This window comes from Bariatricus sp. HCP28S3_A7 (genome assembly GCF_052066375.1).
Taxonomy (GTDB): Bacteria; Bacillota; Clostridia; order Lachnospirales; family Lachnospiraceae; genus Allocoprococcus.
Genome location: NZ_JBQHSG010000016.1, coordinates 1 through 56,652 on the forward strand (window position 1 = coordinate 1; position 56,652 = coordinate 56,652).

Sequence of the window (56,652 nt, forward strand, 5' to 3'; positions counted from 1 at the left end):
CACAACAGCACACAACACATACAACAAATATTTTTATAAAATTTGACATAAAAAAAGCCGCAGTTACGCGGTTTTTGAGGTTTTATTCAGTTAGTAAGTGTCGAAGATCCGATTGTATATACGATAACGAATTGTGCGGGGAGTCGAAAAAAATAAGGAATAAATCAAAAAAACAGTTGACATGGAAAAGGCACCATAATATAATGATAAAGTATGACACGAGGAAGAGACAATTTACACCAAAGCCCCGGAGTGGATTGTTTTCCAATAGAATCTACAATGAAAATAATTAGTAAAAATGGAAATTCATAGGAGGTCAACCAATGAAAACTTACATGGCTAATCCAGATAAGATTGAGAGAAAATGGTATGTAGTTGACGCTGAAGGACAGACACTCGGACGTCTTTCTGCAGAGATCGCAAAAGTTTTAAGAGGAAAAAATAAACCGGTATTCACACCGCACATTGATACAGGCGATTACGTAGTAGTTGTAAACGCTGCAAAAGTAAAAGTAACTGGTAAGAAATTAGACCAGAAAGTATACTATCATCATTCAGACTATGTAGGTGGAATGAAAGAAATTACATTAAGAGAAATGATGGCTAAGAAGCCGGAAGCAGTTATTGAGATGGCTGTTAAGGGAATGCTCCCGAAGGGACCTTTAGGAAGAACTATGATTAAGAAACTTCATGTATATGCAGGACCAGAGCATGAACAGCAGGCACAGAAGCCGGAAGTTTTAACATTTTAGTTGAAGGTGTGAAAGGAGGATATTACAATGGCTAATGCTAAATTCTACGGAACAGGAAGAAGAAAAAAATCTATCGCAAGAGTATACCTTGTACCGGGTACAGGTAAGATCACAATCAATAAAAGAGACATCGACGAATATTTCGGACTGGAAACTTTAAAAGTTGTAGTTCGTCAGCCGCTGGTTGCAACTGAGACAGCTGATAAATTTGATGTATTAGTAAATGTACACGGTGGTGGATATACAGGACAGGCTGGTGCAATCCGTCACGGTATTTCAAGAGCTCTGCTTGAAGCAGATGCTGATTACAGACCGGTTCTGAAAGCAGCTGGATACTTAACACGTGATCCACGTATGAAAGAACGTAAGAAGTACGGTCTCAAAGCAGCTCGTCGCGCTCCGCAGTTCAGCAAGCGTTAATTTGGAGCGAAGCGACAACGAGAGAAAACAAAGTTTTCTCGAGTTTGTTTCAAGCGACAACGAGAGAAAACAAAGTTTTCTCGAGTTTGTTTCAAGCGACAACAAGAGAAAACAAAGTTTTCTCGAGTTTGTTTCAAAGATATCAAAAGAATTTTGTCCCGGAAGCAATTGTGCTTCCGGGATTTCTTCATATTTGGTCAGATCATTGACCGTAGATTCAATTATTCTTCAAACAGGTCACTTCGGTCCGTGTCGCAGAATGACCTTAACTTCAAAAAATCAAAAACAAGTCACCCCCCGACGTCGATGAAGGATGACCGCAATTCTAAGAAATCAAAAACAAGTCACCCTCGACGTCGAAGAAGGATGACTGTAATTCCAAGAAATCAAAAACAAGTCACCCTCGATGTCGAAGAAGGATGACCGCAATTCTAAGAAATCAAAAACAAGTCACCTTCGACGTCGATGAAGGATGACTGTAATTCCAAGAAATCAGATATAAGTCAATAGTAGGAGAAAAGATATGCAAGGTCTAAAACAAATGCTTTTACAGGAGCAGAAATATCTGGAAAACATTGTAAATAAAGCAAAAGAAGGATTGTCTACAGCACCGGATGGACATCTAAGAATCTCAAAAGATAAAAATAAAATCAGATATTACCATTGTACAGAGGATAATAGTGGAATCTATATTCCGAAATCAGACAAATCTTTACCCCAAAAGCTTGCGCAAAAGACTTACAACTTGTCGGTGATAAAAAAGGCAGAATCGAGACTAAAACAGATTAAGAAAATTACGAGAGATTATTCAGATGATGAGATCGAGGAACTTTTTACATCTTTGCATGCAGACAGACAAGCTTTAGTTACGCCTGTGGAAGCAACATGGAAGCAACTTCTTAATGAATGGTATACGGAAGAATATCAGGGGAAAGGATTTCAGGAAGGAACTGTGGTGATTCTGAGTGAAAAAGGGGAACGCGTGAGATCGAAGTCAGAGAAAATTCTTGCAGATTACTTTTATCGAAGAAACATACTTTACAAATATGAAAAACCTTTATATCTGAAAGGATATGGTACTGTATATCCTGATTTTACATTTTTGTCGAAGAAAATAGGGAAGGAGATATACTGGGAACATGAAGGCATGGTGGATAAGCAGGAATATGCAAGAAGTGCGGTCCGAAAAATAGAGTCCTATCAAAAGAATGATATTTATCCGGGGGATCGTCTGATTCTCACTTTTGAAACAGAACAGAGTATTTTGAATTCAAAAACGATAGAAGGATTGGTAAACAGATATTTGCAATTTTGAGAATAATAATTGACTATTTTTGGTGTACTGAATAATCACAGAATTGAGATATGCATATTTTATGCATATTTTTTCTCAGAAAAATGTCATGATTCGATGATATATGCTATAATTATTCCTGATAATGTTTGTGCTGCCAGAGAGGTGATTTGATTGATTCGGGAAAAGAAAGTTGGAGTAAATAATATGATACAGGATAATATAAACGAACAGAAGCAGGGAAAAATGAATTCACTAAAAAGATTTTTAATAAATTTATTTGATATCCGCGGTGATATGATGAGCTATGAGGATATCGATGCGATGATGGAGGAGAACACGGACATTCACGGTTCTAATATGTGGATACTGATGATGGCTATCATGATTGCGTCAATCGGTCTGAATGTCAATTCCACTGCGGTGATTATCGGAGCCATGCTGATTTCCCCACTTATGAGTGGAATACTGACGATGGGATATTCTCTTGCTGTAAGGGATCTCAAACTGATGCGGCGTGCGCTTCTCAGTTTTGGAGTACAGATGGTGATCAGTTTGATTACGTCTTCAATTTATTTTTCTATTTCTCCGCTTGGAGAGCCTACGGCAGAGATGATTGCGCGTACAAGCCCCACGATCTGGGATGTACTGATTGCTTTGTTCGGTGGTATAGCCGGGATTATCGGAAATACAAGGCAGAAGAAAAGCAATGTAATTCCGGGAGTAGCGATTGCGACTGCACTGATGCCACCGCTTTGTACCGCTGGTTATGGAATTGCCACAATGCAGGCGAAATTTCTCCTCGGGGCATTTTATCTGTTCTTTATTAATACATTGTTTATTGCACTTTCGGCAGCACTCGTGACGGTTCTCCTTGGAGTCCCTGCACATCAGAGCATGGATGAACGCAGACAGAAGAGAATAAACCGGATCGTGGCAGTTATTACAGTGGTTACCGTGATTCCGAGCTTGTTGATCGGAGCATATACAGTGTACAGTTCTTACATAGAAAACCAAATATCCGATTATTTGAAAGAAGAGTTTGTTTTCAGTGATACGCAGTTGGTGCAGAGTAGTTACGATCAATCAGCGAAAATGATTTCTGTATCGCTGGTCGGCACACCGATCGATCAGGAGACGATTTCATTTCTGGAAAGAGAAATGGAGAAATATGATCTGGAGGAATATACGCTGCATGTTACGCAGAATACGGTTAGTTCTGCAAGCGAAAGCGAGAATACAGACAAAGTGACTATTGCGGTTCAGGAAAAAGCAATTGCCAAGCTTCAGGAAGAACTGGAAGCGAAGCGGGAGCAGCTGGCGGAAATGGAGAGCAAAGCGACTGCAAAACTGGATCTGGAACAGATGTCAAATAAAGCAGAAAGCATTTTTTCAAGTTTATCGGACTGCAAATGTGGTATTATTGCAGATGAAACGGGAGAATATATTATTCTTGTTGCAGATGCGGAAAAGGATTTGACTGATTCAGAGATCTCTGTGATCGAGAATTGGCTCAAAGAAGAAAGCAAAGTAGAACAGGCAAGGCTGTTTATTGAACAAAAATAGAATTAGTATTGATTGTAAATGTCGGGAAGCTAAAAGCGTCCCGACTTTTTTTGACAGAATATCATAGTTTGTATTTATAATTGGCTCTAAAAAACTGTTATAGATGAAAGGGTTGCATTTTCGGGATTTTGTTATATAATAGCCTATGCAGATAATACATATCAAACATATAGGAATTATAAGATAAGAAAGGAAGGGGATTATGAGCTGTGAATTTAATAATATATCTAAGGAAGAGGAGAAGGGGATCACTTACACAGACGCTGAGGCAGAGCTTCATGCAAAAGAAGTGGGTGTTGATCCCAGGCCAAATGAAACATTGGTTGAAATTGATGAGAGGGGAGCGTTTATCAGACAGCCTAATGCATTTATAAAACCATTCGGAGATAAGCCTGGTGACAATAAAGCGGAGGCGGGAAGATATCGTATTTACTGGGCAACAGGATGCCATTGGTCAAACAGACCGGTAATTGTGAGAGATATTCTGGGTCTGCAGGATGTTATTTCTGATATTAAAGTATCTCACTCTGGGGAAACGAATGTATATGGGCATGGGTTTGGAAATCAGCCTGATCACCGGGATCCGGTGACGGGGGCGTATTTCTTAAGTGAGTTTTACAAGAGAGCAAATCCGGATTTTAAAGGCAGAGCGACAACTCCAACGCTGGTAGATGTTGTGAATAAAACGGCAGTGAATAATGATTACCACCGCCTCACAAATTACATCGAGGTACAGTTCAGACCATTCCAGCCCGAGGATGCACCGGATCTTTATCCAAAGAAATTCAGAAAAGAGATCGATGAGTTTAACGACTGGTTATTTCCGCATATCAATAATTCCCATTACAGAATGGCTTTCTGTCAGTCGCCGGAAGCATATTTTGAGGCGTATGAAGATTTTTATGAATCACTTGACAAACTGGAGAAACGTCTTGAAACCAACCGTTTTATATTCGGTGATTATATCACGGATGCAGATGTAATAATTATGGATATACCGATGAGAGAGCCGAATCTTATTATTTTTCATATCCATACAAGACAAGCTTTAATGAATATATTCAAAGAGCGGATGATCAGCCGTTAGAGTCTCTTGAAGATGCGGCTGAAAGAGGCTACAAGATTGAACTGACTGCGGGAAGTCTTACAGGAAATGCATTAGAAAAATGGAATAAAGATCATCCTGAGAAACAAATCAATATCATTTATTCTGAGACAGATTTTCAAGTTCGTTATCAGCATATCGTAGACGGAACGACAGATTTTGCGATTGATGACGGACCAATCATAGAGAATCTGCTTCCAAAATTTGGAATGGAAGGTCAGCTTGTGGCCAATGACATTGATGCAGAGACAGAAGATTTCCTGTTCCCGCAGAATAATACATATTTCCTTCTCGCAAAAAATGAAAAAGGAGCTCAGATTCGTGAGGATTTAGATAAGGTTCTGAAGGAAATGAAAGAAGATGGAACTATTGCGGAAATTACAAAGAAATATCTGGGAGTTGATACTTCAGTAGATCCGAAATACCTGGAAGAAACAATTAATTAAGAGGAAACGGGTATGCAAATATATCGTATTAATAAAGAAACGGATGAATGGTTAAAGAAAGCATATGATTATGTAAGAACGGATGCCTTCTGCTTTGGTCAGAATATCCCTGTGGAATTAGAATTTGCGGGGGAAGAAGCTCAAGATGATTTAGAAGGTGTTGTGATACTGGAAGATCATAAGCCGGTTGCCGGATGCCGGATTTCATATCCGGCAGATGGAATCGGGAAAATTGAACGTGTCTGTGTGGTTCGTGAAAAGCAAAAGGGAGGATATGGCAGTATACTCATCAGGGAAGCGGAAAAATGGTTGATTGAGAATGGTGTCAGACATATTGTTATTAACAGTCAGGACAGAGCGGCCGGTTTCTATCATAAGTTGGGATACATCACAAATCCTACAGTTGATCCTCATGCGTATGATAAGAAAAGAAAGAGGAAAAAGGCGGCAGATGAAGCCTCCCTGCCAAAGATAAATCTGGGATTTTCGACTGTTCTGGTAGAAAAATACGTGTAATAGAAGGGAAAAGGGAATGGGTAAATTATTTGATGTTTCACTGGTATTTTCATCAATACCTGAATTGTTGGAAAAGCTTCCTATAACTCTGGAACTGGCATTGCTGGCGATGGTGCTTGCACTTGTTATAGGGCTCATAATGGCTATTATTAAGATGAAAAATATAAAAGTGCTGACACAGATTGTGAATATTATCATATCAATGCTTCGAGGAACGCCTGTCATTGTTCAACTCTATGTCGCATTTTTCGGGATACCGATGATATTTACGGCAATCAACAACAGCTGGGGAACTGATCTTGCTGTGGCTGATATTCCCGGGTTTGTGTATGCGATGATTGCATTGGGCTTGAATCAGGCGGCGTTTATGGCTGAAATAATACGTTCTGCCCTGCAGTCAGTAAATTCGGGACAGATAGAGGCCGCCAGTGCGCTTGGTATGACCTATGGACAGGCTTTGAGAAGAATTATTATCCCGGAAGCGTTCGAGGTGGCGCTTCCTACATTGGGTAACTCGTTGATCAGTATTATCAAGGGGACATCGTTGGCATTTACCTGCGCAGTTGTAGAGATTACTGCCCAGGGTAAAATCATCGGAGGAAGGACATATCGTTATTTTGAAGTATATGTCTCACTTGCTATCATATATTGGGTCATTACGATTATAATTGAACAATTGATTAAGTTTATTGAGAAACGAATACGTATACCGGAGCAAGTTGCGATGGTGTCACCGGCGCGTATAAAGGAGTGCATATATGATAAAGATTGAACATTTATCAAAGAAGTATCATGATAATGTGGTGTTGGACGATATGAATCTGGAAATCCACAAGGGTGATGTTGTGGGAGTGATCGGCCCATCGGGAACTGGAAAATCGACATTACTGCGTTGTATCAACCATCTTGAAATTCCAGAGCAAGGTGTGGTATATATAGGCGAAGAGAGAGTGGAACTTGCTCAGAAGAAGCCGAAAAATCTTCTGGATCTGCGAAAAAATACCGGAATGGTTTTTCAGAAGTTTAACCTGTTTGAGAAGAAAACTGCTCTGGAAAATGTAATGGAAGGTCTTGTTACGGTAAAGAAGATTAAAAAAGATGAGGCAAGAAAAATTGCGATGCAGGAATTGGTAAATGTGGGAATGGCGCAATGGGCAAATCATTATCCAAAACATTTGTCAGGAGGACAGCAGCAAAGGGTGGCTCTTGCACGTGCTCTGGCTATGAAACCGCAGGTTCTTCTTCTTGATGAGCCTACATCAGCGCTGGATCCTGAGCTTGTTGGTGAAGTCCTGGATGTAATCAAGAGGGTGGCAGAGAAAGGTTACACGATGATTCTGGTTTCGCATGAAATGAATTTTGTGCGACATGTGTCTAATCGAGTGATTTTACTGGATAAAGGGCATATTGTGGAGGATGGAACTCCGAAAGAAGTGTTTGATAATCCAAAGAATGAACGTACAATAGAATTCTTCCGCAAAATGAATCTGATGAATGAACCGGATTATGTAATTTGATGAGGAAAGAGAGAGTATGTGTCGATGATTGAAGAAATAAAGAAGTTATTATTACAACTGGTTGAAATTGATTCTCCTTCAGGAGAAGAAAATGGGATTATAAAGTTTTTAAAGAAAAAATATGAGGAAATAGGTATTCATCTTCAAGAAGACAATTCGGGTAATCTCTATGCTGAAATTGAAGGCAAAGGGGATTACCTTTTGCTGTCTGCTCACATGGACACTGTGAATCCAGGGAAGGGGAAAAAGGCTGTTGTAAACGCAGACGGTATAATTTCCAGTGATGGAACAACGATTCTGGGCGCTGATGACTATTCCGGACTGGTGGAAATTTATGAAGTGGCAAAATATGTTATGGACAATCATATCCCACATAAAGCAATAGAACTTCTATTTACTACGGGTGAAGAACGGTACTGTGTTGGCGCTAAGAAATTTGATTTTCGTAAGGTAAAAGCAAAAACAGCATATGTGCTGGATTTGAGTGGTCCGGTCGGAAGGGCAGCGTATGCAGCACCTACGATTTTATCGTTTGAAGCTGTAGTTCGCGGAAAAGCGGCACATGCAGGATTTAATCCGGAAGAAGGAATTCATGCAATTCAGGCTGCGTCGAGGGCGATCGGAAAACTGCAGCTTGGAAAAGTGAAGGAAGGTGTGACGGGAAATGTGGGCATCATGCAAGGTGGAAAAGGGACCAATATTGTCCCTGATGAAGTAAGGATTCAGGGAGAAATAAGAAGTATGCAACATGAGGATGCAATTAGACTTGCAGATGAATACAGATGCATTTTTGAAGAGGAATCAGCCGCTTCTGGAGCAACTGTGTCATGGGAGGAGGAAATTCATATTCAGGCCTATGAGACTTTATTAGAAAGCAAAGCTGTGAAAGAGTTTGAAAATGCAGTAAAAGCGGTTGGACTTTCGCCAAAACTGGAGAAGACATTCGGAGGAAGCGACCAGAATGTATTTGCGCAGAAAGGAATCGAAGGAATCGTTGTCGCCAATTCTATGTATAACGTGCATAGTGTTGAGGAATACACGAATCTTTTTGAAATGGAAAAGGTGGTGGAAATATTAAAGGAAATTGTGAGAAATGAAGAGATATAAATAAACAGTAAAGATAAAGAAAAAAACTGAAAATGCAGGATATGTGTGTTATAATTAATGTCAATTAAAAGAATCAATATCAGGAGTGACACGAATGATAACATTGAACGATTACCTGTATTCCGGAGATACGGTTATTAAAATACTTCAGAATTATATGGAAGATCTGCTTTGTACAAAAACAATGGACGATATTGCGGAAATCGGACCGGCCAATCATCTGGGGTACGAGAAACGTCAGGAGAACGAACGAGTTAGAAGAGATGCGGTTCCGGAATGGGAATGTATTTATTTTGATGAAGCGTATGAGCGGGGGATGCGTCTGCTTCAGCTGAATCTGGCAGAATTGGATGTAAACATGTTTTCGGCTGTAAATAACAGTCTGATCAACGATGGATGTGGGCTTTACCGGGGAAGACAGATCCTGCCGTATGAACATTTGTCGAGATTTCAGAATGATCTGATTGATTGATGTCAGTCAGATAAAGGGGAATAAAAATGCAAACAAAAGATAGCTTGAGAAGGGTTATGAAATATGCCTGTATTCTATATTTTCCGATTCTGTTATTATACCTGGAATTGGTTTTTCATCTCTATATGCGGCTTAGGATGGCATATTTTCCGATTATTGCCTGTTTTGCGGTTTCACTTGGAATGCTGGTCAGCGCTCTGGTGAACTGTTTTAGTAAAAGAACGAGGCATATTCTGACAAGTGTGTTCAGTTTGTTTTTGGCCGTGCTGTTTTGTGTGGAAATGATCTGCCGCAGGATTCTGCAGCAGTATTTTCAGTTATTCAGTGCGCTCGATACGGCTGCAGACAATCGGCTCGGAGATTATCGAAATGCCGTTGTGAAGGCTCTTGAACAGAATTGGATCGGGTTGCTTCTTATGCTGGTCGTTCCGGGAATGATGTGTGCTATACAGGTTTTTCGAATTGACACATTTGGAATAAAGATAAAAACCGATACAAAAAAACGGTGGCCTCTACAGAAAAGACTCCTGTTTCTGTACAGATTTACCGCTGTTCCGATGATAGGTTGTGTGGTGTTTTATCTTTTGGCGCTGGCTATGGTTTATCTTTATCCCTGGGAAGGCGATTTTACTCCGGAAAAGCTCTATGCTATGGATACGAATACGGATGATCAGGTGGAGCAGCTGGGACTTCTTACGATGCTTCGTCTGGATTGTAAACATATGATTTTCGGAAGTAACAGTAATATGGATATCAGTCTGGAACAGCTTGCCGATGCGGAAAATGAGAAGGCGGTTCAGGATGAAGAAATAGCAGAGGAGGTGGCGGAACCGGAAATTGATACTTCTTCGAATGTGTTGGAGCTGGATCTGCAAAAATGGATCGATGAAGCCCCGAATGAGGATGTAAAATGGCTTTCCGGTCAGCATGAAGGAGACTGGGGAACAAGGAACAAGCCTGCCTTTTACGCTGGCAAATATACTGCAGCCTTTGGATTATACGTGTATTGGTTTTCATTTTAATGAAAATATGTATGGCAGGGCTCTGTCACATCCTAATTTGGGATATGACTGGCGGCAGTGTTCGGAGTGTCAGAATCTTCTGACGAAAGAAACGAATGAGGAGGGATATGTCTACTGGCCGCAGTCGGATGATTATATGGTGGAACAGACTCTGGAGGAATATTTGACACAGGAGCCTTTTCATATTTATTATCTGACGCTAAGCGGACATTTACCGTATGGTTTTGAAAGCAACCAGATGTCCCAAAGGAATCAGGAGGCTGTTGCGTCTCTTCCGTATTCGGAGAAGACGAAGTCCTACATTGCGGCGAATCTGGAGCTTGAAAAGGGCTTGACTCGTCTGGTAAATGCGTTGGAGGAAGCAGAAATCTCAGACCATACTCTGATCGTTATGGCTCCGGATCACATTCCGTATTCTGATATTGATGTTATTGAAGAACTGGCGGGTCGTTCCTTCGGAACGGATTCGCTTGAATCGTTGAATGAAAAGTCTGTGGATTTCGATGTGTATAAGAATTCACTCATTATGTGGACTGCGGGGATGGAGGAAGGCGTGACGGTTGATAAACCCTGCTGTCAGGTGGATATTCTACCGACTATTTTGAATTTACTGGGGGCTGATTATGATTCCAGACTCCTGGCAGGAAGGGATATTCTTTCGGATTCTGAGCCTTTGGTCGTGTTTTTTTCCAGCTCATGGCTTACGGACAAGGGGACTTACAATCGATTTACCGGAACTTTTACGCCAGCCTCCGGTGTCGCCATGACGGATGAAGAGATGAAAGCTTATACGGAGCGTATCAAAGCGATAGCTGCCTGCCGGTTTCAAATGACATCGATCATCATTGAAAATGACTATTACCGCCTGATTCTGGGCTTGTGAAAATAATAACTTTTATTTATATTTTTTAAAGCTATTGATTTATTGGGTGTAATGCGCTATAGTAATATTAGCTGAAATTCGGCACATTATTATGTGAATATAAGTGCAGAATGCATAATTAAGGAGGATGATTATCATGGGAAGATTACAGGACAAAGTTGCAATTGTTACAGGTTCCACCAGCGGAATCGGAATCGGAATTGCCAGATTATTTGCAGCTGAAGGCGCTAAAGTAGTGATTTGTGGACGTAGAGCTGAAAAAGGACAGGCTGTTGTTGACAGCATCGTGGCAGAAGGCGGAGAAGCTTCTTATCACTTTATGGATATTACAGATCTGGAAAGTATCGAAAAGTTATTTGCTGATACAGCAGAAAAGTATGGAAAGATTGATGTTTTGGTAAATAACGCTGCTAACGTAGCTCTGAAGGACGGACGTGTTGATGAGCTTACAGTTGAGATGTGGGATGCTATTTTCCAGAGTGATATGCGCGGTACATTCTACTCTACAAAATGCGTACTTCCATATTTAGAGAAGAATGAGAACGGTGGTTCTATCATCAATATCGGTTCTATGGCTTCCTGCGGAGGCGACCTTGGATCAACAGCTTACGCTTGTGCAAAAGCAGGTGTTGATATGCTGACCAAGTCTACAGCACTTCAGTACGGCAAGAAGAACATTCGTTGCAACTGTGTTCGTCCGGGACTTATTGTTACACCACAGAATGAAGCAAATGTACCACAGGCTCTGAAAGACATTTTCCTGAGCAACATCATGGTTAACCGTTATGGATGCCCGGAAGATATCGGAAATATGTGTCTGTATCTTGCTTCTGATGAAAGCAGCTATTTCACAGGACAGGTTGTTACTGTAGACGGTGGTCTGAATGCACATGTTTCTACCGTTGCTCAGTTCAAACAGCTCAGCTCACGTACATGGTAAAAGAAAATATTTTTGAAAAGAGTTCCCTTTGCGGAACTCTTTTCTGTTGCGTGTGTCCAGCGAAGCTGGACCACACTTGCCGGTGCAAGTCCGGTCACGGTAATCGCCAGTGAGCCGTGTAGCTAAACTCGGTGCGCTGTAGTAATACAGGGTGCTAAGCGAGTGGATAAAGTAACCTTGATAAGAGGTGCGAGCAATTGAAACGATGGGAATCGAGAAATATCTAACAGAAATCAAAGAGGAACTGATGGATGGCAAATATAAACCATCCCCAGTAAGGCGGGTAATGATACCAAAACCAGACGGAAGTAAAAGACCTCTTGGAATACCAACGGTCAAAGACAGAATCGTGCAGATGGCTACAAAGATAGCAATAGAGCCAGTTTTCGAAGCTGACTTTAGAGAATGCTCCTACGGCTTTAGACCCAAAAGAAGTGCAAAACAGGCACTGGAAAAGGTCAGAAAAGCCATGAAGAAAATGAAAGCAGAAATCAAAAGGAATGTAAACAATCGAAGCCTGCTAGTTGCAAAAGAAGAAGATTTAATAAAGAATCTGAATCCTAAAATCATAGGATGGAAGAATTACTATTCTACTAAGACAAATGAAAAATGGATGCAGGCACTAGACTGGTACATTATCTGCTCCTTTGCAAGATGGTATAACAAGAAGCACCGAAGGCGACATCATATGTCAAAGGTGGGATTTGTTAGAAATAGCATTTACGAAAAAGGATTAAAGAAAATGGCTAAAGCATGACGTAATGCTGTAGAAAGAAGAATGTCGGAAAGCCGTGTGAGGGAGAACCTCATGCACGGTTTGATGAGGGGCGGATGAAAGGTTCATCCGCCTACTCTACCATACATATGAGAAAATCAACCGTTATATTCAAAATGGAGAAAATTCTTGACAGCAGGGTGAGAATTTGTTAGGTTTAAAGAAAAAGAAATGGATGAGGTCAGCTTAAGACGCCGTTTGAATCGGGGCCGAAGCAGCAAAGATTACAGCCAGATGCATCCAGTGTAATCGGGAAACTAGCAGGCAAAAGGAAGGCCGACTGACAATTCTTTGGAGAGAATACGAACGCAGGATTTCTGAAATTCTGGACGGGTATCACCTACGAGGACATAACCAACTGGTAAAAGGACAGAGAAGATCAAGATGCACGATGGGAGTGCGTCTTGTTTTCTTTTTTTGCCGGGTAGAGAATAGAATAATGAGACAACGATCCGGAATATGGATGCCGGTCAGGAGGTAAGGTTATGAGAATGATGCTTGTGGGAAGCGGAGCTGTAGGTGAGTGCATCGTGAAGATGCTGAAAGAACGTGATGAGGCGGGGGAATGGTTTGAATTCTGTCTGCTTTGTGACATCAGTTTGGAAAGAGCGGAGGAAGTGCAAAGGAATCTGAATGATGCAAGATTTTATGCAGAATACTTGGATGCGACTAAAAAAGAAGAAATAAAAAAGTTGATAAAAGAATATAATATTGATTTTGTAATGGATGCATCCAGCCCATTTTGCGCAAATTACATTTTTGATGCAGCTTTTGAGTCGGGCGTGGACTATTCCAATATGGGAACTTGGTCTGTTCCTAAGGAGAATCCTGCCTATGGACTTGGGATTGAGAACAGCTATGATGAAGTGATGACGGCCTATAATTTTGACCGAGATGATGCTTGGCGGAATCAGGGAAATACGGCGCTGATCTGTCTGGGAATCGATCCGGGTGTGGTAAATGTGTTTGCAAAATATCTCTGTAAATACGAATTTGATGAAGTGGAAGAACTCCACGTGCGGGACGGCGGCAATCTGGAAGTGGCCGGCGAGGAAGATGATATTGTATTTGGATTTAATGTCTGGACGGTGCTGGATGAGGTTATGAATCCGAATGTAGAATACGATAAGGACCGTGGAGGATTCCTGGTGGAGAAGCCGTTCGCCGGGCAGGAAGTCTTCTGCATGCCGGAGGTCGGAGATAATACCTTCGTCAAGGTAGAGCATGAAGAAACGGTAACCATGCCAAGATATCTCTCTCAATATGGACTGAAGCGCTGTACGTTTAAGATTTCTCTTGATGAGAAGCTGATTCAGGCACTGAAGGTTCTGGACCATCTGCATTTGAATACGACGAAAAAGGTTAAGGTCGGGGATGTGGAAGTGGTACCGCGTGATGTGATCGCTGCATGTGCACCGGCACCGAAGAATATCAAGGACGAGATGTCCGGAGAGATGGTGGTGGGTGTTCTTGCTATCGGGAAAAAAGATGGAAAAACAAAGAAGATAATGATGTATCAGTCGTATTCCAATGAAGAAGCGATGAAACGGTTCTCCATGCAGGCGGTCGTGGCACAGACCGGATTCGGTGCAGCGCTTGCGATTGAACTTTATGCGAAAGGGATTTACAGGAAACCGGGTGTCTTTTCGTTGGAAGCATTTGAGCCGGAACCGTATCTGGCGCTGATGAATGAAACGGGATTCACATATGCGTTCCGGGAATATGAATAGAGTGGAGTTTTTATTATGATGACAGAACTGGAGAAATACTATAACAAGTTTAACGAGGAGAAGCGCTTGAACAGCCGCCATGGACAGGTGGAATTTCTGACTTCTATGAAATACATTCACGAATATCTTCCGGAGGATAAATCCGCGAAAATCCTCGACGTTGGTGCAGGAACCGGACGTTATTCGGTGGCGCTGGCGGAAGAAGGATATGATGTGACGGCGGTGGAACTTGTAAAGTATAATCTTGGAATTCTGAAGAAGAAGAACAGTACTGTCAAAGCATATCAGGGAAATGCCATGAAGCTTTCCAGATTCCCGGATAACGAGTTTGACGTTGTGTTGGTGTTTGGGCCGATGTATCACCTGTATACGATGGAGGACAAGGTGAAGGCGCTGAAGGAGGCGAAGCGCGTTGTCAAAGAGGATGGCGTGATTCTTGTGGCGTATGTTATGAATGAATACAGTGTGCTGACGTATGGATTTAAGGAAAATCATATTCTGGAGTCTCTGGAGAAGGGGAAGCTTACAGAGGATTTCCACGTGATCGCAAAGCCGGAAGATCTGTACGATTATGTCCGGATAGAAGATATCGATGCATATAACCAGGCGGCAGGACTGGAACGGATCAAATTGATCTCTGCGGACGGAGCGGCCGATTATATGCGTCCGATTTTGAATGCAATGGATGAAAAGACATTTGAAAGTTTCATAAAGTACCATTTAATGACATGCGAACGGAAAGAACTGTTGGGGGCAACAGCACATACAGTGGATATTTTAAGGAAACAGAAGAAGTCTGCGGACATCCATGACAGTGTACGACGTGATTATGGAAAGATTGCAAGGGAAGAATTTGAGGGATCTGTTCTGAGTGGAAATAATGGTTCCAAGGAAATATCGTCCAGTGTGGGGTATAGGCAGGAAGAACTGGCATTAGCTCCAGAAGGGGCAAATATGGGACTGGGATGTGGAAATCCGCATCGGAAGGCAGAGATTTCTCAGGGAGAAGTGGTGCTTGATTTGGGAAGCGGAAGCGGACTTGACTGTTTTATCGCAGGGAAAAAGGTCGGCAGAAGAGGAAGAGTGATTGGCGTCGATATGACACCGGAGATGATCTCTAAGGCGCGCAAAATTGCTAAGGAAAACAAAATACGTAATGTAGAATTCCGACTGGGAGAGATTGAGAATCTTCCTGTCGCTGACTGTACGGCGGATGTATGCATTTCCAATTGTGTGATCAATATGTCCGATAATAAACTAAGAGTGTACCGGGAGATTTACCGGGTGCTGAAGCCCGGAGGAAGGATTTCCCTGTGTGATATTGTGATCATAAAAGAGCTGACCGAAGAAATGAAGAGGGACGAAGCCATGCATTCCTGCTGAGTGTCCGGAGCGTCTTCGGTAGAAGAATTGGAAAAAATTATTAAAATGGCAGGATTTGAGGAAGTGGAAGTGATTGCGAAGCCTGTCTCCAAGGAATATGAAGAACGATGGGGACGATCCCTGGCGATTGGTGAATATATCATGTCTTCAGCCATCACGGCAAGAAAACCATTATAAAAAATATTTTATAAAACCTACAAAAATCGATAAAAATATTCGGTAATTTTATGTATTATGCTTCTTGTATTCAACGTCTTAAAGTGGTAAAACAATGAGGTGAGAATTAAGGAAAGAGACGAAAGAAAAGAGACGAAAGAAAAGAGGAGTGATTTTATGAATGGTATTTTAATGATGGTGATCGCCATTGTGGTGTTGAGTGCAGGATACCTTTTCTATGGACGATACCTTGAGAAGAAATGGGGAATTGACCCGAATGCCAAGACACCGGCGTATGAGCTGGAGGATGGTGTAGACTATGTGCCGGCTGATACAAATATTGTATTTGGTCATCAGTTTGCATCGATCGCAGGAGCGGGACCAATCAACGGTCCGATTCAGGCAGCAATTTTTGGATGGCTTCCGGCATTCTTGTGGATTCTGATTGGCGGTGTTTTTGTAGGAGCGGTACAGGACTTCGCAGCAATGTATGCTTCAGTAAAAAATAAAGGCCGTACAATCGGATATATTATTGAAGAATATATTGGAAAGTTGGGAAAGAAATTATTTTCAATCTTTTGCTGGCTGTTTTGTATTTTGGTTATTGCAGCATTTGCTGATGTGGTTGCAGGTACATTCAACGGCTTTTCGGCAGATGCATCCGGCGCTGTGACGAAAGTGGCGGCAAACGGGTCTGTTGCGACTACTTCTGTACTGTTTATTTTTGAGGCGGTTGCACTTGGAATGATTCTGAAATACGCAAAGTTGAATAAATGGGTGAATACAGCAATTGCGATTGTCATGCTGGTAGCGGCAGTTGCAATCGGACTTGCCTGCCCGGTTTATATGAGCCTTGGAACTTGGCACATTATTATTTTTATATATATTATGATTGCCTGTGTAACTCCGGTGTGGGCACTTTTACAACCACGTGATTATTTGAACAGCTATCTGCTGATTTTCATGATCGGAGCCGCAGTGATTGGCGTTTTTGTGGCAAATCCATCATGCAACCTTCAGGCGGTGACAAGCTTTAATGTAGATGGAAAGAGCATGTTCCCGATCCTGTTTGTGACGATTGCGTGTGGTGCGGTATCCGGATTCCATTCACTGGTTTCATCAGGAACTGCTTCAAAGCAGATTAAGAATGAAAAGAATATGCTTCCGGTTTCCTACGGAGCAATGCTTTTGGAGAGTATGCTTGCGGTATTGGCACTGATTGCGGTTGCTTCCTTCGCTGAGGGAGAGGCTGCCAGTCAGGGACTTCTGACCCAGCCTCAGATTTTTGCAGGAGCGATTGCAAATTTCCTGTCAGTGATCGGGCTTCCGCATGATCTGATCTTTACATTGATCAATCTTTCCGTATCTGCATTCGCACTGACATCTTTGGATTCTGTTGCACGTGTGGCACGTATTTCTTTCCAGGAGTTTTTCCTTGAAGACGGAGATACTTCGGATACAATGCCTGCATGGAAAAAAATTCTGACGAATAACTATGTTTCTACAATTGTGACTCTGATTGTCGCATATATGCTTGCGAAAGTTGGATATGCTGAGATCTGGCCATTATTTGGCTCAGGAAATCAGCTTCTTGCAGTACTTGCTCTGCTGGCTTGCGCTGCATTCCTGAAGAAGACACATCGTCAGGGTGTTATGCTTTGGATTCCGATGGTATTTATGATGGCGGTAACTTTCACTGCGCTTGCGACAACAAGTATCAATCTGTCAAAACAATTGATGACAACAGGACTTAGTCTTGGAAATACACTTCAGCTTATCTTTGCTGTACTGCTTCTGATTCTCGGTATTATTGTAGCGGTACAGGGAATCAAGAAACTGACAGAGAAAGAAGATACAGTTCCTGCATCAGCAAAATAAATAATATAGAAGAAAGTATACATGGAAACAGCCCGGCGTTTTGATTTGAACGCCGGGCTGTTTCTTATGGGTTCTATGAAATTATTCCAGCACGGCTCCTTCCGGAATCGTGGCTGTTTCGGTATGTGCGAAACGCTTCTTGAATACGGTTGATCCAACCACGCCTGCTGTAATTCCTCCAAGGATTGCAAGTCCGATGGCAGCAATTACTTTAAGCGGCGGATTAAAAGCAAACGGTGCCAGAAGTCCCGGAATCGGGGAAGCAGTACCGGGAGCGTTGTTAATTATACCAAATACTGCAGCTGATAATCCAGCCAGTGCTCCTCCGCAGAAGTTTGAACAATAAATAGGTATCGGATTCTGTGTTATAATATCTGCCTGAGTCAGTGGCTCCAGCATGACGGCGATAATGTTGCTTCTGTCACCCAGTTTTAAGCGATGGAAAATAATTCCGTTTGTAAAAGATCCGCCCACACATGCGATGGCTGCGATTCCCATTGCAAGTCCGTCGAGTCCGAGCATGGCGGTAAGCGCCATGGAACTAAGAGGAGAGGTACAGATCATTTTCATGATGCCTCCGAGCAGAAGTCCCATGACGATCGGAGACTGATCTGCAGCAGCGGAGATTGTCTGGCCGATTTTCAATAAAGTAGAGTTTACTACAGGATCTACGAGGATTGCGATCGCTCTGGCAACAGGAGCGATGATCAGTGCACCTGCTATGATATTCAGCCCTTCAGGAAGTTTCTTTTCGAGTATCGGAGAAATCAGTCCTACGATGTAACCGGCGATAAATCCAGGAAGAATTCCGTAACCGCCTACAGCAACACCGGCTACGACAGCAAATACCGGATTCGCACCCATGCTGATTGGTACTGTGATCGCTGCAGCAACACCGCCAAGACTTCCGGATGTTGCGCCGAGTTCCTGAAAGAAAGCAAGTCCAAGCAAGTCGCCTGTGATATAACGATGAACAGCCTCTATCAGAAATGTAGCGATGGCAGCATTTGCCATACCCGACATGGCAGCCTGGCCTTTCGGCATTTTCAGACTGAAGAGAGAGAAACCAGCGAGGGTCAGAAGTAACAAACCAATTCCAGAAATAATTGTAACCATAATTGCCTCCTAATTAAATATTTGTTTTCGTGATAACATTGAATATGCGGATATCATAGGAAGCAAGTTTCAAAAAGATTCAAATGGTATCAAAATGGAAAGAAAGTTCTAAAAAAGTCACAAAAAAAGAGCCTGGCAATTGTATATTTTGTCAATAAACGGCTCCTTTTATAGATGAAATTAATATATGTATATTAGTGATCTTCGCAGGCAAGAACCAGTGAATTCAGAAAGTTTTTAATTTTTACATTTCCATGTTTGTCACTTTTTCCACGGATATAGTCCATTTCCCGACGTACTTGCTCGAAATTGTAGAGTGTATTGGCATACGTCGTGAAAATATCATTTGAGTAGTCTTCCAGCCCGAGATTCGCAAGATTTACCATGCCGGTAAAGGCAGTGCGTCGAATGCGCTGCTCCATAGATTTCGGCGAATCCGTGAAGTTGCTGCAGAGATCACTTAAAGTGGTGTCGTCCATATTTTCATCATTTTCCATCAGATAATCGACCAGAGTAATGATGTCACGGCTTCCTTTTTCGCCGATGATTCCAAGTTGACGGAGGATGCTCCTGAGTCGTAAAATCTGTTGCTTTTCTGCCGTTTCTTCCACCGCAGGAGAGGGTGTACGCATCTGCTGGTCAAGAAAGATGTTTTGTACTTGAGTCAGAGTCCGTCTTGCACCCAGGGAATCGATCACCTTTCGGATCACAGACTCTACTTCGATACTGTTGACCGGTTTCTGGATATAGAATTCAATCCCGCTTTCGTAAGCACTTGCGATCATATCCTTGGATGTAACCTGAGAAAGCATGATATAGGAACAATCCGGAAGAATATTGCGGGCTTTTTTGACGAAAGAGATACCATCTATTTCCGGCATCAGAAGGTCGACTATGATAATGTCGGGCTGGGCCGTAAGCAGATCATCCAGTCCGTCGGTTCCACTCTGGGCGGTTCCGCATACTTCGCCGAGCTGCCTGCTTTTGATAATCAATTTCAGAATATTCAGAACATTGCGGTCATCATCGATTAAATAGAATTTCATTTTATATTACCTCCAGTCACTTTTGGGTATGCGGATGTGAAATGTAGTGCAGCCCGGAACGGAAGAAACCTGGATTTCCCCGTTCCACTGGTTTTTAATCAGATCCTGTACCAGATTAAGGCCAAGTCCCCGACTGATTTCGCCCGTTGTAAAATTAATCTTGGTTGAAAAACCGGGAGAAAAGATCTGCTCCAGATCCTCAGGCAGAATTCCCGGACCGTCATCGGTAACGTCAAAAAGGTAAGAGTCAGCATCTGTGGATTGGATCACGTGAATCTGCGGATTGTCTTTCTCAGAAGCTTCAATCGCATTCGTAAGAAGATTACGGAATACACTCATCAGGAAATAATGATTTTCCGTGTAGAGATTTTCCTGAATCTGGAATGAGATGTCTGCTTTTTTATCCGAAGATTCTGTGGTGAGGCTTTGCTTTAGGACGGTGAGAATATCGGTCAGATACATTCCTTCATCTTTCAGATTCAGGTCCAGAGCTTCCGATAAACCCCGGAGAATCAGCAGATATTCTTTTTTTATCTCGTGGATATCTTTCGCAACACCAAGTGCCTTGCGGGAAAGTGTCTCATCGGTTCCGTTTTCTTCTAGCTCGCGGTATAGCTGGTAGGAGGTATTCATGGTTTCTTCAATCAGACCTGTATTCTTCTTCATCCACACAACTTCTCCGTTTAATTTCGAGATCAGCAGAAGAAGACGCTGATAGCGCAGAGCATGTTCCCGGCGAAGAAGGCTGAACTTATAATGATGAAGGCAGAACAGTATTCCATAAATAATGAGGGAACGTGAAAAAGCAACCAGCAAAATCCCAAACTGTGATTTTATGTTAAATGCGCCTGCCCCCAGTCTTACCAGCAACTCCGTCAGATTGGAAATATAGTCAAAGATAAAGAGTACTGCTGCACAATCTGGGGAAAGCGTTTCTTTCTTGTGGCTGTAAATATAGAACAGAGTTCCGTAAACCAGATAAAATATCATTTCCGGGAAAAAACTGTAGAATTGAATCTGATCATATCGCAGCCATTCTGAGAGAACACGTGAAGTCAGCACACCGACAGCGGAGATAAATGTTACCGGAAGAACCGGATATTTCCCAAACATAACAAAGGTAATAGGAAAGATCAGAGTGCCGATCGAAATTCTGAAGTTGTCAATAAAAAGATTCATATTGATCTGTGCACCGATGATAATGAAAATGCCGATCAGAAGAATCTGCTGGAAATGTTTTGCATATTTTTCTGCCATAGCTGCCTCCTTATGAATGAGACTGTCTTAAATTCCGGTTATCAGTTCGACCAGAAATACACTGATGCAGGAGATCAACGATACACTGATCAGACTTCGTTTCTGCCATGCGAGGATAAGCGCGACTGCAAATCCCACGGCAGCTGACCATATATTCGCCGTTGCACTCAGAATGGCGGGGAAAGTCATAACTGCCAGCGTGACATACGGCACATAATACAGAAATGAGCGTATAAACGGATTCTTGATCTCTTTTCGGATCAAAGTCAGCGGTACCAGCCGGATCAGATAGGTGACTACTGCCATAACAAGTATGTAAATGTAAATATTATACTTCATTTTCAGAACCCTCCTTTGCGGATGCAGGACTGTTTTCAGCGGTGTCGGGATTTTCTTCCTTTACAGGGAAGAAAAACGCAGCAGCGCCTGCGATAACCAAAGTCAAAATAATGATCCGAAAGCCGGATGAGATCTGGTTCAAATAAGGCGCTTTCGTAAATATAAGGCTCAGGATCATGGAAACAAGAACCAGAGCGCGAATCACCCGGCTCTCTTTGGCAGGAGGAATGATGACTGCGATGAACATTCCGTAAAGCGCAACACTGAGTGCACTGACAACTCGTGTCGGGAGGACATTTCCCATAACAATCCCGAGAAACGTGCCAAGAACCCATCCGGGAGCAGCAACACTGATCACACCGTAGGAATAATAGGGGCTTAATTTGCCTTTACAGCCTATGGACACGCCGAAAATCTCATCTGTAACACCGTAAGCAATGAAGAAACGGTGAAAGAACGGCAGATGATTATCCAGCTTCTGAGACAAAGCGCAGGACATCAGGCAGTATCTCAGATTGATGATGAACTGGGTGACTGCCATTTCCATGTAGGACGCGGATGCACTGATCAGGGACAATCCTGCAAATTGTCCGGCACTGGTCAGATTGGTCGCGGAAATGAGCACAGCCTCCCAGGCTGAGATTCCGGCATTTCTCCCCATTATGCCGAACGTAAAAGAGACTGCCATGTATCCGAGAAAGATTGGAATTCCATCCCGGACTCCGGCAGTAAAATTCGCTTTTTTATTCATTTGTAAAACCTCTCTTCAGTTTAAATTGGCATATATTGGAATTACGTATACTTTATCATTCTAACACCTGAACAGCGGTTTGTAAATTCTAGATTATAGCTTCTTGAGCACGGTCCGGCGCATGGTCAGATAGCAGGCAAGTCCGCCGATGACATTTGAAATCGGTTCTGCGAGAAAGACTCCGTTCACACCCAGTCCTCCGATATGAGGCAGGAGTAAGGTAAGGGGCGTTACGATGATTGCCTTCCTGAGAATCGAGAAAAATACGGCATATTTTGCTCTGCCCAACGCTTTGAACACGCTCTGTCCGGTAAACTGAAAGGCCATCATACAAAATCCGAAGAAATAAATATGCATGGCGGGGATTGCTTTTAGCATCAGCGAAGGATCCCGGTTGAAAATTCCGATAAATAACTCCGGAAACAGGGAAATGAGTCCCCAGATGCAGACGGTGTAGCCAATGCCGAGCTGGCTCATGAAGCGGATCGCTTTTTTCATCAGTGGGATCTGATCGGCCCCGTAATTGTAGCTGATGATCGGAGATGCTCCGTCAGCAATGGCCAGAACCGGGGCGGAGGCAATCTCACGGACGGAATTCAGTACAGTCATGACCGTGATGTAGAGGTCGCCTCCGTATATCTGCAGCATGGAATTGCAGGCGATCTGCACAAGCCCGTTGGTGAAAGACATTACGAATGAAGAAATTCCCAGTTTCGTGATTTCGGCAATACATGCAAAATCAGGGCGGAACCCTTTGAAATCCAGAGTGAGCTCAGCATGCTTTCCGGTGAGGAAGAAAAGTACCCACAAGGCAGAAAAAAACTGGGAAAGGACGGTAGCGATCGCAGCACCTTTTACGCCCATATGGAAACCAAAAATAAATACAGGATCCAGAATCAGATTACATAGAGCGCCGAGCAGGACGGTCTTCATCCCTGTCCGTGCAAAGCCCTGGCAATTAATGTATGGGTTAAGTCCGAGGGAGATCATGACAAAGACCGTACCCAGAAGGTAGATGATCATATAGCCGGAGGCATAAGGATAAAGCCGGTCACTTGCGCCGAAAAGGTAAAGTAGCGGCTTGTGAAAGAGTATGCCAAGCAGTGTGATCAGAATTCCAGTGATTATTAGGCAGAAACAGGCATTGTTCATGATGCCCCGGGCCGTTTTCGTGTCCCCTTTGCCCCGGGCGATGGAGCAAAGGGGAGAGCCGCCGGTGCCGAACAGGTTCGCGAAGGCAGTCACCATTGTAATGACCGGGAAACACAGTCCCAGTCCGGCGAGCGCAGTACTCCCTTCACCCGGAATCCTTCCGATATAGATACGGTCTATGATATTGTAGAGCAGATTGATGAGCTGGGCAACAAGCATCGGAGCCGCGACAGAGAGGACACTGCGGCGGACATGATTGCTGCCGAAATCGACTTGTTCAGATGCCATGAGTTTTTCCTTTCTATATTTCGCTATAGTTTTTAATTATAGTACAATTTCAGGATGTGAGTATACGCATGTATTGTAACGCCTTGAGAGATAGGCTTCAAGTAAAAAATGCGGTTAAATCTGTGAAGATAAAAAATATTCTGGAATGCAGTGAAAAATTACAGCGCGTTTTCATATTTTTTCGAAATTCAGAAATTGTGCAAAATAATTATGGAATACGAAACAACAGCGTGTTAAAATATTGTCAAAAAGTCATTTGGGAGAGAAAAGAATGCGAAGGTATTCTTGAACGGGGGAGATATGGATCAAGATAATAAAAAAAATGCAGACATGTTATTGACAAAAGAAACAGCTGGTAAGCTCCTGCATATATTTCTGAATATGGGAGAAAAACTCATGGGATGCGGCGCGGAAGTGAAGCGTGTGGAAGATACACTGATCCGTCTGGGAAATGCGTATGGTGCAGTGAAAATGAATGTATTCGTAATCACTTCCAGCATTGTAGTTACGATGGAACTGCACGGAGGAGAGAGAATTACACAGACAAGAAGAATCCTGGGCGCGGGAGGAACGGATTTTACAAGGATGGAGTGTCTGAATGAATTGAGCAGACGGTGCTGTGAACACCCTATGGATCCGGAAACGTTTCAGTATGAGATGGAGCATTTGAAAAAGGCACCCGGTGGTCTTTTGTTGTATGCAGGAAGTGCACTGGCCGCAGGAAGCCATGCGGTTTTTTTTGGCGGAACACTGATTGATGCGATGTTTGCCGCAGTATTCGGAATCCTGATATGTTACCTGCAGAAGGTTCTTCCGAAAATATGTCCGAACAATATGATTTTTAATCTGACGGCGGCCTTTCTCGCCGGATCGGGAATCTGTGCTGTGGGAAGAGCACTTCCGTTTCTGCATACTGACAAAATCATGATTGGTGATATTATGCTTCTTATTCCGGGGATTGCGATGACGAACTCGATTCGTGATATTCTGGTAGGGGATACGATATCGGGCCTTATGAGATTGATAGAAAGTATTCTGTGGGCCGGAAGTCTGGCGTGCGGATTCATGACGGCGATTTTGCTGATTGGGGGTTAAAAAATGAAAGAAATCATAGTACAGCTTTTTATGGCTTTTTCTTGCTCTTTGGGTTTTGCTATTGTGTTTGGCGTCAGGGTTGGACTTATGATACCGGCTTCTCTGGGGGCGACGCTGAGCTGGGCGGTTTATCTGATTGGTATTCACTATGAAAAAGGAATTTTTATTTCCTGCCTTGCCGGAGCTGCAATGGCAGCACTCTATGCTGAGATTCAGGCGCGTGTCTGGAAGGCTCCTGCAACTTTATTTCTGGTGCCGGCTCTGATACCTCTGATTCCGGGAAGCACGCTGTATTATACGATGAGCGGCGTGGTAGGAAGAAACTGGGAGATGGCAAGTGATTACGGGAGCAGGACATTGCAGTATGCGTTGGCAATTGCGGCGGGCATCAGTCTTGTATGGGCGGTAACCTCTATGATTTTTTATATAGTAAAAAAAGGAAATGAATAAAAATAAAAAAAGGCTTATCGGGCCTTTTTTTATTTGACATGCATAAGTGCCCGGTATTATAATATACTTAGCAATACAAAGTATATGAGGTGATGATTCTGAACGATAAATATGAGACGCAGATGAAGAAGGGAGTTCTTGATATGCTGGTGCTCAGACTGCTCAAAGAGGAGGAAAAGTATGGATATCAGATTATCAGTGAGATGAAGGAAAAAAGCAATGGAAGATTCGCACTGAAAGAAGGGACTTTGTATCCGGTGCTTTATCGCCTGGAGAATGACCGTTTGGTAGAGAGCCGGTGGAGTGAACCGACAGGGAAGCAGGCATCCAGAAAATATTACGCACTGACACCGCAGGGAGAGACCGAGCTTTGCGAGATCGAGAAGGTATGGAGCGAGATTACGGACAGTGTAAGAATGATCATGGAGGAGTCGTAATATGAATGAGAGATTCGATGAGAAGCAGTATGTTCAGCAGGTTGTAAAGATGCTTAAGTGTTCCAAAGAGCAGAAGGAAGAGATACGCAGGCAGCTGGAGGCTGATATCAGGGATGCGAGAGAACGAAATGAAAGTGATGCAGAGATAAAACAATCTCTTGGTTCACCGGTTGCGATGGCAGAGATTGCAACTTCGGAAATGCAGCCTTACCTAACCGAAGAAAAAATGGAAGAAGCAAAGAAAACGATTGGCGACGATTGGGGAACATTCCGGAATTTTGGGAAAACGTATATGACAGAAATAAGGCAGAATGGGCAAAGCTTTGCCATGGTACAGATGAATGCTTCTTATGATAATGTAAGTGTCACCTATACCTTAACGTTTGATGCCGAGATGAAGCTGGCGGGAATCTATATGAAATGATTCGGGGATAACGGTTTCTTAGAATAATATGAATCTTGAAAAGTGAGATGTGACAAGGAGGGGAAGAAAATGGGTTTCTGGATATTTATGCTGGTAATGAATTTGTTGATTCCGATCACTATGATTGGATTCGGAAAAATGTTTATGCGAAACAGTCCGAGAGCAATCAACGGGATCTTCGGTTACCGGACGGCAAATTCCATGAAGAATATGGATACATGGCAGTTCGCGCACAAGTATTTCGGAAAAAGATGGTATAAGCTGGGATGGCTGATTCTGCTACCGTCTATACTGGGGATGATACCGGTGATCGGGAAGGATGACGATATTGTGGGAATTGTGGGATCGGTTATCATAACGATACAGTGTGTGGTGTTGATCCTTCCGATCTTCTCGACGGAAAAAGCTTTAAAAAGAACCTTTGATAAAGACGGAAAACGGATCAACAAGGAAGAATGGGAGGATGAGTAGGATGACTGAGGCTGGAATTGGATTTATCATATGGGCACTGGCGGGAGCCGCATTTATCGGATTGGGGATATATTGTATTTTCAGCAAAAAGTCTGCCGCATTTGGATTCTGGGCAAATGCGAAGATGTTCGAAGTGGAAGATGTGCGGGGCTATAATCGGGCATTGGGAAAATTGTGGTGTGCATACGGAATCGGTTTTATCCTGCTTGGGATTCCTTTGGTTAACTACGAGCAAAATTCTCCGGTAATCCTGCTGTCTGTAATCGGTGTGATGGCTGAGACCATTGCGGTTATGGTAGTTTATATAACGAAGATCGAAAAAAAGTACCGGAAAAAGTAAAAACAGAGAAATCTTAATTATTTTGCAGAAATACTGGAAATATGTCGTATGGTTGGTTATAATTAATCTGATAAATCGTCGCATAAAAATAAGTACAAGTTATAAAAGGAGAATCAGACATGGATATGTTATCTATTGAAAAAGAACTGCAGAGCAATTCTTATCCGGGAAGAGGTATTATCATCGGCAAGTCTGCTGACGGAACCAAAGCGGTAACTGCTTATTTTATCATGGGTAGAAGTGAGAACAGCCGCAACCGTGTATTTGTGGAAGAAGGAGAAGGGATCCGTACACAGGCTTTTGACGAGTCAAAGCTGACAGACCCGAGCCTGATCATTTATGCACCGGTTCGTGTATTGGGGAATAAGACGATCGTAACGAACGGAGATCAGACAGATACGATTTATGAAGGCATGGACAAGCAGATGACATTTGAACAGTCCCTGAGAAGCCGTGAGTTCGAACCGGACGGACCGAACTATACACCTCGTATTTCCGGTATTATGCATATCGAAAGCGGAAGATATAACTATGCAATGTCTATTTTGAAGAGCAACAATGGCAATCCGGAAGCATGCAACCGTTATACATTTGCGTATGAGAATCCGGTGGCCGGAGAAGGACATTTCATCCATACTTACAAATGTGACGGCAATCCGCTGCCGAGCTTTGAAGGAGAACCGAAGCTGATCGCAATTCCGGATGATATGGATGCATTTACGGACACATTATGGAACAGCCTGAATGAAGACAATAAGGTTTCACTGTTTGTCAGATATATTGACATCGCAACCGGTAAATATGAGACCAGAATTGTAAATAAGAACAAATAAGCAAAAGGAGCATATGTCATGAATGAATTAGAATTAAAATACGGATGTAACCCGAACCAGAAACCATCACGTATCTATATGAAGGACGGAAGTGAGCTTCCGATCAAGGTGTTATGCGGACGCCCGGGATACATCAACTTCCTCGATGCATTTAACGGATGGCAGCTTGTCAGCGAGCTGAAGAAAGCGACCGGACTTCCGGCGGCAACTTCATTCAAGCACGTATCTCCGGCAGGAGCGGCAGTCGGACTTCCGCTCGACGAGACACTGGCGAAGATTTACTGGGTGGACGATCTGGGAGAACTCTCTCCGCTTGCAAGTGCTTATGCGCGTGCGAGAGGTGCGGACAGAATGTCTTCTTTCGGTGATTTCATTTCTTTATCTGATGTGTGTGATGTAGATACCGCAAAGCTGATCAAACGCGAGGTTTCCGATGGTGTGATCGCACCGGGATATGAACCGGAAGCACTGGAGATCCTGAAACAGAAGAAGAACGGTAATTATAATGTGATCCAGATCGATCCGGATTATGTGCCTGCTCCGCTGGAACACAAAGATGTCTTCGGCATTACCTTTGAACAGGGAAGAAATGAATTGAAGATCGATGAAGATTTCTTCGCAAATGTAGTGACTGAGAATAAGGAAATTCCGAAAGAAGCGAAGATCGATCTTGCAATCTCCATGATTACGTTGAAATATACACAGTCCAATTCTGTATGCTATGTAAAGGGCGGACAGGCAATCGGTATCGGAGCAGGACAGCAGTCCCGTATCCACTGTACTCGTCTTGCCGGACAGAAGGCAGATAACTGGTGGCTGAGACAGTGCCCGAAGGTTCTGGAGCTTCCGTTCAAAGAAGGAATCAGACGTGCAGACAGAGACAATGCGATCGATGTGTACATTGGAGATGAATACATGGATGTGCTGGCAGACGGCGCATGGGAGAACATCTTCACAGAAAAGCCGGAAGTCTTCACAAGAGAAGAAAAGAGAGCATGGCTTGATAAGATGACCGATGTTTCTCTTGGATCCGATGCGTTCTTCCCATTTGGCGATAACATTGAGAGAGCACATAAGAGCGGCGTGAAATACATTGCACAGCCGGGCGGATCTGTGAGAGATGATAATGTTATTGAGACATGTAATAAATATGGAATGGCGATGGCATTTACCGGAATCCGTTTGTTCCATCATTAAAAATGCAGCTTATGTGTGTATCATAAGAATAAAAAAATCCCGTGGGTTCACGGGATTTTTTTTTGCCCTGAAATTAGCAAATGTTATGAAACTTATAACTCTGAAAAAACGACAAAAACAGACAATTGTAGTAAAATTTTGAACAAAAACAGAAGTTTGAAGATTTATTATCCGTATGTCGGGTCATAGAATAGGAAGGGAGAAAAGGAAAAGCAAAGGAAAAGCAAAGGAGGCATATCTGTGGGTATATTAGAAATTCTTTTGATTTCTATAGGTCTTTCGCTGGATGTGGTGGTTGTGCACGTCTGTGTAGGAGCAGGGTTTTCCAGACCTCACAAACGGGATGCACTGATATCGGGGATTCTGTTCAGCGGTTCTCAGCTTCTGGCGCTTCTTCTGGGAAATGCGGTTGCCTGGGTTCTGAGACCGGGGAAGGCAGGAGAGGAACGACTCTTTGCTGCGGCAAACAGTTGGGAAATAGGTTCCGTTTTCATTTTTATCGGACTTGGAATCTATATGCTTCTGAAGGCAGAGAAGAACGAAACGGTATTTGAGAGGAGAAATGACCAGATCAACTGGAAACGTATGGGGATGCTTGCGGCAGCGACTAGTGTGGATGCATTGTTTGCGGGAATCGGGATTGGATTCTGGAACGTGGATTTTGCGAACCAGATGCTGATTATGGGCCCCATCACAGTGATCCAGTCCATTCTGGGAATCTATATCGGATACCGGCTGGGATGTGAACACAACCGAAGAACCTATGGAATAGGCGGAATTATGCTTTTAATTGCAGGATTTGATATTGCGATCACCTGTATACTCCGATAGGAGAAAGCAAAACATTTTATTTTTCATCTTTTTGTTTCGAGAGGAGAAAGAATATGAGTGAATTGACACACAGAGCTGCAAGGGCTACATTCGGAAAAACAATTGATGTGGTAATCAAACATGTAAACAAAGACAGAGAAAAAGGGTTTCTGGAAATGGTGGACCTGACGGAAAGGTATATGGGGGATCATTTTCCAAAGTCTGCCTATGAGGGAGCGAGAAAATTAATCCAGGACCCCGAATCAAAATGGATGAAATATGTGGAGTGTCTTTTGAAAGAAATTGATCCGAACGTGATCCGGCAGACCGCATTGAATCTTGGGGTTGAAGCGGCACTCAACGGTACAAAGAAAATAAGAAGTATGCGTGAAGTGCATCAGTGTAATATTCCGTGGCTGATCCTGATGGATCCGACAAGTGCCTGCAATCTGCACTGCACCGGCTGCTGGGCGGCCGAATATGGTCACAAGATGAATCTTACATATGAAGAAATGGACCGGGTCATCACACAGGGCAAAGAACTTGGGATTTATTTCTATATGTATACGGGTGGAGAGCCCTTGGTGAGGAAGAAAGATATCATCCGGTTGTGTGAAAAACACTATGATTGCGCATTTCATGCCTTCACGAACGGAACGCTTGTGGATGAGGAATTCTGCGAAGAAATGAGAAGAGTCGGGAACCTCTCGTTATCGATCAGTCTGGAAGGGTTTGAGGAGGTTAATGACCTAAGGCGCGGAGCGGGTGTGTTTGATAAAGTCATGCATACAATGGATCTGCTGAAAAAGCATGGTCAGATTTTCGGCACTTCAATCTGCTATACAAGCAAAAATATTGAGACGGTCACTTCCGATGAGTTCTTGGATATGATTATTAAAAAGGGATGCCGTTTTACATGGTATTTTCACTATATGCCGGTCGGAAATGATGCCGCACCGGAGTTGATGCCGACCAGGGAACAGAGGGAATACATGTATCACAGAGTTCGGGAGATCCGTGGAATGTCCGGTGGAAAACCGATCTTTGCGATGGATTTCCAGAATGACGGAGAGTATGTGGGAGGATGCATTGCAGGAGGAAGAAATTATTGCCATATTAATGCCAACGGAGATGTGGAACCTTGTGTTTTTATCCACTATTCTTCTGCAAATATCCGGGAAATGACGCTTCTGGATGCTCTGAAACAGCCGCTTTTCATGGCGTATCGTGACCGGCAGCCATTCAATACGAACCATCTGCGTCCGTGTCCGATGTTGGAAAATCCGGAGATACTTCAGGAAATGATCCGGGAGAGCGGTGCGAAATCTACGGATCTGATGTCACCGGAAAGTGCAGAGCATCTCTGTGGAAAGTGTGTGGAGTATGCGGCAAGCTGGCAGAAGACGGCAGATGAACTCTGGGAAAAACATCCGCGTCAGACAAAAGGATATACAAATTATAAAAAGAAAACGGCTGTGCATTCCTGAAATGCTGGCGGCATAGTTTGAAAATGAGATGCTTTTGTGCTATGATAGCCATAAATGCAGTCCGGACAAGGGCAGGAGGGAGTCTGTATTTCAGGATAAATCTGTGAGAATCAGGGTGTTTACATGGAGAAGAAAAGAGAACTGACGAAGAGCCTTTTGGCGGAAAGCTTTAAGGAACTTTTGATCAAAGGATCGTTTGACAAAATAACAATTAAGACGATAACGGATCTGGCTGGAGTAATCAGACCTACATTCTATAATTATTTTCAGGATAAATATGAAGTGATGGAGTGGCTCCTGGAGACGGAAGTGTTTCAGAATGCCCGTGAAATGGTTGTATCGGATATGCCGAAGGGAGCCATACATCTGGTTTTTAAAAAGATGGAGAAAGACAGAGTATATTATCAGAAGGCATTTGAAGTGACAGGGCAGAACGGTTTTGAAGAAATACTGACTCGTCAGGTCATGGAACTGCTTGAACTCCTTCTGAATAAACATGGCGTCAAACTGGAGAAGATGCAGGGCCTCAGAAACCGGGAGACCTTCGTTCTCTTTCAAACGATTTCGGTGGTCAATGGTTTGAAATACTGGATTACAAATAAAAATACTACACTTACAGCAGATGAGGCAATGGAATTTTGCAATTTCATGATGTCACACTCGATTCTGGATATTATGGATTAGGAAGAAACTAAATGATCCGGATCAAAAAGCGCAGAAAGGAAACGATGAGGTATCTCCGGGAAAAGGGAGACCTCATTTTTTTCGCCTTTTAAGAGGCTCTTAGCGGTAGTTTAGCCTTTTTGTGTATTTACTAGACTTTACTGGAAGAAAGTGTTAAAATGATAACGTTTTTTGTAAGGGTTACCCGAAAGTAAGGATTATGAAAAAAATCTCTGATTAGCAGAATGGAGGAGAGAGATGTTTTTACTGTATTTTTTATTGTGGATTATCTTTAACGGAAATTTCACATTAGAGATATGTCTGTTTGGTATGGTTATCGCATCGACAATGTTTGCGTTTACATGTAAATTTATGGATTATAGTATTGAAAAAGAAAAGCGAAATATGTGTCGAATCTTTCGTTTCCTGAAATATATTTGTGTGTTGGTCAAAGAGATCGTGAAAGCCAACCTTGTGGTAATTCACATGATCTTATCGGAAAAGGAGGAAATCGAGCCGGCGCTGGTAAGCTTCCATTCGGATATGAATACACCGGCAGGAAAAGCGTTCCTGGCTAATGCGATTACGCTGACACCGGGGACGATCACGGTGACTTTGGAAGAGTCGGACTATACCGTGCATTGTCTGGATGAAAGTCTGGCAGTGGGGATTGCGGATTCTGTATTTGTGGAGATGCTTAGCGAGCTGGAAGAGGAGGATGCAAAATGGGAAGAGGAATAGCAGGGCTTGATAAGATGTATCATATTGTATTTATTGCGGCGCTTATTTTTCTGGCGGTGATGCTGATGCTTTGCTTGATTTGTGCCATCATAGGCCCGCGGATTGCAGACCGGATCGTCTCGGTCAATATGATGGGAACGATCGTAATGGTGATGATTGCGATTCTCGCACTGATGCAGGAGGAAGGTTATCTGGTTGATATTTGTCTGATCTATGCGATGATCAGCTTCCTTGCAGTGATTGTGCTGACAAAGGTTTATATGGGAGTATATATCCAAAAGAAAGAAGAGGAGGAGAAGAAAAATGGCAGTCATTGAGTGGGTAAGATTTCTGGCAGGCACAGCGCTTCTGGTGAGCGGTCTGATTATTTTTGCGATTGAGATGATCGGTGTGTTCCGGTTTAAATATGTATTGAACCGGATGCATGCAGCGGCAATGGGTGATACACTGGGGATCGGCTTCTCGCTGGCAGGTCTGATTCTTATGAGTGGTTTGAATTTCACATCCTTGAAGCTTCTGTTTGTTATTGTGTTTTTGTGGTTTTCATCTCCGGTATCATCTCATCTGATCGCGAGACTCGAGGTGACGACAGACGAAGAGAAGGAAAAGCATTATAAGATTCTTTCGTTGGAAGAATTGGAGAAAGAAGTGGAGGAATAGGATATGCAGATGTTTATATGGATATTACTTAGTTTCCTTGTAGTGTGCGCAATCTCAGCCAGTCTGTCCAAGAATCTTCTGAATTCTATTTTGATATTTATGTCGTACAGCCTGATCATGTCAATTATATGGACCCTTCTGGAGTCACCGGATCTGGCAATTACGGAAGCAGCAGTTGGGGCAGGGATCACAACGGTACTTTTTCTGGTCACTTTGAAGAAAATCCATGCAATCATGAAAGAGGATGAGGAGGAACAGAAGGATGAGTAGAAAATTAACGGATGAACAGTACCGGAAGACGAAATCCTGGAAATTCAGGCAATGGCTGGATGGGACAAAAGATCCCTATCTTGATGCAGTGGAGATGAAGCCTCAGATAGCTTATCAGGAAGACAAGAAGGCAAAACATTTACGAAGTGAGGAGAAGCGGGAAATTGTAAGGCGTGTTTACGATATAGAGCATAATGCAGAGATGAAGATATTCCGAAAAATTTATCGTATTTTCAGTGTGATCTTCTGTATCGCACTGGTATTTATGCTTCTCGTCGCCGTTTCCAATCTGCCGCCTTTTGGAAATGCCGATAATCCGGCCAATAATGAAGTCGCTGCGCGTTACATTGAGCAGGGACTTGAGGAAACCGGCGCGGTCAATCTTGTGACCGGAATGATTTTGGACTACAGAGCTTTTGACACACTGGGAGAGTCCCATGTACTCTTTATTGCAACTTGCACCGTCCTGATTCTGCTTCGGACAGACCGGAAGGAAAGCCGTGAGTATATGGAGGCAAATGACAGGACCTATGAACCGAAGAATGATGTGATCCTTCAGACGGCAGCCAGGATTCTTGTGCCGCCGATCATGATTTTCGGTGTTTATGTGATTCTGGCAGGCCATCTGGGACCGGGGGGTGGATTTTCCGGCGGCGCCGTGATCGGAGCCGGTCTGATCCTGTATCTGAATGCATTCGGATTTGCCAAAACAGAACGTTTCTTTACAGTAAAAACCTATAAAAAGATGAGTTTTGCAGCACTGGCATGCTATAGTCTGGCAAAGAGTTATTCCTTTTATACCGGTGCGAATCATATCGAGAGCGTGATCCCGCTTGGAACACCCGGAGCGATCCTGAGCAGCGGTCTGATCCTGATCCTCAATATCTGTGTCGGGGTTGTTGTCGCAGGAACGATGTATACGTTTTATGTTATGTTCAGGAAGGGAGGCTATTAGGATGAATCTTGCAAATCTATTGAATAATTACGAAGAGGCGGTCGCAATGATTCTGTTCGGTATCGGGTTCTCGAATCTTCTATTGCAAAAGAATCTGATCAAAAAGATCATTGGACTTAATATTATGGACACGGCAACTTATTTGTTTCTTGCACTAAAGGGATATGTATCCGGAAGGAAGGCACCGATCGTTGTAGACGGGGGGCAGAGTGTGGAAGCTTACATCAATCCGATTCCGAGCGGGCTGGTGCTCACCGGAATTGTCGTTTCGGTTTCTGTGACAGCACTGATGCTTTCACTTACGATCCGGCTATACCGCCGTTATCATACGCTGGATCTGGATGAGATCACAACGCGCTTAAAGAAGGAGGGGCGGTAAATGGAATTTGTACAGAATTTTCCTTTTATGACGATCATCCTTTCGCTGTTTTCCGGACCTCTTTCTTCGGTGCTTGACGGAAAGAAAGCCAAAAGGCTGAATCTTGCCGTGATATCCCTGATTGGAATGATGTCAGCTGCCGTGCTCGGCTATGTGCTGAAGACTGGGGAACCTTATGTGTATTTGATGGGACATTTCCCCGCACCATGGGGGAATGAGATCCGTGTCGGGTATCTGGAAGCGTTTATGGCGCTCTTTTTCTGTGTGATCATGCTGCTTTGTATGATCGGCGGGGCGAAGGAGCGGGAAAACCAGATCGAGGAAACAAAACAGAATCTTTATTATGTCATGGTGAATCTGCTGCTCAGTTCACTGCTGGCACTGGTCTATACCAATGACCTTTTTACGGCATACGTGTTTGTTGAGATCAATACGATCTCTGCCTGCGGGCTGATCATGATACGGCAGAACGGAAGGACGATCGAGGCGGCGACCCGGTATATGATCATGAGCCTTCTCGGATCCGGATTGCTCCTTCTTGGAATCTGCTTTTTATATGATCTGACCGGACAGCTTTTGATGAGCAATATTCAGGAGGCGGTCCGGACGCTGTATGAGACTGGTACATACCATATTCCGCTCCTGGTTTCTCTGGGACTGATGTCGGTAGGGCTTGCAATTAAAAGCGCACTCTATCCGTTTCATGCCTGGCTGCCGGATGCATATGGGTATTCCACTTTGTCATCTGCCGCAATTTTATCTTCACTGGTGTCAAAGGGATATATTATTTTATTGATTAAAATATTTTATCGTGTTATTGGGTTTGACATTGTGCGTGACAGCAAGGTTATCCATGTTCTCTTTGTTTTTGGAATTGCGGGAATGATCATGGGATCGTTAAGTGCGATCAGAGAGGATAATATACGGAGAATGATCGCATTTTCTTCTGTTGCGCAGATCGGTTATATTTACATGGGATTTGGACTTGGAACGCCGGCAGGTGTGCTGGCGAGTATCTACCATGTGGTTTCCCATGCCGCGACGAAATCACTGCTGTTTACGGCTGCGTCCGGACTTACGGATGCATCGGGCGGGAGTGTGCGGTATGCAGATCTGACCGGTGCAGGGTATCGCAACAAGCTTGCGGGCGTGGCATTTACGGCAGGCTCTCTTTCCATGGTAGGCTTTCCGATGTTTTCGGGCTTTATTTCCAAGCTTCTGTTTGCACAGGCGGCGGTGGGGCATACCTATAAAATGCTTCCTACGCTGATCGCTCTGGCGATCAGTACGATACTGAATGCGGTTTATTTTATGAAAACGGTTATCCGAATTTACACGCCAATGAGCGTGCCGGAGGATTCCGGAAAAGCATGTCGGATCGGAATTCTGGATCAGCCACAGAAGTCGCTGGCACTGGTATGCTTCATCATTTTGAATCTGTTATTGGGACTTTCTTCGGAACCGCTGATCCAGCTGCTTCAAAATGGTCTGGAAATGTTTCATTAGGAGGGGATTGCTATGGATAAATGGATTTTATTTCCGATTCTTCTGCCTGTCATTGCAGGAAGCGGGCTCCTGAGTTCGGCATTTCTGGAATATGTTCGGGCAGCAAAACGGCACGGCAATGGAAAAACTGCGGGATTTGCACCATCCGAAGGGAATCTGAAGCGCATTCATATTTTGACCGGGACCGTGCTGGTTCTGACGGCTGTTTCGGCGGCAGGCCTTGCGTGGACGGGAGATCGCAGCCTGATTGTGTTTCATTTGATGAAGGATATTCCGATCTGTTTTCGCATTGATGATGTGGGCAGACTGTTCGTCACGATCGTCAGTGTGGTGTGGGTAGCAGCCGGAATCTACTCTTTTATTTATATGAAACATGAGGGAGAAGAAAAAAGATATTTTGGATCGTATCTGATAGTATTTGGTATTCTTGTAGCGCTTGATTTCTCGGGAAATCTTGTGACGATGTATTTCTTCTACGAATTGATGACACTGGCATCGGTTCCGCTTGTACTTCACAATGGATCGCGGGAAGCGATCATGGCAGCACTGAAATATTTGTTTTATTCCATGTGCGGTGCATATCTCGGCCTTTTTGGAATATTCTTCCTGTATCGCTATTGTGATACGCTCACATTCACAGCGGGCGGTACGCTGAATAGAATACTGGCTCAGGGAAACCAGGAGATTCTGCTGGCAGCAGTGTTCGTTATGTTGATCGGTTTTGGGGCAAAGGCGGGCATGTTTCCACTTCACGCATGGCTTCCGGCGGCACATCCGGTGGCACCTGCACCGGCTTCGGCTGCATTGTCCGGAATCATCGTGAAATCCGGGGTCCTGGCAATTATTCGCGTGGTCTATTATATTGTGGGCACGGATTTTATCCGGGGAACCTGGGTACAGACGGCCTGGATCGTGCTAACGCTGATCACGATATTTATGGGATCCATGCTGGCGTACGGTGAGCCTGTTTTTAAGAAAAGGCTGGCATATTCGACGGTGAGCCAGATATCCTATGTTCTGTTTGGACTTGCACTTCTAACCCCGACGGCGATGGAAGGTGCGCTTCTGCACACGGTGTTCCACGCATTTGTGAAATGCGCATTGTTTCTTACTGCCGGGATCTTCATTTTCCAGACCGGGAAAACCCGTGTGGAGGAGTATCGGGGAATCGGAAGAAAAATGCCGGTTACTTTATGGTGTTATACCTTTGCCTCGCTGGCACTGATTGGGATTCCTCCGGCAAGTGGCTTTATCAGCAAGTGGTATCTTGCAGAAGGTGCGCTTCAGGCAGAAGTAGGGATTTTTAGATGGATCGGACCGGTCATTCTTCTGTTGAGTGCACTTTTGACGGCAGGTTATCTTCTACCTGTTGTTATGAACGGTTTTTTCCCGGGGAAAGAATTACGGGAAGAAGCTGATAAACAGGAACCACATGCGGCGATGCTGATTCCGCTGATCGTGCTGGCGGCGCTTGCACTGGTACTTGGCATTTGGCCCAATCCGCTGATTGAGTATGTGAGAAGGATCGCAGTAGCTGTGATGTAGAGAGGAGGAGAGGATATGAATAAGATGATTATGATGATCGTTGTACTTTTACCGATGCTCTCGGGGGTACTGATTCCTTTGCTCCCGTTTCGGAATCGAAGACAGATGATGATCTATATTGAAACGGCGGTACTTCTAAACACGATTCTGGTGTTCCTGATGTTGGCAAATCCTCCGCAGAATGCACTGGTTCTGTTTAAGTTCACAGGAAATCTTAGTGTCAGTTTCCGACTGGATGGACTGGGAAGGATATTTGCAGGTCTTATTTCCGCATTATGGCCTTTGTCAGTTTTGTACTCGTTTGAATATATGAAACATGAGAAGCATGAAAAATATTTCTTTATGTTTTACACGATTACTTATGGAGTAACTCTGGGGATAGCTCTCGCGGAGGATATCGTGACGATGTATTTCTTTTTTGAAATGCTAAGTCTGATCACGCTTCCGTTGATCATGTATACCCTTACCCGTGAGGCGATCCACGCAAGCCGGACGTATTTCTACTATATGACCGGTGGTGCGGCTTTTGCCTTTATCGGCATGATTTTTATTCTGAGTTATGGAACGACTTCCAATTTTGTCCCGGGCGGTGTGATCGATCTGGCGAAAGTAGGAGATAAGACGAATCTGTTGCTCATTATATATGTTCTTTGTTTCTGCGGATTCAGTGTCAAAACGGCAATGTGGCCGTTTTCTTCCTGGCTTCCGAAAGCGGGAGTTGCGCCGACACCGGTGACGGCGCTGCTTCATGCGGTGGCGGTGGTAAATACAGGAGCATTTACACTGATGCGCGTGACCTATTATAGTTTCGGAACAGAACTTCTTAGGGGAACCTGGGCGCAGAAGGCGGTTATGACGCTGGTGATCATTACGATCGTTTACGGATGCAGCCGGGCACTGAAGGAAACACATATCAAGCGCCGTCTGGCCTGGTCTACGGTGAGTAATCTGTCCTACATTCTGTTTGGTGTGGTATTGATGAGCCCGCTGGGACTGACCGGTGCACTGAGCCATATGGTATTCCATTCCGTGATGAAGATTTGTTCTTTCTTCTGTGCCGGTGCGGTGATGTACCAGACAGGAAGAACGTATATTTATGAGCTGGATGGATTTGCTCACAAAATGCCGAAGGTTTTTGTTCTGTTCACGATATCCGGCATGGCTCTGATGGGAGTTCCGGGACTTTGTGGATTTGTCAGTAAATGGAATCTGGTGAAGGCTGCAGTCGCATCCAGGATGCCGCTGGCCTATGTGGGTGTCGCGGCATTACTGATATCGGCACTTCTCACAGCAATCTATATGCTCTCAATTTCGGTACGCGCCTTCTTCCCGGGAAAACAGTTCGATTACGGAACGATCCGGGACGTGAAGGATCCAAACTGGATGATGATTCTGCCGTTGACGGTTTTCGCTGTGGCTATGTTCTGCTTCGGATTGCACCCGGCACCTCTGCTGGAACTGTTCCGTCAGGTGGTTTCGGTGTTTTAAGGAGGGAAGATCATGAATAGAAATATATTACTTGCCATTCTGGTGTTTTATCCGTTTCTGGGAGGAATTCTGGTGTATTTGGCGGGAAAATACCGGGAAATATGCAGAGATTATCTGGCAGATTTTATCACTGTCAGCGAATTCCTGGCAGCGGCAGCGCTTATGACTGTGGACGGTGCAGAGCTTCAGGTACCGGGAATCTGTGGATTCGGACTCGGGTTTGCGTTGGACGGTTTCCGAGGAATTTACGGATGCATTGCTTCTTTGATGTGGATGATGGTGACTGTTTTTTCCAGAGAATATTTCCGGAATCATGAAAACAAAAACAGATTCTACCTGTTCTTGCTCTGGACTTTGGGGGCAACGATGGGAATCTTTTATTCGGCTGATCTTTATACTACATTTATATTCTTCGAGATTATGTCCTTTACTTCCTATGTATGGGTCGTTCAGGAAGAGACGGAGGATGCAATCCGGGCGGCACAGACGTATCTGGCTGTTGCGGTGACCGGCGGTATGGTCATGCTGATGGGATTGTTCCTGCTCTACCATGAATTGGGAACTCTGGTGATCGCTGAAATGCTTCCGGCATCCGCAGCGTGTGCGGATAAAAGCCTGCTTTATGTGGCGGGGACCTGTCTTCTGGTTGGATTCGGGGCAAAAGCCGGAGCATTCCCGCTTCATATCTGGCTCCCAAAGGCACACCCTGCAGCACCGGCACCGGCTTCTGCGCTGCTCTCCGGAATTCTTACAAAGACAGGAATATTTGGAATTCTGATCATCAGCTGTCAGCTGTTTTTCGGAGATGGCGTATGGGGAAAGCTGATTCTTGCGATTGGAGTTGTGACGATGTTTATGGGAGCACTCCTTGCGTTATTCTCAGTGGATATCAAGAGGACGCTGGCGTGTTCCTCCATGTCCCAGGTTGGATTTATTCTGGTGGGCATCGGCATGCAGGGACTGTTGGAAACGGAACAGGCGCTTGCCGTGCACGGAACCTTTCTCCATATGGTCAATCATTCTCTGATCAAACTGGTGCTTTTTATGGCAGCAGGCGTAATTTACATGAATACGCATGCACTGAATTTAAACGAAATCCGCGGGTTTGGACGAAACAAGCCGCTTTTCAAGGGAATCTTTCTGACAGGAGCACTTGCTATCGCGGGAATTCCTTTCTTCAGCGGCTATATCAGCAAAATGCTGCTTCATGAGAGTATCGTGGAATTCGGCGGAGGAATGCCGGGGAAAATGATCGAGATCCTGTTCCTGATTTCCGGCGGGCTGACTGTTGCTTATATGACGAAGCTTTATGTGGCAGTTTTTGTAGAAGAAAACACAGATTCTGAAAAACAGAAATCCTTTGATGAGACTGAGAAGTTTATGAATCGGGAATCCGGATTCGCCCTTGCTGCAAGTGCTGTGATTCTTTTGATCTGGGGATTGTTCCCGCATAGTCTGATGGATCGTGCAGCCACCTATGCACAGAGCTTCATGAATCTGCAGGAAACAGGAGAGCGTGTGAGCTATTTCGCACCGGAAAATCTCCTTGGAATGGTGATCTCTGTCGGAATCGGGGCAGCGGTCTATGTTCTGATCGTACGGAAAGTTCTTATGAGAAAGATGGAAAATGGAACGGTACAGTATGTAGATCTGTGGCCAAAATGGCTGGATCTGGAAAATCTGATCTATCGTCCTGTGGTCCTGGGAATTCTTCCGTCGGCAGGAAGAATATTAAGCAGAATTTTGGATACCATATTGGATGGGATTGTTGTGCTTTTGCGGAAAACCATTTACCATGACAGTCCGTTGCCTCATGAACGTGAAGAAGGAAATATACTAACCGAAATACTTGGAAAAATACTGAATGCCGTGCAAACTGTGAAGAATCATACTGTCCGGAGAAAACATCCTGTTTATCGTGACTATGTTCACGAGATGGCAGTGAGAAATGAAGAGTTTAAGGAAAATAACCGGGTTATTGAACGAAGCCTGTCATTTGGCCTGATGCTCTTTTGTATCGGTCTGACGCTGACGCTGATTTATCTGATCTGGTGGTAATTTACGGTGTTATGGTGAGAAAAGGTGTTGGTGGTAAATGGATCGTCTTGGACGGTGGGAGGTGTGCCCTGTATATGAGGCACACCTCCCACTGTCTTTTTGTTCTTGCTCATGTGTTGTGATAAATGAAAAAGAAATTCATTTGTGGTATTGATATATATAAGTATTATATAAATCAGGTCTTGACTATTCCGGAAAGTGAGAGTATTATAAACATATGAACAATTGCTCATATGTTCAAAAATATTTTCAGGAGGATTATACATATGAAGAAAAAATTTAAAATGGTAGATCTGGATTGTGCAAATTGTGCGGCGAAGATGGAAGCTGCAATCAAGAAGCTGGATGGCGTGAATGATGCAACGGTAAGCTTTATGATGCAGAAGCTGACAATTGATGCGGACGATGCCAGATTTGATGAGATTATGCAGGAAGTTGTGAAAGTATGTAAGAAAGTGGAGCCGGACTGTCAGATTCAGCTGTAACGGATGAAGGCAAGAAAGTCAGGCTAAGAGGTGCAGGAGATGACGAAGAAACAGAAAACAGTGCTTTATCGTATTATAGCAGCAGCAATCATTTATATACCGCTTTTTGTACTGGAACATATGGGAAAATTGGAGTTCCAGACACCATGGCCGGTGAAGTTCCTCCTTTTTCTGGTCCCTTATGCGATCATTGGATGGGATATCATTTACAAGGCAATCAGAAATATCTGCCACGGGCAGGTATTTGATGAGAATTTTCTGATGTGTATTGCCACATTTGGAGCGCTGGGAGTCGGAGAGTATTCGGAAGCGGTAGCTGTAATGCTGTTCTATCAGGTGGGAGAGTTGTTCCAGAGTTATGCGGTGGGCAAATCTCGTCAGTCGATCAGTGAGATGATGGATATCTGTCCGGAGTATGCGAATATCGAGCAGGAAGGACAACTGGCACAGGTGGATCCGGATGATGTGGGGATCGGAGATGTGATTGTTATCAAAGCCGGCGAAAGAATTCCGCTTGACGGAATCGTTCTTTCCGGGAATTCTTTTATCGATACATCGGCACTCACCGGAGAATCGGTACCCCGTGAAGTACGGGAAGGAAGCGAGATCATCAGCGGATGTGTGAACGGAAGCGGACTTTTAAAAGTACAGGTCACAAAAGAGTTTGACGATTCTACTGTTTCCAAGATCCTTGAGCTTGTGGAAAATGCGAGCAGCAAGAAGGCGAAAGTAGAGAATTTTATCACCAGATTTGCGAAATATTATACACCTGTGGTAGTATGTGCCGCAGTGCTGCTGGCGATACTTCCTATCCTTCTGTTCGGACAGCCGTTTACAGAATGGCTGAAGCGGGCCTGCATTTTTCTGGTTATTTCCTGCCCGTGTGCACTTGTAATCTCCGTGCCGCTCGGATTCTTCGGCGGGATCGGCGCTGCCTCCAGACAGGGCGTGCTGGTCAAAGGAAGCAATTATCTGGAAATCCTGTCTGAGATGAAGACGATCGTTTTTGATAAAACAGGTACTTTGACGCGGGGAGAATTTGCCGTGAACAAGGTCATTGTAAATGAGGGAAATGAGTCGGAAATCCTGGAGCTTGCGGCACTGGCGGAAGGGTATTCCGATCATCCGATCGCAGGAGCGTTGCGTGCAGCATGTCAAGAGGAGCTTTCCATGGAGCGGGTGAAAGACAGTGAAGAAATCCCGGGTCATGGAATCCGCTCTGTGATCGACGGCGAGATCGTTTATGCCGGAAATGCAAAGCTGATGGAACGGGAAGGAATCTGGTATGAGCCGTGCGATGAGGCGGGAACCGTCGTATATGTGGCAAAACAGAATCTGTTCCTCGGAGCGATCGTGATCGCAGATACGGTGAAACCGGAAGCAAAGCGGGCAATCCGGCAGCTCAAGAACAGCGGTGTAAGGAAGACGGTCATGCTCACCGGAGACCGCAGAGAGGTCGGAGAAGCGGTTGCAGCGGAGTTGGGGATCGATCAGGTCTACACCGAACTGCTCCCGGGTGATAAAGTCGAGAAAGTGGAAGGTCTTCTTGCAGAACTTGGAGAGAAGGAACGTCTGGGATTTGTCGGTGACGGTATTAACGATGCACCGGTGCTGGGAAGAGCGGACATTGGAATTGCGATGGGAAGCATGGGATCGGATGCGGCGATCGAAGCTGCGGACATTGTTCTGATGGATGACGATATCATGAAAATTCCGTCTGTCATCCGGATCGCCGGTCAGACAATGAAGATCGTAAAACAGAACATTGTATTTGCACTGACTGTGAAGGCTCTGGTTCTGTTCCTTGGAGCGCTCGGCATGGCGAATATGTGGGAAGCAGTATTTGCGGATGTCGGAGTTTCAGTAATTGCGATCCTGAATTCGATGAGGACTCTGAAAACAAAATAAAAGATATGGTCAAGGGAAAAATGAATTGCTCATTTTTCCCTTGATTTTCGTCCCGTGGTAAGGTAGAATATACACCATTCGGAAAGGGTGGATGATATGGAGCTTATGATAGATATTTTTATGGATGCAGTGATTGATACGGCGAAACTGATTCCGTTTTTGTTTCTGACTTATCTGGCAATGGAGTACCTGGAAAATAAAGCAGGGGAAAAGACTGTGAATATGTTGCTTGGAGCAGGTAAAAAGGGACCGCTGATCGGGGGAATCCTTGGTGTTGTCCCACAGTGCGGATTTTCGGCTGCTGCGGCAAGCCTTTATTCGGGCGGGGTCATAACGATTGGAACGATGATTGCGGTATTTCTGTCTACTTCGGACGAAATGCTGCCGATTCTCATTTCAGAGCGTACAAAAGCAAAAGAAATTGTCTGGATTCTTGGTGTGAAGATATTCATCGGTGTAATAGCGGGAATCCTTGTTGATATCGTGGTTAGAATGCGCACTGGCGGGACACAGAAAGGACTGCATATTCATGAAATCTGTGAACGGGATCACTGCCACTGCGAAGAGGGGAGCATCCTGAAATCCGCAGTGACACATTCTCTGCAGACGGTGCTGTTTGTTTTTTTAGTAACGCTGGCATTGAATGCACTGGTAGAAGGGATCGGAATGGAACAGGTCGTCAGAGCGGCAGCCGCACATCCGGTAAGAAGTATCCTTCTGACTGCTTTGATCGGGCTGGTTCCAAACTGTGCATCTTCGGTTATGATTACAACATTTTATCTGGAAGGGGTTCTTTCGGTGGGAAGTATGCTGGCGGGGCTGTTGTCCTGTGCCGGTATGGGGCTCCTTGTATTGTTTCGTACAAATAAGAACTGGAAAGTGAATCTGATGACCGTAGCATCGCTATATGGAATCAGTGTGTTCTGCGGTCTTGCTGCCCAGTTGATTCTATAAAAAGAATAAAGATTTTTAGGTAAAGGGAACCAGGGATTTACCATGGTAAAAAATGGTTGCTTGTATCAGTTAAAAGCGGTAGAATACATGTAGTATTATACGAAAGAGAGGAAAAATTATGGCTAAGAAAGGATTTGTTGCGGAATTTAAAGAATTTATCAGCCGTGGTAATGTCATGGATATGGCAGTCGGTGTTATCATAGGCGGCGCCTTCCAGAGTATCGTGAGTTCATTAGTAGGAGATGTTGTGATGCCTGTCATTACCGTGATTACAGGAGGCATCAGCTTTTCATCATGGAAGCTTGCTCTGACAGAGGGAGAAGAACCGTCTTATCTTAATTATGGTAATTTTATCACTGCAGTGATCAACTTCTTGCTCATGGCATTCATTATTTTCTGCTTTGTGAAACTCATGAATACATTGAGCGCGAAAATGCTCAGAAAAGAAGCAGAAGAAGCACCGGCACCGACGACGAAGAAGTGCCCGTACTGCTGTTCAGAGATTCCGATCGAAGCAACCAGATGTGCTCATTGTACATCGGAACTTCCGGTAGAAGAAGAGAAGACAGAATAGGCTGAATCAGCATATTATAAAGAAGAGGCAGAGAGGAAATACAGAAAATGGAAAAAATAATTTTAACAGGAGACAGACCGACCGGCCGTCTTCATGTAGGACATTATGTTGGTTCTCTGAGACGAAGAGTGGAACTGCAGAATTCCGGAGAATATGACAAGATTTTTATTATGATTGCAGATGCCCAGGCATTGACAGACAATGCGGATAATCCGGAAAAAGTACGGCAGAATATCATTGAAGTGGCATTGGATTACCTGTCTTGCGGACTGGATCCGGAAAAATCTACATTATTTATCCAGTCCCAGGTTCCGGAATTAACAGAATTATCTTTCTATTATATGAATCTGGTGACGGTGTCCCGTCTGCAGAGAAACCCTACTGTAAAATCCGAGATACAGATGCGGAATTTCGAAGCAAGTATTCCGGTTGGATTTTTCACGTATCCAATCAGTCAGGCTGCGGATATTACAGCATTTAAAGCGACAACCGTTCCGGTCGGAGAGGATCAGCTCCCGATGATCGAACAGTGCCGTGAAATCGTTCATAAGTTTAACACAGTTTACGGGGATACATTGGTAATGCCGAAAGCATTGATCCCAGAGAATGAAAGCTGCTGCAGACTTCCTGGAATTGACGGAAAGGCAAAAATGAGTAAATCCCTCGGCAACTGTATCTATTTATCTGATACGGAGGAAGAGGTTCAGAAGAAAATTATGAGTATGTATACCGATCCGAACCATCTGAAAGTATCTGATCCTGGGCAGGTGGAAGGAAACTGTGTGTTTACTTATCTGGATGCATTCTGTCGGGATGAGCATTTTGCCAAATATCTTCCTGACTATCAGAACCTGGATGAGCTGAAGGCACATTACCAGAGAGGCGGACTTGGGGATGTGAAGGTGAAACGGTTCCTGAATGCAATCATGCAGGAAGAACTTGCGCCGATTCGTGCAAGAAGAAAAGAACTGGAGAAGAGGATACCGGAAATTTACGAGATCCTTCGTAAAGGCAGTATCGAAGCGGAGAAAGTGGCTGCTCAGACACTGAAAGAAGTGAAAGAATCCATGAAGATCAACTATTTTGATGATATGGAACTGATTCGGGAGCAGAGTAAACGTTTCGCTTCCGAAGCTTAAAAAAGTAAGCTTACAAAGTGTAAAATGTTAAACAGATATGAAAATATGTTGCGTAATTATTAAAAGGACGCTATAATAGACTCCATAAGTGACTGATTGTGCAAAAAAAACGGTCAATCAGCCAAAGATAGGCCGAAGGAGATAATTATATGGGTAAATATTTTGGAACAGATGGCTTCCGTGGGGAAGCAAATGTGAATTTGACAGTAGAGCATGCATTCAAAGTTGGACGATATCTGGGATGGTATTACGGGCAGGAGCACAAGGCGAGAATCGTGATCGGCAAGGATACCAGACGGAGCAGCTATATGTTTGAATATGCACTGGCAGCAGGGCTTACTGCTTCCGGAGCAGATGCGTATCTTCTGCATGTAACGACAACCCCCAGCGTTTCTTATGTGACGAGAACCGAAGATTTTGACTGCGGTATTATGATTTCCGCCAGCCATAATCCATTCTATGATAACGGTATCAAAGTAATTAATGGAAAAGGACACAAACTGGAGGCAGAAGTCGAAGATAAGATTGAAGCTTATATCGATGGGGAAACAGGAGAAATTCCGCTTGCACAGAAGGAAGCGATTGGAAGAACGATTGACTATGCGGCGGGAAGAAACCGGTATATCGGACATCTGATCTCGCTGGCCACACGCTCTTTCAAGGATATGCGTATCGGACTTGACTGTTCGAACGGAAGTGCATTTGCCATTGCGAAAAGTGTTTATGATGCACTTGGAGCTAAGACTTATGTGATCAACAACGAGCCGGATGGAACGAACATCAATACAAACTGTGGCTCCACACATATCGGAGTGCTGCAGAAATTTGTGAAAGAGAAGAAACTGGATGTAGGATTTGCATTTGACGGAGATGCAGACCGCTGTATCGCAGTCGATGAGAACGGCAATGTCGTTGATGGAGACCTGATTCTGTATGTCTGTGGAAAATATTTAAAAGAGCGCGGACAGCTTAACGGAGATACGATCGTGACAACGATCATGTCAAATATCGGTCTTTATAAGGCGTGTGACAAAGTTGGAATCCGTTATGAAAAGACAAAGGTTGGCGATAAATACGTTTATGAGAATATGGTCCAGAATAATTTCATGCTGGGCGGCGAACAATCCGGTCATATTATTTTCAGCAAACATGCTACGACCGGTGACGGAATCCTGACTTCTCTTATGATTATGGAAGTGATTATGGAGACGAAACAGTCTCTTGCAAAGCTGACGGAGGATGTGACCATTTACCCGCAGCTCCTCAAGAATGTGAGAGTATCTGACAAGAAGACGGCACGGGAGAATCCGGAAGTGGTAAAAGCAGTTGCTGCGGTTTCAGAGGCACTTGGAGATGACGGACGTATTCTGGTACGCGAAAGCGGAACAGAACCGGTAATCCGTGTTATGGTGGAAGCCACCACGGATGAACTGTGTGAAAAATATGTAAATCAAGTCGTTGATGTGATGGAAAAAGAAGGCCTGATCGTCGGTTAACCCGAACAGATTTAAGGGATTGTGTGAAATGCACAGTCCCTTTTTTGTCATGCATACGCCAAAAAGAACCGATGGATCGTTTTTTGGTTCATGGCGGGATCATCTTTATTACTTTACAAAAAATGCCTTCTGTGCTAACATGAATATAACAAAAAACAGCAAAAGAAAAAGTAAAGAGGGAATTTTTATGCTGATAGAGATTGATTTTAACAGTGATGAAGCGATTTATTTGCAATTGAGAAATCAGATTATTATGGGGATTGCAACGTCCACGATCCACGAAGGTGATCCGCTTCCTTCGGTTCGTACACTCGCCGAGAATATCGGGATCAACATGCATACGGTAAACAAAGCATATAATGTACTAAGACAAGAAGGATTTATTCAGCTGGACAGGAGAAAGGGTGCCGTGATCTGTATTGATGTCAATAAGATTCAGGCGCTTCAGGATATGAAGGAGCAGCTCCGGATTCTTCTGGCAAAGGGGAGCTGCAAAGGAATCACCCGGGAAGAAGTACATGAATTGGTAGATGAGATTTATGAAGAATATAAATGATGCCTGTAAAGGCTGTCATGCGGCAGTACTGCATGAGTGGTGAGACCGGATTAATAAGAGATAAGGAGAGACTTACGAGGTTATGACAGAGAATCAGTATACAAAGCAGGCGCAGGAAGCGCTGAATATGGCAAAGGAGATTGCGGAGGCGAACCGGCATCCATATATCGGGACGGAACATCTTCTTTTCGGATTGAAGAGAATCTATACAGGAGTTGCAGGTCAGGTACTTGACAAGAATAAAGTGGACGAAGAGCAGATGGAAAAAGCGATGGATCTGCTGATATCCAGTCCGGCAGGAGGAACACCTGACAGACGAAGAATCGAAAGAAGCCCCAGACTGGAATACATTTTGGAGGAAAGCAAGAATGAGGCGGCACATTTCGGATCCAGAAAGATCGGGACGGAGCATATGCTTTTGGCGATGCTCAAAGACGGTGACTGTGTGGCAACCCAAATGCTTATGACCTTGAATGTCAATATTCAAAAGGTGTTTCAGGATCTTCTGCAGGCTATGGGTGAGGATCCGAAAGAATATATGGAAAGTCAGCGTGAAGGAGAAGGTCAGGGAGGAATCCTCGAACAGTACAGCACAGATCTGACGGAGGAGGCCAGAGAAGGCAAGCTGGATCCGGTGATCGGGCGTCAGGAGGAAATCGGAAGGATCATGCAGATTTTGAGCCGCAGAACCAAGAATAATCCTTGTCTGGTCGGAGAGCCGGGTGTCGGTAAGACTGCGATCGTGGAAGGGCTTGCAATGCAGATTGCAGACGGGATCGTACCGGAGAGTATGCGGGACAAGAGGATTCTTGTGCTGGATCTTCCGGGCATGATTGCAGGATCAAAATACAGAGGTGAATTTGAGGAACGTATGAAGAAGCTGATCCGGGAAGTAAAGGCATCCGGCAATGTGATCCTGTTTCTGGACGAGCTGCATACGATCATCGGAGCAGGTGGGGCTGAAGGGGCTATCGATGCGTCCAATATTTTGAAACCCTCTCTCGCACGCGGAGAGCTGCAGCTGATCGGTGCGACGACACTGACGGAGTACCGCAAATATATTGAGAAAGATGCTGCGCTGGAGCGGCGTTTTCAGCCGGTAACGGTAGAAGAGCCGGATGAGGAAAAATGCCTTGTGATCCTGAAAGGGCTCCGGAAAAAATATGAGGTACATCATGAAGTGGAGATTGAAGAAGAAGCACTGAGGGCCGCAGTTCATTTGTCATGCCGTTATATTAATGACCGGTTTCTGCCTGATAAAGCAATTGATGTGTTGGACGAAAGCTGTTCCAAGGTGAAGCTCAGAGGCTTCAAAGTACCGGAGAATATTGCAAAATTAGAGATACTTTATAAGGACCTTGGCGCCGAGAAAGAAAATTGTATTAAAACCGGGAACATGGAAGAAGCTTCGCGCCTCCATCGGGAACAGAAGGAAACCATGAAGAAACTGGAGCAGGCAAAAGCCCGGTTTGAGAAGAGCCACGAGAATAAAAAGGTATCGGTTACAGAAGAGGATGTGGCTGAGGTGATTTCTGCCTGGACAAGAATCCCGTTGAGCAGACTGAACGAGACAGAGACGGCAAGACTTGGAAAATTGGAAAAGACACTGGAGAAGAGAGTCATCGGCCAGGAGGAAGCTGTGAAGGCTCTGGCGAAAGCTGTCAAGAGAGGAAGAGTTGGTCTGAAAGATCCGAAGAGGCCAATTGGTTCTTTCCTGTTTCTTGGGCCTACCGGAGTCGGTAAGACCGAACTTTCGAAAGCACTGGCAGAGGCACTTTTTGGAAATGAAGAGGATATGATCCGGGTTGATATGTCAGAATACATGGAGAAACACAGCGTCGCAAAAATGATTGGGGCGCCTCCGGGATATGTGGGACATGATGATGGCGGACAGCTCAGTGAAAAAGTGCGCAGAAATCCATATTCCGTAATCCTGTTTGATGAGATTGAAAAAGCACATCCGGATGTGTTCAATATCCTGCTGCAGGTGCTGGATGACGGGCATATTACAGATTCTCAGGGGAGAAAAGTGGATTTCCGCAATACAGTCATCATCATGACTTCCAATGCCGGAGCGAAAGCGATCATTGAACCGAAGAAGCTCGGCTTTACGCAGCAGGAAGATGTGGCGGGCGATTATAAGCGCATGAAGTCTAACGTTATGGATGAAGTGAAGCAGCTGTTTCGTCCGGAATTCCTGAATCGTATTGACGAGATTATTGTATTCCACCCGCTCGGTGAGAATGATATGAAGAAGATCGTGGGTCTGATGTGCAAGGAAGTGACACAGCGTGCAAAAGAACAGCTGGATATCACGCTCGTGATCCGCGATTCAGTGAAAAAGCACATCGTCGAAACCGGAACGGATAAGAAATACGGTGCAAGGCCGCTTAGAAGAGCCGTGCAGAATCAGCTGGAGGATAAACTGGCGGAGGCGATCCTGAGCGGTGAAATCAAACGGGGCGATCATGTGGAAGCCGGAATTTCTAAAAAAGAAATAAAATTTACTACAAAGGGAATAAACAACTAGAAAAAGAAAAGGGATATGGTATAATAAGATTAACTCAAAAGAGAATACCATTAGGAGGAACATGGAAATGGCATTAATCAAGGAACTTATTAAGAGCGAGACTGACGGAACACTTAGCTTTGGAGATTACAGTCTTGCGGAAAAGACGAAGAAAGATGGTTTTGAATTTCAGGGAGATTTATATAAAGTTAAGACGTTCAAAGAGATTACCAAATTAGAGAAAAACGGAATGTTTGTATACGAATCTGTGCCGGGAACTGCCGTTGAGAATTTCAAAGTCTCTGAAAATGTAGTTTCGTTCAAAGTATCCGGTGAAGGGGATGCGCAGATTACGCTGGAACTGGAAGCGGACAGCGAATATACAGTTTACATGAATGATGTAAATGTCGGAGATATGTCAACGAATTTAAGTGCAAAACTCAGTATCAGTGCAGAATTAGGGAAAGAAAGCGTTGAAGTAGAAATCGTTAAGAAATAGGACACGGATACATAGTGATTTTGAGAGAAGGGCTGTTTGATGCAGCCCTTTTCCTGTCACTGGAATTGAATCTGTCTGTGAACCGCAGCGTGAGAAAGGAAAAGCAGGAAATATGGCAAAAGGGAAGAAGACAGTTTTTTTCTGTCAGAATTGTGGACATGAAGAGTCAAAGTGGCTGGGACAGTGTCCCATGTGCAAGGAATGGAATACTTTTGTTGAAGAAAGGGTAACGATGGCGAAAACGGTTGCCGTGAAGGACAGGAAGGAACTACGCGCAGTTCCGCTTTCCCAGGTGCAAACGGAAGCAGAAGAGAGAGTAAGTACTCATATTAATGAACTGGATCGTGTGCTTGGAGGCGGGATCGTTCCCGGTTCTTTGATTCTTGTCGGAGGTGATCCGGGGATCGGCAAATCAACATTGCTTCTGCAGGTTTGCCGTGAACTGGCACGCACGGAGAAGAAGGTGCTTTATATTTCGGGAGAAGAATCACTGCGGCAGATCAAGCTGCGTGCACAGCGCATGGGAGAATTTACGGAACATCTGCTTTTGCTCTGTGAGACCAATCTGGAACTGATCCGTCAGGCAATCGAGAGAGAAAGACCGGAAACGGTCGTGATCGATTCGATTCAGACCATGTTCAGCGAAGAGGTGGGGTCTGCACCGGGCAGTGTGTCACAGGTCCGGGAGGCGACCAATGCTCTGATGCAGCTTGCAAAAGGCCTGTGTATCACGATATTTATTGTAGGGCATGTGACGAAGGAAGGTACGGTTGCGGGTCCGAGAGTATTGGAGCATATGGTGGACACAGTGCTTTATTTCGAAGGGGACCGGCATGCATCGTACCGGATCCTCAGGGGGGTGAAGAATCGTTTCGGTTCAACCAATGAGATTGGTGTATTTGAAATGCGTCAGGACGGACTGCGCGAGGTGAAAAATGCATCGGAATTTATGCTGGACGGCAGGCCGGAACATGCGTCGGGATCCGTCGTGGCATGTTCCATGGAAGGGACCAGGCCGATCCTTCTGGAAATACAGGCTCTTGTGTGCGAAAGTAATTTAGGCATACCCAGGAGGACTGCGGCTGGAACGGATTACAATCGTGTCAATTTGCTGATGGCGGTACTCGAGAAACGGATCGGTTACCGGTTGGCAAACTATGATGCATACGTGAATATTGCAGGCGGAATTAAGATCAATGAGCCGGCGGTCGATCTGGGAATTGTGATGGCAATCGTATCCAGCTATAAAAACAGACCACTGGATGAGAGAACGATTGTATTCGGAGAGGTTGGGCTGAGCGGAGAAGTACGGGCAGTCAGTATGCCGGAACAGCGCGTGCAGGAGGCAAAAAAGCTTGGATTTGAGACCTGTATCATGCCGGCTGTCTCTTATGACAGTGTGAAGAACATCGAAGGCATACAGATCATTGGTGTAAAAAATATCAATGAGGCGATCCGGCTTTTCTGATATAAACGAAGATTTATAATAAAATAAATCAATTGACATTTGAAAAATATCGGAATATACTGTAGTGAATTAAAACACTAAACCGATGAACAAGAGGAGTAGGTAAAGATATTTGTTCCCAGAGAGCTGCCGGATGGTGGAAAGGCAGCGGCAAGAGTTTTTACTGAATGGACTTGTGGGGGCAGCTTGAAAGCAAATTTTGAGAATATCATATATTTGCGAGTAGACGCTGACGGGATTCTAGCCCGTTATCAAATAGATATGTATGTTAGTACATAACAGAGTGGTCAGTATATTGACAAATTGGGTGGTACCGCAGAAGATTTAAGCTTTTGTCCCTTTAAGAGAGGACAGGAGCTTTTTTTGTGCCATGCTTATGAAAAAAGGTCCACAAAACAAATACTTTTTGAATCAGGAGAAGCGTACATGTATCCATATTGTAATGAAATCCTGAAACTTGCATCAGATTATGACATCATTCCGGTATGCCGTGAAATCTACGCAGATGTTGTTACGCCGATTACCTTGCTTCGGAAAATTGCGGCTGTGAGTAAACGGTATTATCTGCTGGAAAGTATTGAAGGCGGGAAAAATGGGGCAGGTATTCGTTCCTGGGATATGATCCTCTGATGCGCGTGTACTGCAGTGACGGTAAAGTCGTGATCGAGCAGGATAAAGAGGAAAATGTAATAGAAACAGACAAACCGCTGGAAGTGGTAAGAAAGATTATGAAAGATTACCGGTCACCGAAGAGTGCCGGGATGCCGCCATTGAATTCCGTGATGCTACCCAGGCAACAGCAAAGGAATAGGGGAAAACAGGATGATATTGGATAAAATAGCAGCATATACACGGCTTCGAATAGAAGAGGCAAAGAAAGAGCTTTCGCCGGACGAGATAAGAAGACTTGCACTTTCATGCAAAACGGACACCGGATTTCCATTTGAAAAAGTGTTGAAAGAACCCGGGATCCACTATATCTGTGAAGTGAAAAAAGCATCTCCGTCCAAGGGAGTGATTGCAGAGGATTTCCCTTATCTGAAGATTGCAGAAGAATACGAAAAGGCAGGTGCGTCGGCAATCTCCTGCCTTACGGAACCAAAGTATTTCATGGGAAAGAATGTATATTTGAAAGAAATTACCGGTAAAGTGAAGATCCCGGTTCTGAGAAAAGATTTTACAGTGGATGAATATATGATATATGAAGCAAAATTGCTCGGCGCAAGTGCGGTACTTCTGATCTGTGCCATACTGGATACAGAAACAGTACGGGATTATATTCATATCTGCGATGAACTTGGATTATCTGCACTGGTTGAGGTTCATGACGAGAAGGAAATGCGGTCCGCAATCGAAGCCGGGGCGAGAATCATCGGAGTAAACAAACGGAATCTGAAAGACTTTACCGTAGATATCGGAAACAGTGTCCGCCTCAGAAAATTAGCTCCGCCGGATGTATTGTTTGTGGCGGAAAGTGGAATTCAAAATGCAGAGAATATCAGGAATCTCAAAGAAGCCGGTGTGAATGGAGTGCTGATCGGTGAGACACTGATGCGAAGTCGGGATAAAAAAGCAATGCTCGTGGAACTGAACGGAGGCCTTCTTCGCGGGAGGGATTCCGAATGGTAAAAGTAAAGATATGTGGTTTGAGACGAGCAGAAGACATTGCGATGGTAAATGAATTTCACCCCGATTTTGTCGGATTTGTTTTTGCAGACAGCAAACGGAAAGTTGACAGTAAAACAGCAAAGTTGCTTCGAAAAGAATTGCGAAGAGATATTCCGGCAGTCGGAGTGTTTGTAAATGAGGATGTGGAGATCATTCGGAGTCTGTGCAGACAGGAAGACATTTGACAAGGGTATGATCCCAGATTTGAAGAAACCATATTTCCTTGCCGGCGGGCTGGATGCGTCGAATGTAATAGACAACATACGGGTATGTCATCCGTATGCGGTGGATGTTAGCAGTGCAGTGGAAATAGATGGATGGAAGGATGCCGGAAAGATAAAAGAATTTTTGGAAAGGATTAGAGAACATGAGTAAAGGAAGATTTGGAGTATATGGAGGCCAGTACGTTCCGGAGACGCTGATGAATGCGGTGAATGAGTTGGAAGAGGCCTATGAGAAATATAAAAATGATCCGGAATTTAACCGGGAGCTGGATAAACTGCTGAAAAATTATGCAGGACGTCCGTCGCTTCTATATGAAGCAAAAAAAATGACAGAAGATCTGAGTGGAGCGAAAATCTATTTAAAACGGGAGGATTTGAACCATACAAGCGCACATAAGATCAACAATGTCCTGGGACAGGTCCTTCTGGCAAAAAAGATGGGAAAGACACGGGTGATTGCAGAGACAGGAGCCGGGCAGCACGGCGTTGCGACAGCGACAGCAGCAGCCCTTATGGATATGGAATGTGAGATTTTCATGGGAAAAGAAGATACCGACCGTCAGGCGTTGAATGTGTATCGCATGGAACTCCTGGGGGCCAAAGTACATCCGGTTACAACGGGAACTATGACGCTCAAGGATGCAGTAAACGAGACGATGCGTGAATGGGCAAGCCGGATGGATGACACACTTTATGTGCTGGGGTCTGTCATGGGTCCACATCCCTTCCCAACAATCGTGCGGGATTTCCAAAAGGTTATCGGAAAAGAAATCAAAGAACAGATCATGGAAAAGGAAGGAAGACTGCCGGATGCGGTGATCGCATGTGTCGGCGGTGGCAGCAATGCAATCGGTGCATTTTATGAATTTATTCCGGATAAAGAGGTACAGCTGATTGGATGTGAGGCTGCAGGTCTGGGAATTGATACCGAAAAACATGCGGCAACAATTGCGAAAGGAACGAAAGGAATTTTCCATGGTATGAAATCTCTCTTCTGCCAGAATAAAGATGGGCAGATCGCTCCGGTATATTCCATTTCGGCAGGTCTGGATTATCCGGGAATCGGACCGGAACATGCGATGCTGGCTGAAGAAGGACGCGCCAAGTACGTTCCGATCACCGATGAAGAGGCTGTTAATGCATTTGAATATCTGTCACGTACAGAAGGAATCATACCGGCTGTTGAAAGTGCACATGCGGTGGCGTATGCTATGAAGCTGGCACCAACCATGTCAAAAGACAAAATTATCGTAATCAATATTTCCGGCCGCGGAGACAAAGATGTGGCTGCAATTGCAATATACAGAGGAGTTGAAATCTATGAGTAAGATTCAGGAAGCATTTAACAAGATATAGCAAGAATTCTCCCACCTCTTTAGGTGGCGAGATGAATTGCAAAAAAATACGAGAGAACACTTGTTCTAATGTGCCGGATGTGGTACAATATAATCA

General features: G+C 44.3%; 57 protein-coding genes, 4 pseudogenes and 1 other annotated feature. Of the genes and pseudogenes, 55 read left to right on the top strand and 6 right to left on the bottom strand.

Annotated elements, in window-relative coordinates:
* Positions 1-323 precede the first annotated feature (323 nt).
* From rplM to ACTNA4_RS11155, 19 genes and pseudogenes are all read left to right on the top strand, one after another.
* Positions 324-752, top strand: coding sequence for a 50S ribosomal protein L13 (gene rplM / locus ACTNA4_RS11065; protein ID WP_441030079.1), 429 nt, complete (start codon positions 324-326; stop codon positions 750-752).
* A gap of 27 nt (positions 753-779) precedes the next feature.
* The gene (rpsI, locus tag ACTNA4_RS11070) at positions 780-1,172 is read left to right on the top strand and encodes a 30S ribosomal protein S9 (protein WP_427806969.1); all 393 of its coding nucleotides are present in this window, start codon (positions 780-782) and stop codon (positions 1,170-1,172) included.
* A gap of 523 nt (positions 1,173-1,695) precedes the next feature.
* Positions 1,696-2,487, top strand: a complete 792-nt coding sequence (locus ACTNA4_RS11075; RefSeq protein WP_427806970.1) for a hypothetical protein — start codon at positions 1,696-1,698, stop codon at positions 2,485-2,487.
* A 186-nt stretch (positions 2,488-2,673) separates the two neighbouring features.
* Positions 2,674-4,032 carry a DUF389 domain-containing protein gene (locus ACTNA4_RS11080; protein ID WP_441019109.1) on the top strand — a complete coding sequence of 453 codons (1,359 nt, stop codon included), beginning with the start codon at positions 2,674-2,676 and terminating at the stop codon, positions 4,030-4,032.
* 202 nt (positions 4,033-4,234) lie between these two features.
* Positions 4,235-5,119 carry a glutathione S-transferase C-terminal domain-containing protein gene (locus ACTNA4_RS11085; RefSeq protein ID WP_441019111.1) on the top strand — a complete coding sequence of 295 codons (885 nt, stop codon included), beginning with the start codon at positions 4,235-4,237 and terminating at the stop codon, positions 5,117-5,119.
* Positions 5,071-5,583: pseudogene (locus ACTNA4_RS11090) on the top strand (hypothetical protein); the annotation flags it as partial. The gene ACTNA4_RS11085 and the pseudogene ACTNA4_RS11090, both read left to right, overlap by 49 nt.
* A gap of 12 nt (positions 5,584-5,595) precedes the next feature.
* Entirely contained in the window at positions 5,596-6,099 is a 504-nt protein-coding gene (locus tag ACTNA4_RS11095) for a GNAT family N-acetyltransferase (RefSeq protein WP_441019113.1), read from the top strand.
* Positions 6,100-6,115: 16 nt separating this feature from the next.
* Entirely contained in the window at positions 6,116-6,871 is a 756-nt protein-coding gene (locus tag ACTNA4_RS11100; RefSeq protein WP_427806974.1) for an amino acid ABC transporter permease, read from the top strand.
* The gene (locus ACTNA4_RS11105) at positions 6,858-7,616 is read left to right on the top strand and encodes an amino acid ABC transporter ATP-binding protein (RefSeq protein WP_441019117.1); all 759 of its coding nucleotides are present in this window, start codon (positions 6,858-6,860) and stop codon (positions 7,614-7,616) included. The genes ACTNA4_RS11100 and ACTNA4_RS11105 overlap by 14 nt, the downstream gene beginning before the upstream one ends.
* Before the next feature lie 24 nt (positions 7,617-7,640).
* Entirely contained in the window at positions 7,641-8,723 is a 1,083-nt protein-coding gene (locus ACTNA4_RS11110; protein ID WP_441030081.1) for a M20/M25/M40 family metallo-hydrolase, read from the top strand.
* Positions 8,724-8,871: 148 nt separating this feature from the next.
* Positions 8,872-9,195 (top strand): annotated as a pseudogene (locus ACTNA4_RS11115) (guanosine polyphosphate pyrophosphohydrolase); the annotation flags it as partial.
* 26 nt (positions 9,196-9,221) lie between these two features.
* On the top strand, positions 9,222-10,217 hold the full coding sequence (locus ACTNA4_RS11120) for a hypothetical protein (protein ID WP_441030083.1): 996 nt from the start codon (positions 9,222-9,224) through the stop codon (positions 10,215-10,217).
* Positions 10,123-11,100: an LTA synthase family protein gene (locus ACTNA4_RS11125; RefSeq protein WP_441030085.1), complete on the top strand. Its 978-nt coding sequence runs from the start codon at positions 10,123-10,125 to the stop codon at positions 11,098-11,100. Before ACTNA4_RS11120 ends, ACTNA4_RS11125 begins: the two co-directional genes overlap by 95 nt.
* Positions 11,101-11,236: 136 nt before the next feature.
* Positions 11,237-12,040: an SDR family NAD(P)-dependent oxidoreductase gene (locus tag ACTNA4_RS11130; protein ID WP_427806981.1), complete on the top strand. Its 804-nt coding sequence runs from the start codon at positions 11,237-11,239 to the stop codon at positions 12,038-12,040.
* Positions 12,041-12,245: 205 nt separating this feature from the next.
* On the top strand, positions 12,246-12,797 hold the full coding sequence (locus tag ACTNA4_RS11135; RefSeq protein WP_441030087.1) for a group II intron maturase-specific domain-containing protein: 552 nt from the start codon (positions 12,246-12,248) through the stop codon (positions 12,795-12,797).
* 503 nt (positions 12,798-13,300) lie between these two features.
* Positions 13,301-14,545 (top strand): saccharopine dehydrogenase family protein, encoded by a 1,245-nt coding sequence (locus tag ACTNA4_RS11140; protein WP_441018328.1) that lies wholly within the window; start codon positions 13,301-13,303, stop codon positions 14,543-14,545.
* 15 nt (positions 14,546-14,560) lie between these two features.
* Positions 14,561-15,331, top strand: a pseudogene (locus ACTNA4_RS11145) (class I SAM-dependent methyltransferase); the annotation flags it as partial.
* Positions 15,314-16,105: an arsenite methyltransferase gene (gene arsM, locus ACTNA4_RS11150; protein WP_441030127.1), complete on the top strand. Its 792-nt coding sequence runs from the start codon at positions 15,314-15,316 to the stop codon at positions 16,103-16,105. The pseudogene ACTNA4_RS11145 and the gene arsM, both read left to right, overlap by 18 nt.
* A 156-nt stretch (positions 16,106-16,261) precedes the next feature.
* Positions 16,262-17,962: a carbon starvation CstA family protein gene (locus ACTNA4_RS11155; RefSeq protein ID WP_441018326.1), complete on the top strand. Its 1,701-nt coding sequence runs from the start codon at positions 16,262-16,264 to the stop codon at positions 17,960-17,962.
* Between the two features lie 81 nt (positions 17,963-18,043).
* Here ACTNA4_RS11155 and ACTNA4_RS11160 read toward each other — a convergent pair whose 3' ends face one another.
* The 6 genes from ACTNA4_RS11160 to ACTNA4_RS11185 form a co-directional block, all read right to left on the bottom strand.
* Complete coding sequence (locus ACTNA4_RS11160; protein WP_441030089.1) at positions 18,044-19,078, bottom strand: PTS sugar transporter subunit IIC; 1,035 nt, start codon at positions 19,076-19,078, stop codon at positions 18,044-18,046.
* 194 nt (positions 19,079-19,272) lie between these two features.
* Complete coding sequence (locus ACTNA4_RS11165; protein ID WP_441030091.1) at positions 19,273-20,124, bottom strand: response regulator; 852 nt, start codon at positions 20,122-20,124, stop codon at positions 19,273-19,275.
* A 6-nt stretch (positions 20,125-20,130) separates the two neighbouring features.
* Positions 20,131-21,381, bottom strand: a complete 1,251-nt coding sequence (locus ACTNA4_RS11170) for an ATP-binding protein (RefSeq protein WP_427806988.1) — start codon at positions 21,379-21,381, stop codon at positions 20,131-20,133.
* A 27-nt stretch (positions 21,382-21,408) separates the two neighbouring features.
* Positions 21,409-21,720 carry an AzlD domain-containing protein gene (locus tag ACTNA4_RS11175; protein WP_441030093.1) on the bottom strand — a complete coding sequence of 104 codons (312 nt, stop codon included), beginning with the start codon at positions 21,718-21,720 and terminating at the stop codon, positions 21,409-21,411.
* Complete coding sequence (locus ACTNA4_RS11180) at positions 21,710-22,471, bottom strand: AzlC family ABC transporter permease (RefSeq protein WP_441030095.1); 762 nt, start codon at positions 22,469-22,471, stop codon at positions 21,710-21,712. The genes ACTNA4_RS11175 and ACTNA4_RS11180 overlap by 11 nt, the downstream gene beginning before the upstream one ends.
* A gap of 93 nt (positions 22,472-22,564) precedes the next feature.
* Positions 22,565-23,911 carry an MATE family efflux transporter gene (locus tag ACTNA4_RS11185; protein ID WP_441030097.1) on the bottom strand — a complete coding sequence of 449 codons (1,347 nt, stop codon included), beginning with the start codon at positions 23,909-23,911 and terminating at the stop codon, positions 22,565-22,567.
* A 300-nt stretch (positions 23,912-24,211) separates the two neighbouring features.
* Between ACTNA4_RS11185 and ACTNA4_RS11190 the strand changes: the two genes are divergently transcribed.
* From ACTNA4_RS11190 to trpB, 36 genes and pseudogenes are all read left to right on the top strand, one after another.
* On the top strand, positions 24,212-25,006 hold the full coding sequence (locus ACTNA4_RS11190; protein WP_427806992.1) for a threonine/serine exporter family protein: 795 nt from the start codon (positions 24,212-24,214) through the stop codon (positions 25,004-25,006).
* A 3-nt stretch (positions 25,007-25,009) separates the two neighbouring features.
* Positions 25,010-25,456, top strand: a complete 447-nt coding sequence (locus ACTNA4_RS11195; protein WP_427806993.1) for a threonine/serine exporter family protein — start codon at positions 25,010-25,012, stop codon at positions 25,454-25,456.
* 92 nt (positions 25,457-25,548) lie between these two features.
* Positions 25,549-25,893 carry a PadR family transcriptional regulator gene (locus ACTNA4_RS11200; RefSeq protein WP_441030100.1) on the top strand — a complete coding sequence of 115 codons (345 nt, stop codon included), beginning with the start codon at positions 25,549-25,551 and terminating at the stop codon, positions 25,891-25,893.
* Between the two features lies 1 nt (position 25,894).
* On the top strand, positions 25,895-26,317 hold the full coding sequence (locus tag ACTNA4_RS11205) for a DUF3887 domain-containing protein (RefSeq protein ID WP_441030102.1): 423 nt from the start codon (positions 25,895-25,897) through the stop codon (positions 26,315-26,317).
* Between the two features lie 69 nt (positions 26,318-26,386).
* Positions 26,387-26,788, top strand: a complete 402-nt coding sequence (locus tag ACTNA4_RS11210) for an SdpI family protein (RefSeq protein WP_427806996.1) — start codon at positions 26,387-26,389, stop codon at positions 26,786-26,788.
* A complete protein-coding gene (locus ACTNA4_RS11215) occupies positions 26,781-27,128 on the top strand; it encodes a hypothetical protein (RefSeq protein ID WP_427806997.1) in 348 nt (115 codons plus the stop codon). Before ACTNA4_RS11210 ends, ACTNA4_RS11215 begins: the two co-directional genes overlap by 8 nt.
* A gap of 119 nt (positions 27,129-27,247) precedes the next feature.
* Entirely contained in the window at positions 27,248-27,961 is a 714-nt protein-coding gene (locus ACTNA4_RS11220) for an IMP cyclohydrolase (RefSeq protein ID WP_427806998.1), read from the top strand.
* An 18-nt stretch (positions 27,962-27,979) separates the two neighbouring features.
* Positions 27,980-29,158: a phosphoribosylaminoimidazolecarboxamide formyltransferase gene (locus tag ACTNA4_RS11225; protein WP_427806999.1), complete on the top strand. Its 1,179-nt coding sequence runs from the start codon at positions 27,980-27,982 to the stop codon at positions 29,156-29,158.
* 240 nt (positions 29,159-29,398) lie between these two features.
* Positions 29,399-29,989, top strand: coding sequence for a manganese efflux pump MntP family protein (locus ACTNA4_RS11230; protein WP_427807000.1), 591 nt, complete (start codon positions 29,399-29,401; stop codon positions 29,987-29,989).
* Positions 29,990-30,042: 53 nt separating this feature from the next.
* The gene (locus ACTNA4_RS11235) at positions 30,043-31,455 is read left to right on the top strand and encodes a radical SAM protein (protein ID WP_427807002.1); all 1,413 of its coding nucleotides are present in this window, start codon (positions 30,043-30,045) and stop codon (positions 31,453-31,455) included.
* Positions 31,456-31,578: 123 nt separating this feature from the next.
* Entirely contained in the window at positions 31,579-32,139 is a 561-nt protein-coding gene (locus ACTNA4_RS11240) for a TetR family transcriptional regulator (protein WP_427807003.1), read from the top strand.
* A 237-nt stretch (positions 32,140-32,376) separates the two neighbouring features.
* Positions 32,377-32,859, top strand: coding sequence for a Na+/H+ antiporter subunit E (locus tag ACTNA4_RS11245; protein WP_441030104.1), 483 nt, complete (start codon positions 32,377-32,379; stop codon positions 32,857-32,859).
* The gene (locus ACTNA4_RS11250) at positions 32,844-33,176 is read left to right on the top strand and encodes a monovalent cation/H+ antiporter complex subunit F (protein ID WP_441030106.1); all 333 of its coding nucleotides are present in this window, start codon (positions 32,844-32,846) and stop codon (positions 33,174-33,176) included. The genes ACTNA4_RS11245 and ACTNA4_RS11250 overlap by 16 nt, the downstream gene beginning before the upstream one ends.
* Positions 33,163-33,519, top strand: coding sequence for a cation:proton antiporter (locus ACTNA4_RS11255; RefSeq protein ID WP_427807006.1), 357 nt, complete (start codon positions 33,163-33,165; stop codon positions 33,517-33,519). Before ACTNA4_RS11250 ends, ACTNA4_RS11255 begins: the two co-directional genes overlap by 14 nt.
* Before the next feature lie 3 nt (positions 33,520-33,522).
* A complete protein-coding gene (locus tag ACTNA4_RS11260; protein ID WP_441030108.1) occupies positions 33,523-33,789 on the top strand; it encodes a hydrogenase subunit MbhD domain-containing protein in 267 nt (88 codons plus the stop codon).
* Positions 33,782-34,744 carry a hydrogen gas-evolving membrane-bound hydrogenase subunit E gene (mbhE, locus tag ACTNA4_RS11265; protein WP_427807008.1) on the top strand — a complete coding sequence of 321 codons (963 nt, stop codon included), beginning with the start codon at positions 33,782-33,784 and terminating at the stop codon, positions 34,742-34,744. The genes ACTNA4_RS11260 and mbhE overlap by 8 nt, the downstream gene beginning before the upstream one ends.
* A gap of 1 nt (position 34,745) precedes the next feature.
* Entirely contained in the window at positions 34,746-35,123 is a 378-nt protein-coding gene (locus tag ACTNA4_RS11270) for a sodium:proton antiporter (protein ID WP_441030110.1), read from the top strand.
* Positions 35,124-36,629, top strand: coding sequence for a complex I subunit 5 family protein (locus tag ACTNA4_RS11275; protein ID WP_441030112.1), 1,506 nt, complete (start codon positions 35,124-35,126; stop codon positions 36,627-36,629). It abuts the gene before it with no gap.
* A gap of 12 nt (positions 36,630-36,641) precedes the next feature.
* The gene (locus tag ACTNA4_RS11280; protein WP_427807011.1) at positions 36,642-38,174 is read left to right on the top strand and encodes a complex I subunit 5 family protein; all 1,533 of its coding nucleotides are present in this window, start codon (positions 36,642-36,644) and stop codon (positions 38,172-38,174) included.
* Positions 38,175-38,189: 15 nt separating this feature from the next.
* Positions 38,190-39,662: a complex I subunit 5 family protein gene (locus tag ACTNA4_RS11285; protein WP_427807012.1), complete on the top strand. Its 1,473-nt coding sequence runs from the start codon at positions 38,190-38,192 to the stop codon at positions 39,660-39,662.
* A gap of 12 nt (positions 39,663-39,674) precedes the next feature.
* A complete protein-coding gene (locus ACTNA4_RS11290; protein WP_441030114.1) occupies positions 39,675-41,720 on the top strand; it encodes a complex I subunit 5 family protein in 2,046 nt (681 codons plus the stop codon).
* Between the two features lie 266 nt (positions 41,721-41,986).
* Complete coding sequence (locus ACTNA4_RS11295) at positions 41,987-42,205, top strand: cation transporter (protein ID WP_427807014.1); 219 nt, start codon at positions 41,987-41,989, stop codon at positions 42,203-42,205.
* Between the two features lie 39 nt (positions 42,206-42,244).
* Positions 42,245-44,113 (top strand): heavy metal translocating P-type ATPase, encoded by a 1,869-nt coding sequence (locus ACTNA4_RS11300; RefSeq protein WP_441030116.1) that lies wholly within the window; start codon positions 42,245-42,247, stop codon positions 44,111-44,113.
* Between the two features lie 96 nt (positions 44,114-44,209).
* Complete coding sequence (locus tag ACTNA4_RS11305; RefSeq protein ID WP_441030117.1) at positions 44,210-45,067, top strand: putative manganese transporter; 858 nt, start codon at positions 44,210-44,212, stop codon at positions 45,065-45,067.
* Positions 45,068-45,185: 118 nt separating this feature from the next.
* A complete protein-coding gene (gene mscL / locus ACTNA4_RS11310) occupies positions 45,186-45,641 on the top strand; it encodes a large conductance mechanosensitive channel protein MscL (protein WP_427807017.1) in 456 nt (151 codons plus the stop codon).
* A gap of 47 nt (positions 45,642-45,688) precedes the next feature.
* Positions 45,689-46,780 carry a tryptophan--tRNA ligase gene (trpS, locus tag ACTNA4_RS11315; protein WP_427807018.1) on the top strand — a complete coding sequence of 364 codons (1,092 nt, stop codon included), beginning with the start codon at positions 45,689-45,691 and terminating at the stop codon, positions 46,778-46,780.
* 149 nt (positions 46,781-46,929) lie between these two features.
* Complete coding sequence (glmM, locus tag ACTNA4_RS11320; RefSeq protein ID WP_427819672.1) at positions 46,930-48,276, top strand: phosphoglucosamine mutase; 1,347 nt, start codon at positions 46,930-46,932, stop codon at positions 48,274-48,276.
* 187 nt (positions 48,277-48,463) lie between these two features.
* On the top strand, positions 48,464-48,832 hold the full coding sequence (locus tag ACTNA4_RS11325; RefSeq protein ID WP_427807020.1) for a GntR family transcriptional regulator: 369 nt from the start codon (positions 48,464-48,466) through the stop codon (positions 48,830-48,832).
* An 82-nt stretch (positions 48,833-48,914) separates the two neighbouring features.
* Positions 48,915-51,362 (top strand): ATP-dependent Clp protease ATP-binding subunit, encoded by a 2,448-nt coding sequence (locus ACTNA4_RS11330; RefSeq protein WP_441030119.1) that lies wholly within the window; start codon positions 48,915-48,917, stop codon positions 51,360-51,362.
* A 67-nt stretch (positions 51,363-51,429) separates the two neighbouring features.
* Entirely contained in the window at positions 51,430-51,840 is a 411-nt protein-coding gene (locus tag ACTNA4_RS11335; RefSeq protein WP_427807022.1) for an endosialidase, read from the top strand.
* Positions 51,841-51,952: 112 nt separating this feature from the next.
* Entirely contained in the window at positions 51,953-53,308 is a 1,356-nt protein-coding gene (gene radA / locus ACTNA4_RS11340; protein ID WP_427807024.1) for a DNA repair protein RadA, read from the top strand.
* A gap of 76 nt (positions 53,309-53,384) precedes the next feature.
* Positions 53,385-53,651, top strand: a binding site (T-box leader).
* 83 nt (positions 53,652-53,734) lie between these two features.
* Positions 53,735-54,078 (top strand): annotated as a pseudogene (locus tag ACTNA4_RS11345) (anthranilate synthase component I); the annotation flags it as partial.
* Positions 54,079-54,130: 52 nt separating this feature from the next.
* Positions 54,131-54,937 (top strand): indole-3-glycerol phosphate synthase TrpC, encoded by an 807-nt coding sequence (trpC, locus tag ACTNA4_RS11350; protein ID WP_441030121.1) that lies wholly within the window; start codon positions 54,131-54,133, stop codon positions 54,935-54,937.
* Complete coding sequence (locus ACTNA4_RS11355) at positions 54,931-55,161, top strand: hypothetical protein (protein WP_427807025.1); 231 nt, start codon at positions 54,931-54,933, stop codon at positions 55,159-55,161. Before trpC ends, ACTNA4_RS11355 begins: the two co-directional genes overlap by 7 nt.
* Complete coding sequence (locus ACTNA4_RS11360; protein WP_441030123.1) at positions 55,112-55,351, top strand: hypothetical protein; 240 nt, start codon at positions 55,112-55,114, stop codon at positions 55,349-55,351. The genes ACTNA4_RS11355 and ACTNA4_RS11360 overlap by 50 nt, the downstream gene beginning before the upstream one ends.
* On the top strand, positions 55,344-56,528 hold the full coding sequence (trpB, locus tag ACTNA4_RS11365; RefSeq protein WP_441030125.1) for a tryptophan synthase subunit beta: 1,185 nt from the start codon (positions 55,344-55,346) through the stop codon (positions 56,526-56,528). The genes ACTNA4_RS11360 and trpB overlap by 8 nt, the downstream gene beginning before the upstream one ends.
* Positions 56,529-56,652 lie beyond the last annotated feature (124 nt).

Coding starts and splice junctions, on each gene's coding strand:
- ACTNA4_RS11215 (WP_427806997.1), top strand. CDS start 26,781: ATGAGTAGGATGACTGAGGCTGGAATTGGATTTATCATATGGGCACTG.
- ACTNA4_RS11270 (WP_441030110.1), top strand. CDS start 34,746: ATGAATCTTGCAAATCTATTGAATAATTACGAAGAGGCGGTCGCAATG.
- ACTNA4_RS11225 (WP_427806999.1), top strand. CDS start 27,980: ATGAATGAATTAGAATTAAAATACGGATGTAACCCGAACCAGAAACCA.
- trpB (WP_441030125.1), top strand. CDS start 55,344: ATGAGTAAAGGAAGATTTGGAGTATATGGAGGCCAGTACGTTCCGGAG.
- ACTNA4_RS11095 (WP_441019113.1), top strand. CDS start 5,596: ATGCAAATATATCGTATTAATAAAGAAACGGATGAATGGTTAAAGAAA.
- ACTNA4_RS11080 (WP_441019109.1), top strand. CDS start 2,674: ATGATACAGGATAATATAAACGAACAGAAGCAGGGAAAAATGAATTCA.
- ACTNA4_RS11285 (WP_427807012.1), top strand. CDS start 38,190: ATGAATAAGATGATTATGATGATCGTTGTACTTTTACCGATGCTCTCG.
- ACTNA4_RS11290 (WP_441030114.1), top strand. CDS start 39,675: ATGAATAGAAATATATTACTTGCCATTCTGGTGTTTTATCCGTTTCTG.
- ACTNA4_RS11160 (WP_441030089.1), bottom strand. CDS start 19,078: ATGGTTACAATTATTTCTGGAATTGGTTTGTTACTTCTGACCCTCGCT.
- glmM (WP_427819672.1), top strand. CDS start 46,930: ATGGGTAAATATTTTGGAACAGATGGCTTCCGTGGGGAAGCAAATGTG.
- ACTNA4_RS11105 (WP_441019117.1), top strand. CDS start 6,858: ATGATAAAGATTGAACATTTATCAAAGAAGTATCATGATAATGTGGTG.
- ACTNA4_RS11240 (WP_427807003.1), top strand. CDS start 31,579: ATGGAGAAGAAAAGAGAACTGACGAAGAGCCTTTTGGCGGAAAGCTTT.
- ACTNA4_RS11360 (WP_441030123.1), top strand. CDS start 55,112: ATGAGGATGTGGAGATCATTCGGAGTCTGTGCAGACAGGAAGACATTT.
- ACTNA4_RS11305 (WP_441030117.1), top strand. CDS start 44,210: ATGGAGCTTATGATAGATATTTTTATGGATGCAGTGATTGATACGGCG.
- ACTNA4_RS11250 (WP_441030106.1), top strand. CDS start 32,844: ATGGGAAGAGGAATAGCAGGGCTTGATAAGATGTATCATATTGTATTT.
- mbhE (WP_427807008.1), top strand. CDS start 33,782: ATGAGTAGAAAATTAACGGATGAACAGTACCGGAAGACGAAATCCTGG.
- ACTNA4_RS11170 (WP_427806988.1), bottom strand. CDS start 21,381: ATGGCAGAAAAATATGCAAAACATTTCCAGCAGATTCTTCTGATCGGC.
- ACTNA4_RS11075 (WP_427806970.1), top strand. CDS start 1,696: ATGCAAGGTCTAAAACAAATGCTTTTACAGGAGCAGAAATATCTGGAA.
- ACTNA4_RS11140 (WP_441018328.1), top strand. CDS start 13,301: ATGAGAATGATGCTTGTGGGAAGCGGAGCTGTAGGTGAGTGCATCGTG.
- ACTNA4_RS11200 (WP_441030100.1), top strand. CDS start 25,549: ATGATTCTGAACGATAAATATGAGACGCAGATGAAGAAGGGAGTTCTT.
- ACTNA4_RS11100 (WP_427806974.1), top strand. CDS start 6,116: ATGGGTAAATTATTTGATGTTTCACTGGTATTTTCATCAATACCTGAA.
- ACTNA4_RS11155 (WP_441018326.1), top strand. CDS start 16,262: ATGAATGGTATTTTAATGATGGTGATCGCCATTGTGGTGTTGAGTGCA.
- ACTNA4_RS11210 (WP_427806996.1), top strand. CDS start 26,387: ATGGGTTTCTGGATATTTATGCTGGTAATGAATTTGTTGATTCCGATC.
- ACTNA4_RS11355 (WP_427807025.1), top strand. CDS start 54,931: ATGGTAAAAGTAAAGATATGTGGTTTGAGACGAGCAGAAGACATTGCG.
- ACTNA4_RS11275 (WP_441030112.1), top strand. CDS start 35,124: ATGGAATTTGTACAGAATTTTCCTTTTATGACGATCATCCTTTCGCTG.
- ACTNA4_RS11300 (WP_441030116.1), top strand. CDS start 42,245: ATGACGAAGAAACAGAAAACAGTGCTTTATCGTATTATAGCAGCAGCA.
- ACTNA4_RS11175 (WP_441030093.1), bottom strand. CDS start 21,720: ATGAAGTATAATATTTACATTTACATACTTGTTATGGCAGTAGTCACC.
- radA (WP_427807024.1), top strand. CDS start 51,953: ATGGCAAAAGGGAAGAAGACAGTTTTTTTCTGTCAGAATTGTGGACAT.
- ACTNA4_RS11110 (WP_441030081.1), top strand. CDS start 7,641: ATGATTGAAGAAATAAAGAAGTTATTATTACAACTGGTTGAAATTGAT.
- ACTNA4_RS11185 (WP_441030097.1), bottom strand. CDS start 23,911: ATGGCATCTGAACAAGTCGATTTCGGCAGCAATCATGTCCGCCGCAGT.
- ACTNA4_RS11130 (WP_427806981.1), top strand. CDS start 11,237: ATGGGAAGATTACAGGACAAAGTTGCAATTGTTACAGGTTCCACCAGC.
- ACTNA4_RS11085 (WP_441019111.1), top strand. CDS start 4,235: ATGAGCTGTGAATTTAATAATATATCTAAGGAAGAGGAGAAGGGGATC.
- ACTNA4_RS11255 (WP_427807006.1), top strand. CDS start 33,163: ATGGCAGTCATTGAGTGGGTAAGATTTCTGGCAGGCACAGCGCTTCTG.
- ACTNA4_RS11165 (WP_441030091.1), bottom strand. CDS start 20,124: ATGAAATTCTATTTAATCGATGATGACCGCAATGTTCTGAATATTCTG.
- ACTNA4_RS11180 (WP_441030095.1), bottom strand. CDS start 22,471: ATGAATAAAAAAGCGAATTTTACTGCCGGAGTCCGGGATGGAATTCCA.
- mscL (WP_427807017.1), top strand. CDS start 45,186: ATGGCTAAGAAAGGATTTGTTGCGGAATTTAAAGAATTTATCAGCCGT.
- ACTNA4_RS11245 (WP_441030104.1), top strand. CDS start 32,377: ATGTTTTTACTGTATTTTTTATTGTGGATTATCTTTAACGGAAATTTC.
- trpS (WP_427807018.1), top strand. CDS start 45,689: ATGGAAAAAATAATTTTAACAGGAGACAGACCGACCGGCCGTCTTCAT.
- ACTNA4_RS11190 (WP_427806992.1), top strand. CDS start 24,212: ATGGATCAAGATAATAAAAAAAATGCAGACATGTTATTGACAAAAGAA.
- rpsI (WP_427806969.1), top strand. CDS start 780: ATGGCTAATGCTAAATTCTACGGAACAGGAAGAAGAAAAAAATCTATC.
- ACTNA4_RS11125 (WP_441030085.1), top strand. CDS start 10,123: ATGAAGGAGACTGGGGAACAAGGAACAAGCCTGCCTTTTACGCTGGCA.
- ACTNA4_RS11280 (WP_427807011.1), top strand. CDS start 36,642: ATGGATAAATGGATTTTATTTCCGATTCTTCTGCCTGTCATTGCAGGA.
- ACTNA4_RS11220 (WP_427806998.1), top strand. CDS start 27,248: ATGGATATGTTATCTATTGAAAAAGAACTGCAGAGCAATTCTTATCCG.
- ACTNA4_RS11205 (WP_441030102.1), top strand. CDS start 25,895: ATGAATGAGAGATTCGATGAGAAGCAGTATGTTCAGCAGGTTGTAAAG.
- rplM (WP_441030079.1), top strand. CDS start 324: ATGAAAACTTACATGGCTAATCCAGATAAGATTGAGAGAAAATGGTAT.
- ACTNA4_RS11295 (WP_427807014.1), top strand. CDS start 41,987: ATGAAGAAAAAATTTAAAATGGTAGATCTGGATTGTGCAAATTGTGCG.
- ACTNA4_RS11235 (WP_427807002.1), top strand. CDS start 30,043: ATGAGTGAATTGACACACAGAGCTGCAAGGGCTACATTCGGAAAAACA.
- ACTNA4_RS11325 (WP_427807020.1), top strand. CDS start 48,464: ATGCTGATAGAGATTGATTTTAACAGTGATGAAGCGATTTATTTGCAA.
- ACTNA4_RS11135 (WP_441030087.1), top strand. CDS start 12,246: ATGGGAATCGAGAAATATCTAACAGAAATCAAAGAGGAACTGATGGAT.
- ACTNA4_RS11330 (WP_441030119.1), top strand. CDS start 48,915: ATGACAGAGAATCAGTATACAAAGCAGGCGCAGGAAGCGCTGAATATG.
- ACTNA4_RS11335 (WP_427807022.1), top strand. CDS start 51,430: ATGGCATTAATCAAGGAACTTATTAAGAGCGAGACTGACGGAACACTT.
- trpC (WP_441030121.1), top strand. CDS start 54,131: ATGATATTGGATAAAATAGCAGCATATACACGGCTTCGAATAGAAGAG.
- ACTNA4_RS11120 (WP_441030083.1), top strand. CDS start 9,222: ATGCAAACAAAAGATAGCTTGAGAAGGGTTATGAAATATGCCTGTATT.
- ACTNA4_RS11195 (WP_427806993.1), top strand. CDS start 25,010: ATGAAAGAAATCATAGTACAGCTTTTTATGGCTTTTTCTTGCTCTTTG.
- ACTNA4_RS11260 (WP_441030108.1), top strand. CDS start 33,523: ATGCAGATGTTTATATGGATATTACTTAGTTTCCTTGTAGTGTGCGCA.